This window comes from Parvimonas sp. KA00067 (assembly GCF_001553085.1).
Taxonomy (GTDB): Bacteria; Bacillota; Clostridia; order Tissierellales; family Peptoniphilaceae; genus Parvimonas; species Parvimonas parva.
Genome location: NZ_KQ960145.1, coordinates 98,294 through 155,964, shown reverse-complemented (window position 1 = coordinate 155,964; position 57,671 = coordinate 98,294). Strand labels below are relative to the sequence as shown.

56 protein-coding genes, 1 CRISPR repeat array and 1 other annotated feature (1 of these 58 cut by a window edge) are annotated in these 57,671 nt (G+C 28.0%); of the genes, 48 read left to right on the top strand and 8 right to left on the bottom strand.

Annotated elements, in window-relative coordinates; genetic code table 11:
• Positions 1–299: direct repeats of the CRISPR family, unit length 30 nt; unit sequence GAGTAGTGTAATTCACAAAGGTACTAAGAC (it extends 388 nt beyond the left edge of the window).
• 74 nt (positions 300–373) lie between these two features.
• The 10 genes from HMPREF3181_RS02710 to HMPREF3181_RS02665 all read left to right on the top strand — a co-directional run bounded on the left by HMPREF3181_RS02710 (position 374) and on the right by HMPREF3181_RS02665 (position 8,082).
• Positions 374–907, top strand: a complete 534-nt coding sequence (locus HMPREF3181_RS02710) for a hypothetical protein (protein ID WP_068472730.1) — start codon at positions 374–376, stop codon at positions 905–907.
• Positions 908–1,032: 125 nt separating this feature from the next.
• Positions 1,033–1,914 carry a ribosome biogenesis GTPase YlqF gene (ylqF, locus tag HMPREF3181_RS02705; protein WP_068472729.1) on the top strand — a complete coding sequence of 294 codons (882 nt, stop codon included), beginning with the start codon at positions 1,033–1,035 and terminating at the stop codon, positions 1,912–1,914.
• Entirely contained in the window at positions 1,904–2,536 is a 633-nt protein-coding gene (locus tag HMPREF3181_RS02700) for a ribonuclease HII (RefSeq protein ID WP_068472728.1), read from the top strand. Before ylqF ends, HMPREF3181_RS02700 begins: the two co-directional genes overlap by 11 nt.
• Entirely contained in the window at positions 2,526–2,870 is a 345-nt protein-coding gene (locus HMPREF3181_RS02695) for a YraN family protein (RefSeq protein ID WP_068472725.1), read from the top strand. Before HMPREF3181_RS02700 ends, HMPREF3181_RS02695 begins: the two co-directional genes overlap by 11 nt.
• A 9-nt stretch (positions 2,871–2,879) precedes the next feature.
• Positions 2,880–3,371 carry a MogA/MoaB family molybdenum cofactor biosynthesis protein gene (locus tag HMPREF3181_RS02690; RefSeq protein ID WP_068472723.1) on the top strand — a complete coding sequence of 164 codons (492 nt, stop codon included), beginning with the start codon at positions 2,880–2,882 and terminating at the stop codon, positions 3,369–3,371.
• A 7-nt stretch (positions 3,372–3,378) separates the two neighbouring features.
• A complete protein-coding gene (locus HMPREF3181_RS02685; RefSeq protein WP_068472722.1) occupies positions 3,379–4,905 on the top strand; it encodes a YifB family Mg chelatase-like AAA ATPase in 1,527 nt (508 codons plus the stop codon).
• A gap of 2 nt (positions 4,906–4,907) precedes the next feature.
• Positions 4,908–6,002 carry a DNA-processing protein DprA gene (gene dprA / locus HMPREF3181_RS02680; protein WP_068472721.1) on the top strand — a complete coding sequence of 365 codons (1,095 nt, stop codon included), beginning with the start codon at positions 4,908–4,910 and terminating at the stop codon, positions 6,000–6,002.
• Positions 6,003–6,046: 44 nt separating this feature from the next.
• Positions 6,047–7,198, top strand: coding sequence for an acyltransferase family protein (locus HMPREF3181_RS02675; protein WP_068472720.1), 1,152 nt, complete (start codon positions 6,047–6,049; stop codon positions 7,196–7,198).
• An 8-nt stretch (positions 7,199–7,206) separates the two neighbouring features.
• The gene (locus HMPREF3181_RS02670) at positions 7,207–7,665 is read left to right on the top strand and encodes a methylated-DNA--[protein]-cysteine S-methyltransferase (RefSeq protein ID WP_068472719.1); all 459 of its coding nucleotides are present in this window, start codon (positions 7,207–7,209) and stop codon (positions 7,663–7,665) included.
• 141 nt (positions 7,666–7,806) lie between these two features.
• Positions 7,807–8,082, top strand: a complete 276-nt coding sequence (locus HMPREF3181_RS02665; protein ID WP_068472718.1) for a hypothetical protein — start codon at positions 7,807–7,809, stop codon at positions 8,080–8,082.
• Positions 8,083–8,927: 845 nt separating this feature from the next.
• Here the strand turns inward: HMPREF3181_RS02665 and HMPREF3181_RS02660 are convergent.
• Both HMPREF3181_RS02660 and HMPREF3181_RS02655 read right to left on the bottom strand, forming a co-directional pair.
• Positions 8,928–9,758 (bottom strand): aminoglycoside 6-adenylyltransferase, encoded by an 831-nt coding sequence (locus HMPREF3181_RS02660; RefSeq protein ID WP_082713877.1) that lies wholly within the window; start codon positions 9,756–9,758, stop codon positions 8,928–8,930.
• A gap of 12 nt (positions 9,759–9,770) precedes the next feature.
• Positions 9,771–10,637 (bottom strand): YitT family protein, encoded by an 867-nt coding sequence (locus HMPREF3181_RS02655; protein ID WP_068472716.1) that lies wholly within the window; start codon positions 10,635–10,637, stop codon positions 9,771–9,773.
• A 117-nt stretch (positions 10,638–10,754) separates the two neighbouring features.
• On the opposite strand from HMPREF3181_RS02655, the gene HMPREF3181_RS02650 reads away from it, so the two are divergent.
• The 12 genes from HMPREF3181_RS02650 (at position 10,755) to HMPREF3181_RS02595 (ending at position 21,811) form a co-directional block, all read left to right on the top strand.
• Positions 10,755–11,666: a glycerophosphodiester phosphodiesterase gene (locus HMPREF3181_RS02650; RefSeq protein ID WP_068472715.1), complete on the top strand. Its 912-nt coding sequence runs from the start codon at positions 10,755–10,757 to the stop codon at positions 11,664–11,666.
• A 262-nt stretch (positions 11,667–11,928) separates the two neighbouring features.
• A complete protein-coding gene (cysS, locus tag HMPREF3181_RS02645) occupies positions 11,929–13,314 on the top strand; it encodes a cysteine--tRNA ligase (RefSeq protein WP_068472710.1) in 1,386 nt (461 codons plus the stop codon).
• Between the two features lies 1 nt (position 13,315).
• A complete protein-coding gene (gene rlmB, locus HMPREF3181_RS02640; protein ID WP_068472708.1) occupies positions 13,316–14,053 on the top strand; it encodes a 23S rRNA (guanosine(2251)-2'-O)-methyltransferase RlmB in 738 nt (245 codons plus the stop codon).
• A complete protein-coding gene (locus HMPREF3181_RS07480) occupies positions 14,043–14,567 on the top strand; it encodes an NYN domain-containing protein (RefSeq protein ID WP_082713876.1) in 525 nt (174 codons plus the stop codon). The genes rlmB and HMPREF3181_RS07480 overlap by 11 nt, the downstream gene beginning before the upstream one ends.
• Before the next feature lie 8 nt (positions 14,568–14,575).
• Positions 14,576–14,995, top strand: a complete 420-nt coding sequence (locus HMPREF3181_RS02630) for a deoxycytidylate deaminase (RefSeq protein WP_068472707.1) — start codon at positions 14,576–14,578, stop codon at positions 14,993–14,995.
• Positions 14,996–15,155: 160 nt separating this feature from the next.
• Entirely contained in the window at positions 15,156–16,763 is a 1,608-nt protein-coding gene (locus HMPREF3181_RS02625; RefSeq protein WP_068472704.1) for an ABC transporter transmembrane domain-containing protein, read from the top strand.
• A 323-nt stretch (positions 16,764–17,086) separates the two neighbouring features.
• A complete protein-coding gene (locus HMPREF3181_RS02620) occupies positions 17,087–17,326 on the top strand; it encodes a Veg family protein (RefSeq protein WP_068472702.1) in 240 nt (79 codons plus the stop codon).
• Between the two features lie 262 nt (positions 17,327–17,588).
• Complete coding sequence (locus tag HMPREF3181_RS02615) at positions 17,589–18,131, top strand: helix-turn-helix domain-containing protein (protein ID WP_068472699.1); 543 nt, start codon at positions 17,589–17,591, stop codon at positions 18,129–18,131.
• Between the two features lie 9 nt (positions 18,132–18,140).
• Positions 18,141–19,190 carry a spermidine/putrescine ABC transporter ATP-binding protein gene (gene potA / locus HMPREF3181_RS02610; protein ID WP_068472697.1) on the top strand — a complete coding sequence of 350 codons (1,050 nt, stop codon included), beginning with the start codon at positions 18,141–18,143 and terminating at the stop codon, positions 19,188–19,190.
• Positions 19,191–20,018 carry an ABC transporter permease gene (locus HMPREF3181_RS02605; protein ID WP_068472695.1) on the top strand — a complete coding sequence of 276 codons (828 nt, stop codon included), beginning with the start codon at positions 19,191–19,193 and terminating at the stop codon, positions 20,016–20,018. It abuts the gene before it with no gap.
• Positions 20,008–20,784: an ABC transporter permease gene (locus HMPREF3181_RS02600; RefSeq protein ID WP_068472693.1), complete on the top strand. Its 777-nt coding sequence runs from the start codon at positions 20,008–20,010 to the stop codon at positions 20,782–20,784. Before HMPREF3181_RS02605 ends, HMPREF3181_RS02600 begins: the two co-directional genes overlap by 11 nt.
• Positions 20,777–21,811, top strand: coding sequence for an ABC transporter substrate-binding protein (locus HMPREF3181_RS02595; RefSeq protein WP_082713875.1), 1,035 nt, complete (start codon positions 20,777–20,779; stop codon positions 21,809–21,811). The genes HMPREF3181_RS02600 and HMPREF3181_RS02595 overlap by 8 nt, the downstream gene beginning before the upstream one ends.
• Before the next feature lie 40 nt (positions 21,812–21,851).
• On the opposite strand, the gene HMPREF3181_RS02590 is transcribed toward HMPREF3181_RS02595, so the two are convergent.
• The gene (locus HMPREF3181_RS02590) at positions 21,852–22,877 is read right to left on the bottom strand and encodes a M42 family metallopeptidase (protein ID WP_068472691.1); all 1,026 of its coding nucleotides are present in this window, start codon (positions 22,875–22,877) and stop codon (positions 21,852–21,854) included.
• Positions 22,878–22,985: 108 nt separating this feature from the next.
• Between HMPREF3181_RS02590 and HMPREF3181_RS02585 the strand changes: the two genes are divergently transcribed.
• The gene (locus tag HMPREF3181_RS02585; RefSeq protein ID WP_068472690.1) at positions 22,986–23,222 is read left to right on the top strand and encodes a hypothetical protein; all 237 of its coding nucleotides are present in this window, start codon (positions 22,986–22,988) and stop codon (positions 23,220–23,222) included.
• A gap of 23 nt (positions 23,223–23,245) precedes the next feature.
• Here HMPREF3181_RS02585 and HMPREF3181_RS02580 read toward each other — a convergent pair whose 3' ends face one another.
• Together HMPREF3181_RS02580 and HMPREF3181_RS02575 are read right to left on the bottom strand one after the other, a co-directional pair.
• Positions 23,246–24,745: a C69 family dipeptidase gene (locus HMPREF3181_RS02580; protein WP_068472689.1), complete on the bottom strand. Its 1,500-nt coding sequence runs from the start codon at positions 24,743–24,745 to the stop codon at positions 23,246–23,248.
• 138 nt (positions 24,746–24,883) lie between these two features.
• Positions 24,884–25,531, bottom strand: a complete 648-nt coding sequence (locus tag HMPREF3181_RS02575; protein ID WP_068472688.1) for a thiamine diphosphokinase — start codon at positions 25,529–25,531, stop codon at positions 24,884–24,886.
• Between the two features lie 146 nt (positions 25,532–25,677).
• Between HMPREF3181_RS02575 and HMPREF3181_RS02570 the strand changes: the two genes are divergently transcribed.
• Positions 25,678–25,857, top strand: coding sequence for a hypothetical protein (locus HMPREF3181_RS02570; RefSeq protein ID WP_068472686.1), 180 nt, complete (start codon positions 25,678–25,680; stop codon positions 25,855–25,857).
• Positions 25,858–26,067: 210 nt separating this feature from the next.
• On the opposite strand, the gene HMPREF3181_RS02565 is transcribed toward HMPREF3181_RS02570, so the two are convergent.
• Complete coding sequence (locus HMPREF3181_RS02565; RefSeq protein WP_068472681.1) at positions 26,068–26,712, bottom strand: superoxide dismutase; 645 nt, start codon at positions 26,710–26,712, stop codon at positions 26,068–26,070.
• Between the two features lie 180 nt (positions 26,713–26,892).
• Between HMPREF3181_RS02565 and trkA the strand changes: the two genes are divergently transcribed.
• From trkA to HMPREF3181_RS02520, 9 genes are all read left to right on the top strand, one after another.
• Complete coding sequence (gene trkA, locus HMPREF3181_RS02560) at positions 26,893–28,248, top strand: Trk system potassium transporter TrkA (protein ID WP_068472675.1); 1,356 nt, start codon at positions 26,893–26,895, stop codon at positions 28,246–28,248.
• A 7-nt stretch (positions 28,249–28,255) separates the two neighbouring features.
• On the top strand, positions 28,256–29,701 hold the full coding sequence (locus HMPREF3181_RS02555) for a TrkH family potassium uptake protein (protein ID WP_068472669.1): 1,446 nt from the start codon (positions 28,256–28,258) through the stop codon (positions 29,699–29,701).
• Between the two features lie 12 nt (positions 29,702–29,713).
• Positions 29,714–30,334 (top strand): ribonuclease H1 domain-containing protein, encoded by a 621-nt coding sequence (locus tag HMPREF3181_RS02550; protein ID WP_068472663.1) that lies wholly within the window; start codon positions 29,714–29,716, stop codon positions 30,332–30,334.
• A gap of 3 nt (positions 30,335–30,337) precedes the next feature.
• Complete coding sequence (locus tag HMPREF3181_RS02545) at positions 30,338–31,363, top strand: L-threonylcarbamoyladenylate synthase (RefSeq protein WP_068472657.1); 1,026 nt, start codon at positions 30,338–30,340, stop codon at positions 31,361–31,363.
• A 150-nt stretch (positions 31,364–31,513) separates the two neighbouring features.
• Entirely contained in the window at positions 31,514–32,332 is an 819-nt protein-coding gene (locus tag HMPREF3181_RS02540) for a class I SAM-dependent methyltransferase (protein WP_068472655.1), read from the top strand.
• Between the two features lie 22 nt (positions 32,333–32,354).
• Positions 32,355–32,828, top strand: a complete 474-nt coding sequence (locus HMPREF3181_RS02535; RefSeq protein WP_068472653.1) for a GNAT family N-acetyltransferase — start codon at positions 32,355–32,357, stop codon at positions 32,826–32,828.
• Between the two features lie 236 nt (positions 32,829–33,064).
• Positions 33,065–35,440, top strand: a complete 2,376-nt coding sequence (locus HMPREF3181_RS02530; RefSeq protein ID WP_068472651.1) for a DNA internalization-related competence protein ComEC/Rec2 — start codon at positions 33,065–33,067, stop codon at positions 35,438–35,440.
• Positions 35,437–36,492, top strand: coding sequence for a DNA polymerase III subunit delta (gene holA / locus HMPREF3181_RS02525; protein ID WP_068472649.1), 1,056 nt, complete (start codon positions 35,437–35,439; stop codon positions 36,490–36,492). The genes HMPREF3181_RS02530 and holA overlap by 4 nt, the downstream gene beginning before the upstream one ends.
• Positions 36,476–38,800, top strand: a complete 2,325-nt coding sequence (locus tag HMPREF3181_RS02520) for a heavy metal translocating P-type ATPase (RefSeq protein WP_082713882.1) — start codon at positions 36,476–36,478, stop codon at positions 38,798–38,800. The genes holA and HMPREF3181_RS02520 overlap by 17 nt, the downstream gene beginning before the upstream one ends.
• A gap of 43 nt (positions 38,801–38,843) precedes the next feature.
• On the opposite strand, the gene HMPREF3181_RS02515 is transcribed toward HMPREF3181_RS02520, so the two are convergent.
• Positions 38,844–40,286, bottom strand: coding sequence for a leucyl aminopeptidase (locus HMPREF3181_RS02515; protein WP_068472644.1), 1,443 nt, complete (start codon positions 40,284–40,286; stop codon positions 38,844–38,846).
• 97 nt (positions 40,287–40,383) lie between these two features.
• Positions 40,384–40,839 carry a COG2426 family protein gene (locus tag HMPREF3181_RS02510; protein WP_068472642.1) on the bottom strand — a complete coding sequence of 152 codons (456 nt, stop codon included), beginning with the start codon at positions 40,837–40,839 and terminating at the stop codon, positions 40,384–40,386.
• A gap of 115 nt (positions 40,840–40,954) precedes the next feature.
• Positions 40,955–41,072: a sequence feature (ribosomal protein L10 leader region), on the top strand.
• Between the two features lie 21 nt (positions 41,073–41,093).
• On the opposite strand from HMPREF3181_RS02510, the gene rplJ reads away from it, so the two are divergent.
• The 15 genes from rplJ to HMPREF3181_RS02435 all read left to right on the top strand — a co-directional run bounded on the left by rplJ (position 41,094) and on the right by HMPREF3181_RS02435 (position 57,450).
• Entirely contained in the window at positions 41,094–41,597 is a 504-nt protein-coding gene (gene rplJ / locus HMPREF3181_RS02505) for a 50S ribosomal protein L10 (protein WP_068472640.1), read from the top strand.
• Positions 41,598–41,626: 29 nt separating this feature from the next.
• The gene (rplL, locus tag HMPREF3181_RS02500; RefSeq protein ID WP_068472638.1) at positions 41,627–41,998 is read left to right on the top strand and encodes a 50S ribosomal protein L7/L12; all 372 of its coding nucleotides are present in this window, start codon (positions 41,627–41,629) and stop codon (positions 41,996–41,998) included.
• Between the two features lie 143 nt (positions 41,999–42,141).
• Entirely contained in the window at positions 42,142–43,689 is a 1,548-nt protein-coding gene (locus HMPREF3181_RS02495) for an ATP-binding cassette domain-containing protein (protein WP_068472636.1), read from the top strand.
• Between the two features lie 299 nt (positions 43,690–43,988).
• On the top strand, positions 43,989–45,692 hold the full coding sequence (locus HMPREF3181_RS02490) for a proline--tRNA ligase (protein WP_068472634.1): 1,704 nt from the start codon (positions 43,989–43,991) through the stop codon (positions 45,690–45,692).
• A gap of 133 nt (positions 45,693–45,825) precedes the next feature.
• Positions 45,826–47,616 carry an ABC transporter ATP-binding protein/permease gene (locus tag HMPREF3181_RS02485; RefSeq protein ID WP_068472632.1) on the top strand — a complete coding sequence of 597 codons (1,791 nt, stop codon included), beginning with the start codon at positions 45,826–45,828 and terminating at the stop codon, positions 47,614–47,616.
• Positions 47,606–49,261, top strand: coding sequence for an ABC transporter ATP-binding protein (locus HMPREF3181_RS02480; RefSeq protein ID WP_068472630.1), 1,656 nt, complete (start codon positions 47,606–47,608; stop codon positions 49,259–49,261). Before HMPREF3181_RS02485 ends, HMPREF3181_RS02480 begins: the two co-directional genes overlap by 11 nt.
• Positions 49,262–49,323: 62 nt before the next feature.
• Entirely contained in the window at positions 49,324–49,701 is a 378-nt protein-coding gene (locus tag HMPREF3181_RS02475) for a YbaN family protein (protein ID WP_068472628.1), read from the top strand.
• 249 nt (positions 49,702–49,950) lie between these two features.
• Positions 49,951–52,074, top strand: coding sequence for an anaerobic ribonucleoside-triphosphate reductase (nrdD, locus tag HMPREF3181_RS02470; protein WP_068472627.1), 2,124 nt, complete (start codon positions 49,951–49,953; stop codon positions 52,072–52,074).
• Between the two features lie 12 nt (positions 52,075–52,086).
• Positions 52,087–52,581: an anaerobic ribonucleoside-triphosphate reductase activating protein gene (nrdG, locus tag HMPREF3181_RS02465; RefSeq protein ID WP_068472626.1), complete on the top strand. Its 495-nt coding sequence runs from the start codon at positions 52,087–52,089 to the stop codon at positions 52,579–52,581.
• Between the two features lie 2 nt (positions 52,582–52,583).
• On the top strand, positions 52,584–53,756 hold the full coding sequence (locus HMPREF3181_RS02460; protein WP_068472625.1) for a cation diffusion facilitator family transporter: 1,173 nt from the start codon (positions 52,584–52,586) through the stop codon (positions 53,754–53,756).
• Between the two features lie 253 nt (positions 53,757–54,009).
• Positions 54,010–54,657, top strand: a complete 648-nt coding sequence (locus tag HMPREF3181_RS02455; RefSeq protein WP_068472624.1) for a YaaA family protein — start codon at positions 54,010–54,012, stop codon at positions 54,655–54,657.
• Positions 54,658–55,065: 408 nt separating this feature from the next.
• On the top strand, positions 55,066–55,278 hold the full coding sequence (locus tag HMPREF3181_RS02450) for a helix-turn-helix domain-containing protein (protein WP_068472619.1): 213 nt from the start codon (positions 55,066–55,068) through the stop codon (positions 55,276–55,278).
• Positions 55,279–55,280: 2 nt separating this feature from the next.
• On the top strand, positions 55,281–56,561 hold the full coding sequence (locus HMPREF3181_RS02445) for a site-specific DNA-methyltransferase (RefSeq protein WP_068472618.1): 1,281 nt from the start codon (positions 55,281–55,283) through the stop codon (positions 56,559–56,561).
• A gap of 56 nt (positions 56,562–56,617) precedes the next feature.
• A complete protein-coding gene (locus HMPREF3181_RS02440; protein ID WP_068472617.1) occupies positions 56,618–56,899 on the top strand; it encodes a CD1845 family protein in 282 nt (93 codons plus the stop codon).
• A 32-nt stretch (positions 56,900–56,931) separates the two neighbouring features.
• On the top strand, positions 56,932–57,450 hold the full coding sequence (locus HMPREF3181_RS02435; RefSeq protein WP_068472616.1) for a ClbS/DfsB family four-helix bundle protein: 519 nt from the start codon (positions 56,932–56,934) through the stop codon (positions 57,448–57,450).
• Positions 57,451–57,671 lie beyond the last annotated feature (221 nt).

Here is a 57,671-nt window from a genome sequence, read left to right as displayed (position 1 = left end):
GTTTGAGAGTAGTGTAATTCACAAAGGTACTAAGACTTAAAACATCAGAATTAAAAGCTATAAATGGTTTGAGAGTAGTGTAATTCACAAAGGTACTAAGACGAAACAATATATATTAAGGGAGAAAATTTGTTTGAGAGTAGTGTAATTCACAAAGGTACTAAGACAATGACTTAAAGATGCTTGAGTAATGTTATGTTTGAGAGTAGTGTAATTCACAAAGGTACTAAGACACAGCAGATTTATTAAGTAAAAAATACAATGTTTGAGAGTAGTGTAATTCACAAAAATGTTAAATTAAAAGTGACAAAAGAATATTTTTGTATTTTATCAATCGATTTCATATTTGGTGTGTTAACTTAGGAGGTGGTTTATGAAAAATTTAAAACTTTACAATGTATTTTTTCCGGTTTGGTTGTTAATTTTAATTCCATTTACTTGGGTAATTGCAATTCCTGTAAATTTCATTGTAGATTCACTTGTAATTTTTATATCTTTGAAATTTTTAAAGATAGAGGAGGCGTTTTTAAAATATAAAAAAGTTATTTTTAAAGTATTCATATTTGGATTTTTGTCGGACTTTATCGGTTCTGTATTTTTGATTTTAGTAACTTATTTAGGAACAATAGGAGGAGAATCGAGTGCTTTTATAAAATGGTTTGAAAAAAATATTGTTATTTATATAATGTCAAATCCTATTGCAAATATTTATGCATTTACTATTGTTGCATTGGCAGTTTTATTATCCGGAATTTGTATTTACTTTTTCAACTTGAAAATAAGTTTTAAAAATCTTGATATTGATGAAAAAGATAAAAGAAAAATGGCTTTAATTATGGCAATATTTACTGCACCGTATTTATTCTTCTTGCCTTTATCTTTAATATACAGTGGTTATGCTATGTAATAAAAAATTTTTGGAGTTAGTCTAGGCTAGCTCTTTTTTGTTGTAAAAGTAGTTTTTTAATGGGAAATATGGTACAATTTAAGAGGAATATTATTTTAATTAATATAAATTTGGAGGAATAATTAATGAATATAAATTGGTATCCGGGTCATATGAAAAAGACTATGGATAATATAAGAGCGTCTTTAAAATTGGTTGATATTGTTGGAGAAATTATTGATGCAAGAATTCCGATAAGTAGTAAAAATCCGGTTATCGACGATGTTTTAAAAGATAAGCCAAGAATAATGATTTTAAACAAATCGGATATGGCAAATGAAAATGAAACTAGAAAATGGCTTAATTATTATAGAAGTAAAGGCTATGGTGCGGTTGTTATTGACGCACTTCATTCTAAGGGGTTAGATAAGATTTATCCACTTGCAAAGGAAATGTTAGCTGATAAATTTAAAAAACTTGAGGAAAAAAATCTTTCTTCAAAGACGATTAGAATGATGATTGTAGGTATTCCAAATGTTGGTAAATCAACTTTCATAAATACGGTTTCAAAAAGAAAAAGTGCAAAAATAGGAGATAGACCCGGCGTTACAAAGCAAGTTCAATGGATAAAAACGAAAAATGATTTGGAGCTTTTAGATACTCCAGGGGTATTGTGGCCGAAGTTTGAAGATGAGCAAACAGGGTTGCATTTAGCTTTTACCGGTGCTATTAAAGATGAGATTATGGATATTGAAAATTTAGCTTTTCGTTTCATTGATGAGTTAAATAAAAGAGATATAAATATTTTGAAAAATAGATATAATTTATCTGAAGATTTTTACGAGGATACTTTATTTTTAATGGACGAAATAGGTAGAAATCGTGGAGCAATCTTAAAGAAAAATGAAATTGACTATTTTAAAGTTGCAAATTTAGTTTTTGATGATTTTAGAAAGGTTAAACTTGGTAGGATTACTTTAGAAACTGTTGAGGACCTTGAAAAAGTTGAGGAAGAAAATGGAAATTAAGGAAGAATTAGAGAAAATTTATGAAAATTTTAATTTAATCATAGGTGTTGATGAAGTTGGTCGTGGTTGCCTTGCAGGGCCTGTCGTTTCTTGTGCAATTATAATGAAAAAAGATAGTGCAATAGAGGGAGTTACGGACAGTAAAAAACTTTCTAAAAAGAAAAGACTTGCACTTTATGATAAAATTTTAGCTGAATGTGTCGGATATGGGATTGGAATTGTAGATAATGTAAAGATTGATGAGATAAATATAAAACAAGCAAGTAGGCTTGCGATGAAGATTGCAATTTCAAATATAAAAGACCTAAATGGAAATGAAGTTGTGGGAGATTTTTTAATAACTGATGCTGAAAAGGTTGATGTCGATATTCCACAGATTAATTTGATTCATGGTGATGAACTTTCTTATGTGGTTTCTTGTGCCTCAATAATTGCAAAGGAATTTAGAGATGCTATGTTTGTTGAGTATGAAGAAAAGTATCCGAACTACAATTTTATAAAAAATGTGGGTTATGGTACAAAGGCACATTACAAAGGTCTTGATGAAAGTGGAATTACTCCAATTCATAGAGTAACTTTTTTGAAAAAATATTTTGAAAAGAAAAAAGAATATGAAAGCTAAAGATATTGGAAATTTGGGAGAGGATTTAGCAGTTAAATTCCTTTTAGAAAAGGGATATGAGTTGCTTGAAAGGAATTTTTTTAAGCCTTTTGGAGAGATAGATATAATTGCAAAAGATAAGGATTATGTAGTTTTTATTGAGGTTAAGGCTAGAAAAAATGTGAAATTCGGTTTTCCCAGAGAATTTGTAAATAAAAATAAGATAAAAAAGATACAAGATGTTGCACAAATGTATATGCTTGAGAAAAATTTGTTTGGAATCAGAATTCGTTTTGATGTTATAGAGATAATTTTTGATGAGCATAAAATTACACATATAGAAAATGCTTTTTAGGAGGTTTTTATGTTTACTGCTTATGTAATTACTGTTTCTGATAAAGGATCAGTTGGAGAAAGAGTTGATACTTCAGGAGAGGTAATCGTTGAAATACTAAAAGAAAATAATTATGATGTTATAGAAAAGATAATAATTCCGGACGAGAGGGAGATAATTGAAGAAAAGTTAAAATATGCTTGTGATACTTTGGGTGCGAATTTAGTTTTAACAACCGGTGGAACGGGTTTTAGTAAAAGAGATGTTACGCCTGAGGCGACTTTGAATGTGGCGACCAAAAATGCTTTTGGAATTTGTGATTCAATCAGACAATATAGCTTAACTATAACTAAGAGAGCGATGCTTTCAAGAGCAGTTTCAGTTATAAGGAATGATAGTTTGATTGTAAATTTACCTGGAAGTCCGAAAGCTGTTAGAGAATCTTTAGAGTATATTATTGATTCGGTAGAACATGGACTTCAAATACTTCTTGGAACGGCATCAGAATGTGCTAGAAAGTAGGTAAGATATGTATTCTAAGACTAAGACTTGTGTGTTAAATGGATTGAATGGTTATGATATTGATGTAGAGGCTGATTTATCAACTGGACTTCAGGCTTTTAATATCGTTGGACTTCCTGATTTGTCAATAAGGGAATCAAAGGAAAGAGTTAAGTCTGCGATTTCAAATAGTGGATATTTTCTTCCACCGGGTCGGATTACGATTAATCTGGCTCCTGCAAATTTGAAAAAAGACGGCTCACAAATGGATTTGGCAATAGCTGTGAGTTTATTGCTTGCTATTGGTGTGATTGAATATTTACCTGATGAAAAGACAATTTTTTTAGGAGAACTTTCTCTTGACGGAAGAATTATAACTTTTGATGGAGCTTTACCGATGATTATTTCATTAAAAGAGCTTGGTTTTAAAAAGTTTTTTATTCCACAAACTATAAAAGATGAGGTAAATATCGTTCAGGGAATTGAAATTTATCCTGTTTCACATTTAAAGGAATTAGTTGATTGTTTAAATGGAATTACTGAAATAAAAAAAGAAGAAATTATCAATGTAAATTTAGATGAAGAAGTAAAATATGATATAGACTTTTCGGATATAAAAGGTCAGGAAAATTTAAAAAGAGCAATGGAGATTTCTGCAGCAGGTGGACATAATTTGTTAATGGTTGGGCCACCCGGAAGTGGAAAAACTATGATTGCAAAGAGATTGCCAACGATTTTACCAAAACTTACTTTTGATGAGTGTATTGAATGTACTAAGATATATTCGGTTGCAGGAAAACTTAAAAATAATAAGTTGATTACACAAAGACCTTTCCGTTCTCCACACCATACAAGCAGTCCGATTTCACTTGTTGGTGGTGGAAAAATTCCAAAACCGGGAGAAGTTTCACTTGCACATAACGGAGTTTTGTTTTTAGATGAATTTCCTGAGTTTTCAAAACAAGCTATTGAAGTTTTAAGACAGCCGATGGAGGACGGAAAAGTTACAATTTCTCGTGTTAATTCATCAATAACATATTATTCAAACTTTGTAACGGTTTGTGCTTTAAACCCTTGTCCTTGTGGGAACTATGGCTCACAAACTGAAAAATGTACTTGTTCACAGTTACAGATACAGAGATATTTAAGTAAAATTTCAGGGCCAATACTTGATAGAATTGATATTCAAGTTGAAGTTGAGCCTGTAAAATATGATGATTTATCTTCAAAGGAAGTTTTAGAAACTTCTTTTGATATTAGAAAAAGAGTTGAAAAAGCTAGAGAAATTCAACTTAAAAGATATAAAAACGAAAAAATTTATAATAATGCAAGTCTTTCTGCAAGACAGATAAAGAAATATATTGTACTTGATGAAAAACTTGAAAAAATAATTGAATTTGCTTTTAAAAAGTTCAAATTTTCAGCAAGGTCTTTCAATAAAATTTTAAAATTGACAAGAACTATAGCAGACTTGGACGGAAGTGAAGAAATCAAGGAAGAACATTTGTTAGAAGCTATCAGATATAGAAGTTTGAGTAATAAATATTGGAGTTAGTTATGAAAAATGAAGATGCTTTGTTATTTTTGAGTTTTTTGAATTTTGATTATAAAATTAAAGATGAATTATTAAATCATTTTACTTTGGAACATATTGAGGAGATTTTTGATTTATCCGGAGAATATTTTAAAGAAAATAAGCTTTTAACTAAAAATAATATTGAAAAATTAGTTGAAGAGAGAGAAAAATTTAATTCAGATGCTTATAGAGATTTTTTAGAGAAAAAGAAAGTTAAATATGTAAGTATTTTGAGTGAAGATTATCCAATTAATTTAAGAGATATTGAATATATTCCTCAAGTTATTTATTATAAGGGAGATATTTTACCTGAAGACGAATTTGCACTTTCCGTTGTAGGCTCAAGAAAGTGTACGAATTATGGTGCTTGGGCGACAGAATATTTTTCAAAATCCATTTCAGAACTTGGGATAAGAATTGTATCAGGAATGGCTTTAGGTATTGATTCAATTTCACATAGATCAGCTTTAAAATCAGGGGGAAGAACGATAGCCGTTTTAGGTTGTGGAGTTGATATAGCCTATCCTAAAACTAATTACAGATTGTATGATGAAATTATAGAAAATGGTGCAGTGATGAGTGAGTTTCCTGTTGGAATGCCACCACTTGCACATAATTTTCCGGTTAGAAACAGAATTATTTCAGGACTTTCAAAAGCCTTGCTTGTAATAGAGGCACAAGAACGCTCAGGAACACTTATAACTGCAAGATTTGCAAATGAACAGTCAAAAGAAATTTTTGCACTTCCTGGAAATATAAACAGTCTATACAGCAAAGGAACGAATAAATTGATAAAAGACGGGGCGTTGATTGCTACGAATTATCAGGATATTATAGACGGTGTTATGGATTTTTCAGAATTTATTTTAAATAAAAATAAAAAAGAAAAAGATTTGGATATTTTAGATGCAAAAGAACTTTTGATTTATAATTTAATTAATGAAGAGCCGAAATCTCAAAATAAAATTTCAACAATAACAGGTTTTTCAATTATAGAAACAAATACAATTTTAACTGCATTGGAACTTAAGGGATTTATAAAAGAGCTAAATGGAGGAATTTTTGTAGTTGATTAATTAAGAGATGAAATTTATCTCTTTTTTATAAAAATGGAGGATTTATGATTAAAATAATTTTTTTAATTTTACCTTTTATAATTATGTTTATACCAAATAGAGATTATGACTTGATGTCTAAGGAAGATACTTTAGTGTTTAAAGGAATTTTTTCGATTATAGTAATTTTACATCATGTTTCGCAAGTGGAAAATAATTTACCAATAATTCATTACTTTGCAAATTTTGGAATGTATGCTGTTAGTGTATTTTTCTTTATTTCTGCTTATGGAATGACTAAACAGGTAAATCTTAATAGAGAAAAATATTTAAAAGGATTTTTTAAAAAGAGATTTTTTAAATTGTTATTACCAATATTTATAGTAACTATTATTTATATAGTTTTAAATATTTTGATTTTCCATAAAGCATATACTATAAGTTCAATAATTAATGTATATAAAAGTGGATCATCTATAATAAATAATGGTTGGTATCTAAATTCCATATTAGTAATATATCTAATATTTTACTTTAGTTTTAAATTTTTCAAAAATATAAAAATATCATATCTTATTTTCTCATTTTTGATATTTGTTTATATCTTTGTTTTAAAAAGAATAGGCTTTGGAATTTGGTGGTATAACAGTATGATAGGTATGATATTTGGAATGTATTTTGAAATATTTGAAGAAAAAATTAAAAGAGTGTTAAGTACTCATTTTTATAAAATACTGTTGATTATATCTATTTGGTCATTCTATATAGCCAATAATAGAGAGTATAATATTATTAATATGTTTTCAAAGATGGGAATATATTCTAATTATGCAATTATTCAAAATATTCTTTGTTTGAATTTTATAATCATGATATTATTAATTTCAAAGAAGATCAATTTTAGAGAACTTGTAATTCATAAAAGTTTTTACTATAAAAAAACAAAATCCATTGGGAAATACAATGTGAATTTCATTGCAGAAAGTAGTAAGGTCTATTCTAAATTTGTTTTGATAAGAAATAGAGTATTATCTTTTTTAGGAAAGATTTCTTTTGAAATGTATATGATTCATGGACTTGTTATGAGAATATTAGCTCTATATTTAAAAGTAGATATAGTTTATCTTCTAACTCTATTTGGATTAACAATAATAAGTTCGTATTTGTTGAATTTATTATTTAAAAAATTATATATAGCTTTAAACTTAAATAAATAGGAGAATTTATGAATTATACAGTTTTTGATTCTTTAGTTGGAAAGATAAAAATAATTGAAGAAGAAAATAAAGTAATTGAGATTAAATTTGTAAAGAATGAAAAAAATATTAATCCCAAAACTGAAATTTTAAAACTTGCTAAAAAAGAATTGGAAGAATATTTTTGTGGGAAGAGAAAAAATTTTACATTTCCTTTTGAACTAAATGGAACAGAGTTTTCTATTAAAGTTTATCAGGCTTTAATGGAAATTCCTTATGGAAAGACTTGCAGTTACAAAGATATAGCTAAAAAAATCGGAAATGAGAAATCACAAAGAGCTGTTGGTGGGGCGAATAATAGAAACAAATTGCCGATTTTAATTCCCTGTCATAGAGTGATAGGAAGTAATGGAAAAATTGTTGGCTATGCAGGTGGAATTGAAATAAAACAAAAACTTTTGGAGCTTGAAAGAAAAAATTTAAGATAATAAGGAAAATAAAGAGTTTACAAAAAGTTACAAATATTTTTTATATTGGATAATGAATTTAGTAAAAAAATAAAGTAAAAAAATATAAATGATGAATAATACAAATAATATAAATTTCTTCAAAAATGAAAGGAGCGAATTATGAATTTTAAAAAATTAAATATTATTGCTGCTATTGTAATTAATATTTTACTAGCTATTTTCTTTATATTAAGTATTTCTGGGAAAATTGGTTATGATGAAGGAAGAAGCTTATTGCATGCATTGTTATTATTAAATATTTTTACATTTGGACTTAATAGTTTTCTAAATAAAGATGATAATAATAAAATTTCTAACAAAAAAATATTATTACTTTTATTAGTAACAATAATATTATCCATTTTAGCAATTGTGGTATTATTTACTAATAAATAAAAAAACAAAGCAGTATTGGAGTTAGTCTAAAACTTTTAAACTGCTTTTTTATTGTAAAAAATTAATTAAAAAAATAAGAAAAAAACATAAAAAATGAAAATATTCTAAAAATTTTCAAAAAAATGTAAAAAAAGTGAAAAAAATTAAAAAAAATCACAATAAAGTGTTGACAAATATAATTTAATAGTGTATAATGTAGTTAATCAAACAAGATGACGCGTTAAATAGTTTGAAACTGGAGGTAAGACCAATGAAAATATTAAAAACAATTTCGCAAGAGTTGCTGAATAGTTTGTTTTTAGTAAAAACTTACGATTCCAGCAACTTAAAAAACAGTTAATAGATTTTGTGAACAGATAGATTGGTAAAGTGTAATTTTAAAGTTAGAAACAAAAAAGAAAAACTAATCTAAAAAATCACTGTGTTAAGTTGTATGATGATAGAACTAATATGTAAATAGAATATAAAAATATTTTAAAATGAAAGATTTTTAAGTATTTCAATATTTGAAGGTGATTGTTTATAAGGGTAGTATTAAACAAAAAAGATTAGTTGAATATGAATTACACAGGATACAATGTGAAGTAATATAGGCACAAAAGATATTACAAACAGTTGTGGTTGTAGATTTATCATAAATAATGTATGTATAGAATATGAAAGTAGAGGGTTGTTGATAGAATAAAATATATCGGTAATTAGCTTAAAGTATGCTAAAGGTATTGACTTGATAAATTTACAAAAACTAAAATTGAAGTTCAAGTGTAAAGAAATTTGGATTTTGCTAAAACTAAAATTAAATATTTAGATATAAAAAGTGCATCGAAAGATGCACTTTTGTTGTTCTATCTATTGTTTGCTTTTTGTTTTAACTCTCTTAAATGTGTTACTGTATCTCTATCTAATTCTTTTGCGTATTCAAATCTTAGGTTTATTGCTATTTGTAGTGAAAGTCGTCTAAATAGTCCGCAGATATTGAATAGTGCGACCCAAAGTGAATCTAACTCTAGTTTTGAGTAGCAAGTTAGATATTTTTCAAAAATTTCTGTTTCTACATAATTGAATACCAACTTATTTTCTTTTCCAAGGTCTATAATATATTTGTTTTCAGATAGTACATAATGTTTTAAATGTTCATCTAATAGAGCTAAGATTTCTCTGTATTCTTCAGCGATATTTAAAATTTCTTTTGAGCATAATTTGTTTCCGAATTTTAAAACATTCCAGAAAAATGAACAAGTATTTTCTAAAAATTCATCTTCTGTGATTTTATGAATATTTTTTTCAATGTATATGCCTGCTTTTTGATTTTCATCTTTGTTAAGTACACAAATATATTTTTCTTCAAGGTCTTTTAAAGTTTCAATATCTTTTTTTGATATAATTCTAAAAATTCCTTGTGTAAAGTTTTCGTAAATTATTTTGTATTCTATTACTTTTTCATTTTCAGTATTTTCAAACATAGTTAGTACATCGCCGAAACATTGAATAAATTCAAGTGCTGTATCGTCAAATGATAAATCTTTTACTAAATACAAGATATTAAAAAAGTTTACATCGCTGGACATGCTTTGTGTTTCAAGTTGTTCTATGTATAGTTTTTCAACTCTGTCGTCATCCATTGCTATTTTTTTTGCTATTTCTTTAAGTTCATTAAATGTTAAAATCTTTTTCAAAATAAAATCCTCCTAAATTTCTTGTGCTTTAAATCCACGACCTTTTACTTCATAGGCCTCTGATATTATTAAAAACGCAGTCGGGTCAACTTCGTCCAGTATTTTTTTAATAGTTACAACTTGTCTTGTACTAACGATACAATATATTACATTTTGTTGTTTATGTGTAAATGCACCCTCTCCATGAAGAAGTGTAACACCTCTATGTAAATCTGATAAGATTCTATCTGTAACTTCTCTTTGCTTTGAGGTTACAATCATAATTTGTTTTGTATCTCCAAAACCCATTTGAATTTTATCTAACATTTTATATGCAACATACATTGACACGATAGTCAAAAGTCCTCTTTCAAGACTGAAGATATATGATGCTATTCCAATTATAATTGCATTTATTGCCATTAGTGATGAACCGATATTTACATTTAGTTTTGTTTTAAAAATAGTTGCAAGAATATCAAGTCCACCTTGACAAGCGCCGTGTTTGAATAAAATCCCCATTCCAACACCATTTACAAAGCCACCAAAAATTGCATACAACATATTATTGTTAAGTTTAAAATCCAATGGAATATGACGCATAGCAATTAATATAAATGAATAAATGAAAGTTGATAAAAATGCGTAGGTCATAAATTTTTTATTTAAAAAGAATGCTCCAACGATCATCATCGGTAAATTTAAGATGAAAACTGAAATACCGGTAGGTAGGCCTGTCAAATATTCAATCATAAGTCCGATACCACCGAGACCTCCTGAAAGTAGTCCTGCCGGAACTAAAAATTTAACAACGGCGAAAGAGCAAATCAAGTCGCCAAGAAGAATATAAAAAATAGTTCTTAGAAAATATTTTTTATCTCCAAAAAAATCTTTTAACATAAACACCACCCTCTGTTTAATAATTTTAATTAAAACTAAATCACAATAATTATATCACATAATAGAAAAATATGATATAATTACTATATATAAAAAAATCGTTTTAAGGAGGTTTTTATGAATTTATTTTTATGGAGTGCTTTATTTTTAATTTTAGTAATTTATTTATTTTTACAAGTATTTACTTTTAAAAAGGAAAGAAAGGCTAGAAAAGTTTTTAGAAACGGAAAATTTCCTCTTGTATTTGCACATAGAGGGTCAAGCAATTTATTTCCTGAGAATACTGAACTTGCTTTTGTAAATTCTTTTGCTATGGGAGTTGATGCTTTTGAAACGGATATAAGACTTACAAAGGACGGCAAGATAATTACTCAACATAATGAAGATATTGATGAAACGACTGACGGAACGGGAAAAGTAATTGACTATACTTATGATGAAATAAAAGAATTTAATTTTGGTTACAGATTTAAAGACATTAACGGAAATGTTCCTTATGTTGAAAATAGAGTTGACGGTCTTTATCCAATGGAAGTTTCAAATTTTTTTAGAAAGTTTGGAGATAATGTTGTTTATAGTATCGACATTAAAGATGACGGAGAAAACGGAATAAAGTCAGCAGAGCTTTTATATAAATTTGTTAAGGAATATAAGTTAGAGAAAAATGTAATTTTCTCCAGCTTTAATGAAGAAAATCTTAAACATTTAAGAAAAATCAGTCATGGAGAAATAATCATTTCAGGCTCTATAGAAAAGACTAAAGAGGTTGTTTATTCTTCATATTTCGGATATGATGGTTTTAAAAAGTTTAATACTCATGCAATGATGATTCCAAGATTTGAAAAACTTCCTTTGGATACAAAATATTTAATTTACAAAATTCATAGACATAATATGGCTGTTTGTTATTGGACAATAGATACAGAAGAAGAAATGAGAATGTTGATAGATAAAAAAGTTGACGGAATCATAACAGATAGAGTTGACTTGCTATTGAAAATAAAAGAAGAAATGATTAGGAAAAATTAAACTTAAATTATTGACTTTTTTTGAATAATTTAGTATTCTATTAACAATAGAATATATACATTGAAGAGGGAGAGAAACAACGGTTTTTAGAGAGGTGTTATGTGGTGAAAGACATCGTGTTGAAGGTGCACCCTTGGAGTATATTGTTTGCGACTTTATAGCAATTTAAGTGGAGTTTTCAATATAGAGTGGAACCGCGGAATTTTTTCGTCTCTTGTTTTTCAAGGGGCGATTTTTTATAATATTTAAACAGAGGTGTGAAATGAAAATTTATAATACATTAACTAGAAAAAAAGAAGATTTTAAACCGATTAATCCGAATAAAGCGTTGATTTATGTTTGTGGTCCAACGGTTTATAACTATATTCACATTGGAAATGCAAGACCGATGATTGTTTATGATACTCTTAGAAGATATTTGTTATATCTTGGATATGACGTTAAATTTGTTAGCAACTTTACAGATATTGACGATAAGATTATAAATAAAGCTAGGGAAGAAAATATTGCATTTACAGATGTTACAAAAAAATATATTGATGCATACCTTGAAGATAGTATTGCTTTAAACTTGTTTGAAAGTCATACTATTCACCCAAGAGCTACTGAATGTATCGAAGATATGATTGAATTTATAAAAACTCTTGAAGAAAAAGACATTGCTTATAATGTTGACGGTAATGTTTATTTTGACATTACAAAAGTAAAAGATTATGGAAAATTATCAAGAAAAAATATTGACGATTTAAGAGCTGGAGCAAGAATAGATATTTCTGATGAAAAGAGAAATCCACTAGACTTTGCACTTTGGAAAAAACGTAAAGAAGAAAGTGAACCTGCTTGGGAAAGTCCATGGGGTCTTGGTAGACCGGGTTGGCATTTGGAATGTTCGGTTATGGCGAAAAAATTACTTGCCGATACTATTGATATTCATGCAGGTGGAGAAGATTTACAATTTCCTCATCACGAAAATGAAATAGCACAATCAGAATGTTGTAATGGCAAAACTTTTGCTAACTACTGGATGCATAACGGAATGATAAATGTTGATAATGTAAAGATGAGTAAGTCAAAGGGCAATTTCTTTACGATAAAGGAAATTCAAAAAGAATTTTCTCTTGAAGTTGTAAGACTTTGGATTCTTTCAACTCATTACAGAAATCCACTTAATTTTAGTAGAGAAGTTATGGAGCAAACTAAAAACGGTCTTGAAAGAATGTATAATGGAAAAGAACATATCGAAAGACTCTTGGAAATTTGTGAAGAAAAAGAAGACGGAGATATTTCTAAGTTAGTTGAGCTTAAAAATGAATTTTTAAATTGTATGGACGATGATTTGAATACATCAGATGCAATTTCTAAAATTTTTGAACTTATTCGTTATACAAATACTTTTGATGAAAATACGGATTTGAAAGTAGTTAGAGGAGCATTTAAATTACTTTCAGACTTTGCGTCAATCTTAGGACTTTTATATAAAGAGGAAGATGATAACTTAGATGAAAAAGTTGAAAAGTTAATTGAAGAAAGACAACAAGCCAGAAAAGATAAAGATTTTAAAAGAGCAGATGAAATTCGTGATATTTTAAAAGAAATGAATATTGAATTAAAAGATACTAGAAATGGTGTCGTTTGGAAAAGGGTGTAGTATGAGCGATTATATATTTGGAAGAAATGCTGTTTTAGAGGCATTGGAAAGTGATAGAAAAGTAGAAAAGATTTATATCTTAAAGGGAGATTTAAAAGGCTCTATAAATAAAATAATTGGAAAAGCAAAAGCAAATGGAATATTAATTTCAGAAATTGATAAATATAAATTGGAAAATATGTCAGAGGGAGTTGTTCATCAAGGAGTTTGCGCTTTAGTTTCAAGTTTCGACTATTCAAGTGTTGAAGAAATTTTACAAAGTGCAAGAGATAAAAACGAAGATTTGTTTTTAGTAATTCTTGATGAAATCGAAGACCCACATAATTTTGGAGCGATAATTCGTACTTGCGAGGGAGCAGGAGTTCATGGAATTATAGTTTCAAAGAGAAATCAAGCACCGGTAACCTCAGTTGTTCAAAAATCTTCAGCCGGAGCAATAAATCATATGAAAATAGCAAAAGTTTCAAATATTGCAGATACGATTATGAAATTACAAAAAGAAAATATATGGATTTACGGAGCTTGTGGAGAGGCGGAAAAAACTTATACGGATATGGACTTTAAAGGAAATATTGCAATAGTAATTGGAAATGAAGGAAAGGGAATAGGACAACTTATAAGAAAAAGATGCGACTTCTTAACTAAACTTCCAATGAAAGGTAAAGTTTCAAGCCTTAACGCATCAAATGCCTGTGCGATTTTAGTTTATGAGGCTTTAAGACAGAGAGATGAAAACTAAAAAATTAATCATAATCGATGGTTACAATATTTTAAACGCTTGGGAAAAATATATTCCATTTCTAAAACTAAGTTTTGAAAATGCAAGAAATGAATTAATTTACGATATGGGAGAATTTTCAAAACTTACAGGAATAGATTTGCTACTTGTTTTTGATGCATATAAAATTAATTTTAAAGCAAGCTCGGAAATAATAAAAGGAATTGAAGTTGTCTATACAAAACAGAATGAAACAGCAGACCAATATATTGAAAAAAAATTAGACGAGCTTGGCAGAAAGATTTTAGTTTCAGTTGGAACAGATGACACTCTTATTCAAAAACTCGTTACACAAAGAGGAGGAGTTGTTTTAACGAGCAAAGAACTTCTATTCAGATATGAAAATTTAAAAAACAAAATGAATAGATACGAAAATAAAAACAGAGTTAAAAACAAAAGTTATCTAAACACTTTAGATGATAAAACAATATTTCAATTAGAAGAAATCGAAAAAAAACTTTTTGGGAAAGGTTAGGAGAAGTTATGAGAAAACCTTGGGAAGAATATTTTATGGATTTGGCAAGAATGGTTGCTACAAGAGGTACTTGCGACAGAGCCTATGTTGGTTGCGTCTTGGTTAATCAAGATAACAGAATTGTTTCAACCGGATATAACGGCTCAATCTCAGGAAATCCACAATGCGATGAAGTTGGACATACAATGAGGGACGGACATTGTATTGCAACAATACACGCAGAACAAAATGCACTTTTATATTGTGCAAGAGAGGGAATAAAAGTAAAAGGTTGCACTTGCTATGTAACACATTTTCCATGTCTAAATTGTACAAAAGCATTAATACAAGCAGGAATTTCAAAAATCTATTACGAAAATAGTTACAGAATGGACGAATATGCAATCGAACTGTTAGAAAGAAATAAAATAGAATATATAAAACTTTAAGAATAAGGAGTATTTTTAATACTTCTTTATTGTTGTAAATTTTAGTAAAGACCAAGTATTTTAAAATTTATATTATACAAAATATAATATACAAAACTATTTACTATTTTGTGTTTTTGGAGTATAATCTAATCAATAAAAAACGTTTGTGGAGGTTTTTATGAAAAATTCTAAATTTGATTTACCGATTAAGTTGAAAAGGTCTTATGTGATTTTTCTTTGTGCTTTTTCGCTTATAGTTTATCTGATTTCTCTTGTTTTTCCATATATTTTTAGGTATGTACTTGATAATGTAGGAAAGATAAAGACTGAAAAATTGTATTTGTACATAATTGGGATAATTTTGTTTGCAGTTTTTGTTCATGGAATCAGTTATTTATGTGATTATTTAAATCAGATATTTTGTAATAAAACTGCTTTAAAATATCAAAAACAAATTGTAAAAAAGATTTCTACGATAAATACACCGGACTATGAAGATATGAATAAGGCAAAGGTGTTGAATCTTTTGAATTATGATATAGCTGTAATTTATACATATATTAATTTAAAAATAGATTTAGTAGTGGATTCTATAAAGATTTTATTAGTAGCTTTTATACTGATAAAAATTAATTACATACTTGCAATAATAACTTTTATATTAATACCGATTTATTATCTTGGAAATTATTTTAATAAAAATCGAATGGAAAAACTTGCAAGTGAAGAGATGAAATTAAATGACAAAATTTTTGAACAAGAAGAAGATGTTGTTTATAAAAAAACAAGTATTGAGTTGTTTAAGGCTTGGGGCTTGTTTTTTAAGAAATTTAATTATATAGCAGAAAAACGTTGGAATATTACAGGTACAAAGCATAAATTTTTAATTTTAAATATGGAATTTCCAAAATTTATTTCAACTCTTAGTCCTTTTATAGTTTTGATTTTGGGTGCAAGTTTTGTACATAGAGGAATTTTTACGATAGGAACTTTGATTATGTTTTTGCAATACGCACAGATGATTTACACTCCTATAACTTCTATTGCAAATCTAAAGGCAAATGCAAATTCTTCTGTAGCAAGTTTTGAAAGAATTAGAAATTTTTTGAATTATGAAAATGAAGAAAATAATTATTCAAAACTTTTTGTAAAACAAGAAAATCCGATAGAAGTTAAAAATGTTGAAATTACAAATGCAAATGATGAGTTATTATTTAAAATAGATGATTTTACAATTTCTAAAAATGGGCTTTACATACTAAAGGGAGATAACGGAACAGGGAAAACTACACTTTTAAATTTACTGGCAGGAGTTTATTCTGTAAATCAAATTAAAGAAAAGTGTGGATATTTTAGAATAGCAGAAAATCAAAAAGAAGAAATTTCATATCTTTATAACCCGGCAATGTTATTTAACGGAAGTGTTAGAGAAAATATAATTTTGTCTGAAACAGAGAGTGAAGAAGAGCTTTCAAAAATGAGAAATCTTTTAAAAAGATTTAATGCAAAGGACGAAAATTATGAAGTAAAAACAAACCCTGCAAATCTTTCGCTTGGAGAAGGGCAAAAACTATTTTTGATTAGAACATTTATGCAAGGCAAGAATATTGTTCTACTTGATGAACCGTCAGCTAATTTAGATGTTGATTCAAAGGTAATATTAAGAGATTTTCTTAAAGAAGAAAAAGAAAATAGCATAATAATTCTAATTGCTCACGATTTGCTTTATGAAGAAATTTCAGACGAGATTTATGTTGTTATGGATAAAAAGTTAGTTAAGAAGTAAAAAAATACTACCTTTAGAATTAAAAAATTTTTAACATCATAGCACTTTGATGATTAAAGCTCCTGATGTGTCATGTTGAGCCGTTTGCATAGCAAATGTGTCAATCTAGTCCTAACTTTAGCAACAAACAAAATATATACTATTCCTACACACAATAAAGTTTAAAATATACTTTGTTACTTTTGGAAAATGAAAAATTGGATAAATTTTTACATTATGTTTAGAAAAAAATGTTGCTAAAATTTTTCAAATATTTTATCTATTTAAATTAATTTGACTTAAATTATTTTTTATGGTATAATATATAAAAGGACGGTGCTGTTATGAATACAAAAGAAAAGTTAGCAATGATTAAAAAAGTTTTGGGAAACAACATTGGGAGAAAGGTATCGCTTACTATAAGAAGAAGTAAAGAAGAATATGTTGAGATTAAGGGAGTAATTGAAGATGTGTTTACATCGTTTTTTACTGTTGAGGTTGAAACAGAGGAACAAAAAAAAAGAACTGTTTCATATTCTTATTTTGATGTTTTAACATCACAAGTGAGTTTAAAGGCAAGTTAATATGTATATAATTAGAGCTTTGAGTTTTCAAAGCTCTTTTTTTGTGTAAAAACATTGTGGAGTGTTAGGGGGATAATGATTTTTAATTATGGCATTAGAAAAAAATTAAAAAAATTTGTTTAATATTTTAAAAAAATTGTAAAAAATTTTAAATTTTTAATAAAAATCTATTGAATAAAGATTTATTTGTGATATAATATTTATTGTTTAATATAGAGATATTATTTGTTTAATATAGTGTTATAAAAGAGAGGGAATAAAAATGGATATTGGTGAAAAGATAAAAAATTTAAGAACCATTTTAGGACTTACTCAAGAAGAACTTGCAGAGAGAGCAGAGCTTACAAAAGGCTTTATTTCTCAGCTTGAAAGAGGACTTACTTCTCCTTCAATCAGTTCTTTGGAAGATGTTTTGGAGGCTCTTGGTACAAATATTTCTGACTTTTTTAAAGAAGAAAAGGAAGAAAAAATTGTTTTTCAAAAAATTGATGCTTTTGAAACAATTTTTGAAAATGGAAATAGTAAATTAGAGTGGATTGTTCCAAATGCACAAAAAAACGCAATGGAACCAATAATTATAACTTTGAATGAAAATAAAAGTTTTTCAAGAACTTACGAGCCTTTTGAGGGTGAGGAGTTTGGATATGTTTTGAAGGGAAAAGTTGAACTTCATCTTGGAACTAAGGTTTATGTTTTAACAGAGGGTGAATGTTTTTATACAAGTGGACAATTTGAAAGAAGTATAGTGAATTTGTCTAAAAAAGAATCTAAGGTGTTATGGATTACAAATCCACCAAGTTTTTAGGAGGTATTTATGGGAAATCATGCAGTTGAGTTAGTTAATATAAATAAAAGTTTTGGAGATAATATTGTTCTTGACGATATAAATTTATATATCAGAGATAAGGAGTTTTTAACTCTTTTAGGACCTTCAGGTTGTGGAAAGACTACAACTTTAAGACTTATCGGAGGATTTGAAATTCCAACAAGTGGAAAAATTTTATTTGAGGGGAAAGATATTTCAAATGTTCCTCCTTATGAAAGGAATATAAATACAGTTTTCCAAAAATATGCTCTTTTTCCAAATATGAATGTTTATGAAAATATTGCTTTTGGTCTTAGGATAAAGAAAATGTCTGAAAGTATTATTAATGAAAAAGTAAAGGAAATGTTAAGACTTGTAAACTTAAAAGGTTATGAAAAAAGGTCTATTTTATCTTTAAGTGGTGGACAACAACAAAGAATTGCAATAGCAAGAGCTTTAGTAAATGAGCCTAAAGTTTTACTTTTAGACGAACCTCTTGGTGCTTTGGATTTACAACTTAGAAAAGATATGCAAGTTGAACTTAAGAATATTCAAAAAAGAGTTGGAATTACATTCGTTTATGTAACTCATGACCAAGAAGAGGCTCTTACGATGAGTGATACAATTGTAGTTATGAATGACGGTAAAATTCAACAAGTTGGAACTCCGATAGATATTTACAATGAGCCTAAAAATGCATTTATAGCATCATTCATTGGTGAAAGTAATATTTTAGACGGAGTTATGAATGAAGATTTTGTTGTTAGTTTTTCAAATAGAAAATTCAAATGTGTTGATAAAGGATTTTTACCAAATGAAGAAATTGATGTAGTAATTCGTCCTGAAGATTTAGAACTTGTTGATGAAGAAAACGGAATGTTGGTTGGTGTTGTAAAATCTGAAATTTTTAAAGGCGTTCACTACGAGATTTTAGTAGAAGTTGATGGCTTTGAATATATGGTGCATTCAACAATTAACAAACCTATTGGTTCAAAGGTTGGACTTAGAGTTACACCTGATAATATTCATATTATGAAAAAAGGAGCGAAAGAAGTATAGATGAAATTTAAGAGGTTTGCATATCCATACGTTGTATGGTTAGTAATTTTTATTGTTGTTCCTCTAGTTTTCATAGCAAAGTATTCCCTTGACTATGGTGGAGAAAATTTTATTTTTTCAATGGAACATTATCAAAGATTTTTTAATCCTACTTATCTAAAAGTTTTGTTAAGGTCTTTAAGAATGGCTGTATTATCCACTATCTTATGTCTTTTAATCGGCTATCCTTTTTCATATTTTATAACAAAGTTTAAATTAAAAACTAGAAATATGATGATTTTGTTGGTGGTAATTCCAATGTGGATGAACTTTTTACTTAGAACTTATTCTTGGATTAGCATTTTAAGTAAAAACGGTCTTTTAAACTCTATTTTAAAATTCTTTGGGTTGCCAACATTAAATCTTATGTATTCAAATACGTCAATTTTAATAGGTATGGTTTATAACTTTTTACCTTTTATGATTTTACCTATTTATACAACTTTAATTAAGATTGATAAGGACTATATTGAGGCATCTCACGATTTAGGTGCAAATAGGGTGAAGACTTTTACAAAATTGATTTTTCCAATGAGTTTGCCGGGAGTTATTACAGGGATAACTATGGTTTTTATTCCTGCGATTTCAACTTTTGAAATATCTGCTCTTTTGGGTGGAAACAAGGAAAATTTAGTAGGAAATATAATAGAACAACAATTTAGAGTAACAGGAAATTGGAATTTTGGGTCAGCTATGAGTATGGTACTTTTGGTTATGATTTTAGTTTCACTTTTCGTTATGAATAAGTTTGACCCAGAGTATTCAAAAGAGGTGGAAAATGGGAAATAAATTTAGGAAATTTTATATTTCATTAGTATTTTTATTTATATATGCGCCAATTTTTGTGCTTATATTATATTCATTTAATGATTCTAAACTTCGTGGTTCTTTTACCGGGGTAACATTTAAATGGTATGTTGAATTGTTTAATGATAGAGAAGTTTTATCCGCTCTTTATTACACAGTTTTGATTGCTGTTTTGACTACAATAATAGCAACATTCATAGGAACAGTTGCATCTATCGGGATATACTATATGAAAAAAAGTGAAAAGTTTGTAGTTTTAAATCTTAACTATATTCCGGTTTTAAATCCGGATATAGTAATAGCTATTTCTCTTATGGTACTGTATAAGGTATTTAATATTGACTATGGTTTTTCAACATTGCTTTTATCACATATCGTTCTTGCAACGCCTTATGTAATATTATCCGTTTATCCTAAGATGAAACAGATGAATAAGTTTTTGCCTGAGGCTGCAATGGATTTGGGTGCTACACCTTTTTATGCTTTAAGAAAGGTGATTTTACCAGAGATAAAGCCGGGAGTTTTTGCCGGTGCTTTACTTGCGTTTACACTTTCATTAGATGATTTCGTTATTGCGTATTTTAATAGTGGAAATGGTGTTGTAAACTTGAGTACACAAATCTACTCTATGGCAAGAAAAGGAATCAATCCTTCAATAAATGCATTATCAACATTAATGTTTATTGCAATGCTTGTTCTTTTACTTATCATAAATAAGAAAAGCGAGGACGGTGTACTATATGATTAGAAAAAATTTATTTTTAAAAATACTTTTCTCATTTTGTATGATTTTTTTACTTTCCTCTTGCAGTAAAAGAGAAGGTAATGTTGTAAATATGTATAACTGGGGAGAATATATCGACAAAGAAGTTTTAGATGAATTTACAGAAGAAACAGGTATAAAAGTTAATTACGAAACTTTTGTTACCAATGAAGATATGTACTTAAAGATAAAGCAAGGAGGAAGTAATTACGATATAGTTGTTCCTTCTGATTATATGATTGAAAAAATGATTAAGGAAGATATGCTTGAACCGATTGATAAGAGCAAAATTTCAAATTATGGAAATATTGATGAAAAGTTTTTGAATAAAAATTATGACCCTGAATCAAAATATTCAGTTCCTATGTATTGGGGAACTTTGGGAATTTTGTATAATAAAAATTTAGTTGACGGAGAGATTACTTCTTGGAGTGATTTGTGGAGTGAAAAACATAAAGATAAAATTGTTATGTTAGATAGCTCAAGAGATAGCTTAGCAGTTGCTCTTTTGAAAAACAACTTTTCAATGAACTCAAGAAATAAAGAAGAATTAGAAATTGCAAAAAAAGATTTAATAGAACAAAAAAAATCCATACTTGCATATCTTGTTGACGAAACAAGAGATAATATGTTAGCTGAAAATGCAGGAATTGCAGTTATGTACTCAGGAGATGCGACAGAACTTTTAGATTCAGATGAAAAGTTTTGTTATGTAACACCAAAAGAGGGAACTAACCTTTGGTTTGACTCAATGGTAATTTTAAAAGATTCTAAAAATAAAGAAAACGCACATAAGCTAATTGATTTCTTAATCAGAAAAGAAATTTTGAAAAAAAATATGGAATACACATATTATGCCGTTCCAAATCAAGAAGTAATAGGTGAAAATGAATTGGTAAAATCAATATCTGAAATAGATGATGAATATTTCAAAAAAATGGAAGTATTCAAAGACCCATCAGACTTTGTAAAAGAGTACGACAACATTTGGACAGACGTAAAAGCAGACTAATAAACAACAAAGGCTATTGAGTTTTCAATAGCCTTTTGAATTATCTGTTTAATAAATATTCTAACATTAATCTGTATGTGTTTTCTATTCCTAGTATATGAGTTCTTTCATAGCTATGGCTTGCGTCAACTCCTGGTCCGATTAAAGCACAACGAATATCATGTCCTGCTCTTAGTGCAGCCGTTGCATCTGAGCCGTAATGTGGGTAAATGTCGATTCTATAATCGATATTATTTTTTTCAGCAATAGCTCTTAATTTGTTTCTCATTCCTAAGTCATAAGGTGTTGAGGAATCCATTGCACAGATTGTTACAGCTTTTTCGTCTGATGCTTGTCCGACTCCCGGAGCTGCCATATCTACAGCGAAGAATTCAACAGTATTTTCTGGAATGAAACTTGATCCATGTCCGATTTCTTCGTAATTGCTTACGAAGAAGTTAATTGTATTTTTTAATTTGATTTTATTTTCTACAATATGTTTTGCAAGTCCCATCATACTCGCTATACAAGCCTTGTCGTCTAAATGTCTTGATTTAATAAATCCTGATTCATAAATTCTGCATCTTGGGTCAAGACAGATGAAATCTCCAACAGAAATTCCAAGTTTTTTTACATCTTCTGCTGTCTTAACGTCTTCATCAATTCTGATTTCCATATTTTTGATTGAACGAGTTGCTGTTGTTGTAGTATCATAAACGTGAACTGACGCCTCGTTGTAAAGTGCAGTTCCTGGAATTAATTTTCCGTCATAAGTTTTTATAAATACATTTTCAGTTTCAACACTTGTTGGAGAAAAACCACCAACTAAACTAAAAGCTAAACGTCCGTTTGATTTTATTTCTTTAACCATTAAGCCCAATGTATCAACATGTCCTGAAAAAGTTATAGCCTCTTTTTCTTCTCCTTCGATTGTAGCGATTAAAGCATTTTTGTTTGTTCTTCTTGTAGGAATATTTAATTCTTTAAATTTTTCTTCCATAAAACGAATTGCATCTTCAGTATCTCCTGTCGGACTGTAAATATTTAGCAATTCTTCTAATAAATTTGTAACATAATTTCTATCCATAAAAACCTCCGAATTTGTTTGATATAGATATTATACATTAATATAATTAAATTGACAATAAAGCCTCTAAGTGATATACTTTAGCTGATTTTAAAAAAAGGAGATATTATGAATATACTAGCAAGTAAAAAGTTTAATTTAATCATAAATGTACTGATAGTTTCGATTTGTATTGCAATGTTAATATTTTTTAAGTTTGGAATTTTTGAAAAAATTTTAATTTCCATGATTTTAATTTTGAAATTATTCAGTATTTTAGATTATTTTAAAAAACAAAGGGAAGAATTGAAAAAAGAGATTAATAAAAATAGCAAAAAAGGTAAAAAGAAAAAGGGAGTAAAATAATACTCCCTTTAAATTTCAAATTTTTAAGCATCTGACCTTGAGAAACCATTTTTCATTTCACAACTTGCTGTGTAAAGCACTTTGCTTAGTAGGTCGATTGTTTGTTTTCTAAGTTCAGTTGCGATTTCTTCGTTAGCTTTTTCGCAGAATGCAACCACATTTTCTTTTGAAACTTTTCCACTTAAAAACTCATTATCATATTTATTTAAAATTTCAGTACATTTTGATTGAATTGCTAATTGGTAACGTTCAATATGTGAACTGCAAGATGCATAATGTGCATCTGCCAAAGCTCCAACTAAACGATTTGTCCAGTAGAAATCTTCTGTTGTAACTGTTCCAGTTGTATTTGCAAGATATTTTGGAGTTTTATCTATATTTACATAGAAAGGAATCATTGCGTTAAATACATTTGAACCAAGTGAAAGCCATTCGATACTTCTAATTTCTTCAGGCATATCAGGTCTTATTTGAACAAGTCCTAAGAAGTTATTTCTATTAATTCCAATCGGTCTAAATTTACCTTTTTCATCTGAGAACTTTCCGTATGGGTCATAAGGAGTTCCTTGGAAATGATGAGAAAGTGCATATTTAATATCCTCAGCAGTTATTTTCTTATCAGGTGTTCTGCACCAAGGAATATCATCAGATTCAGGAACATAGTCTGCGTCCATTTCATCCCAATAATTTGTGCTTGGGTTGAAATAACGTTGTAATATCCAAGCTCTTGGAGTATTGTAAGTATGGTCGGCGTCTGAATGACTACCAAAAGCATCTCTTGGATTTAAAACTCCATCAATAGAAAGGTTTAAGTGGTATCTATTTATGAATTCTTTTAAATCGGCTGAACACATATATTCTTTTTGATCGCCAAAAGCATCTTCTAAATCAAAATGATCAAGTCCAAGTTGGTTTGGCATAATTACATAACAATCATCAGGAACACGTCTTGCAATCCAATGATGACCTCCGATAGTTTCTAACCACCAAATTTCATTAACATCTTGGAATGCGATACCATTCATTTCATAAGTTCCATATTTTTCTAAAATTTCTCCAAGTCTAATTACACCTTCACGAGCAGATTTGATATATGGTAAAACCAAGGTAACCATATCTTCTTCACCAATTCCACCAACTTTTTCAGGAATGTAATTTTCATCTCCTTCTTTTCCAACTGCCGGAACGAATTCTACAAGTGGGTCAGCGCCAAGAACTCTTTCATTTGAAGTAAGAGTTTCAGTTGCAGACATAGAAATATTTAATTCATTAACTCCACAAGCTCCCCAAATTCCGTTGTTATCGACTGCATTAGGCATACAAGTGTAACGCATAGGATTAGTAGGTAAATCAATTTCAACATGAGAAAGAACTGATTTGTATTTTACAGGTTGTTCATTTGGGTGAACGACGATGAATTTTTTTTCACAAAATTGACCTGACGGAGAGTCCTCGTTACGAGCAACCATAGTTGAACCGTCAAAGCTAACATTTTTTCCGACAAGAATTGTAGTAAAAGCCATAATTTAATCCCCTTTTAAAATATAATTTTTTTGCATAACATTTTATCTTATGCTACAACTACATTATACTCCAAAAAATTTAAAAAGTAAATATATTTAATAATAAATATCAAATTATTTTTTTAAATTCACCAGATGCTAATCATTATGGAAAGGTAAATTTTTTATCACACATAAAATTTTTCCTTCTTCAAAAATTATTTTTGCAAAATCTGATTTTATAATATTGCTAATGCAAAGGGAATCTCCCTTTTTAAGAGTAATATTTTCAACATTATATTTAAAACCGTTTAAAGATAAATTTTCAATTTTTTCTGAAAATGGAATAAATGAAATTTTTGTATCTTTTAAATTTTTAAATTCAAATTCTTTTTCAATTTTAAAAAGTATTTCATTTTCTTTTAGAAAATACAGGTTATCGTATTTAAACATTAAATTTATATTTGTAAGCTCGTGGTCTATATCTCCACCTAAAGCTCCAATACAATATATTTTATCATAACTTTTTTCTTTTATACTGTTTAAGATTAATTCTGAATCTGTAAAGTCTTTATCTTTTGGAAATTTTTTTATGATTACATTTTTTTCTTCATAAAATTTTAAAATATTTTTATCAATAGAATCTAAATCGCCCCAAATTTCATTAGGAATTAATTTTAATACATAACAAAGATTTGCACCACCATCTGCACAGAAAATATCTCCATTATTTTCTTTGAAAAAATTTTTGAAAAATTTTTCTTTTCCTAAAAGTACACCATTAAAAAATATATAAGCTATTTTCATTTTATTCTCCTAGATTTTTATATAGATATATTTTATCATATTTTAAAAGTTTTTTTAAACTTTTGAATTATTCATAAATACATAGTGTATTATTAAGTAATGAATTATTAAATTACAGTGAAATTATTACATAAATGAGTGATACTATGTATTTAGAGAATATAAACTCACCAAGCGATGTTAAAAAATTATCTATTTTTGTCGTTCTTTTCGCATCAATTATATGTTCATTGATTTTGTATGTTGCAGAAATTATTGATTTTGCAAATAGAGTTTCAAATAAACTTCCGGGTCGTTCTATGTTTTTTTGTTTTAAAAAATTTTGATAAAATATGGAATAAGAGTTTTACATTATGTCTTTATCCAACTCTTGGGGCTGTTTTGATTTTTATAGCAGGATATTTTTACATATTCAACTTATAAAAAGAAACTTAATAGTCCAGAATTGAAAGAAGAAATTATTGATTAAGAGGAATAATTTACATTAAAAAAAGAGATTTCATTTTTTGAAATCTCTTTTAATATACAATATTTAATTAGCAACCACAGCCACAACCACAAGAACAAGTTTCTTTCATTCCATTTTGGTATCTTTGTTCAACTATATCCCAGTTTACAACTTTCCACCATTCTTTTAAGTATTCAGCTCTTCTGTTTTGGTATTTTAAATAATAAGCATGTTCCCAAACGTCATTTCCTAAAAGAACAATTTTTCCACAAGTAATAGGGCAATCTTGATTTGGAGTTGAAACTATTTCAATATTTCCATCTTTATCAGCTACAAGCCATACCCAACCTGAACCGAATTGTCCGGCACCTTTTTTGTTAAATTCTTCTTTGAAAGATTCAAAACTTTCAAACTTTTCTGCTATTTTTTTAGCAACTTCTCCAACAGGTTCTTTTGATCCACCCGGAGTCATGCTTTCCCAGAATAAGTTGTGGTTGAAAACTCCACCAACATTATTTCTAATTCCGTTTTTCTTATCTTCCGGAGCATGTTCTAAGTGAGTTAAGATTTCTACTAGAGTAGCTTCTTCAAAAACTGTATCTTTGATTAAGTTGTTTAAATTGTTTACATAAGTTTGATGATGCTTACTATGATGAATTTCCATAGTTTCCTTATCAATTACTGGTTCTAATGCGTCATAAGCATAATTTAATTTTACTAATTCAAATGCCATTTTATTCCTCCTAAAATTTAAATAATATTAAAAAACATATTTGTTTTACAACTCTATTTTACCCCCAGAAAAGCCTTTAAAACTTTAATAATTAATATCAACAAATGAATATTTTTTATAATGATTTCGTTTCTATTGAAGTTTTTAAAAAATATGATATACTATGAATTGGAGGTATTTATGAAAATTATAATTGTTGGAGCAGGTAAGGTTGGAGAGTACTTATTTACTGATTTGAATATAGAAGATAATGATATTATTTTAATAGAAAAAAAACAAGAAATATTGAATGAGATGTTATCTAAATATGATATTATGGGAATTTTTGGAAGCGGAACAAACTATGAGGTTTTAGATGAAGCAGGAGTTGAAGATAGTGATATTTTTATTTCCGTTACTGATAGTGATGAAGTAAATATTATATCTTGTATATTCGCAAAAAATTTGGGTGCAAAATATACTATAGCTCGTGTTAGAAATCCTGAATATTATGCTAAATATGATTTTGTTAAAGATGTATTGGGGATTGATTTAGTAATAAATCCGGAATTTGTTGCTGCCAGAGAAATTTCTAGAGGATTAAAGTATCCTTTTGCTCATTCAGTTGAAACTTTTGTTGATGGCAGAGTAAAGCTTATAGGAATTTCAGTTGGAGAAAATAGTCCTTTAAAAGATGTTAAAATTAAGGATTTACAACAAAAATTTAATATAAAAATTTTAATTGGAATTGTTGAGAGACATGATGAAATTTTTATACCTTCAGGAGAATTTGTTATAAGAGAAGGAGACAAAGTCCATTTTACAGGAATTGATGAATTTGTTTATAAATTCTATAATATGTTAAAAATTGGAGATAAAAAAATAGAATCTGTTTTTATAATAGGTGGTAGCAGAATTTCCTATTATTTAATATCTAATTTAATTAAGGAAAATATAAAGGTAAAATTAGTTGAAGTTAATAGAGAAGTAGCAACTTCATTTAGTGAGAAATTTCCTTCAAAAGTGAAAGTTATTTGTGCAGACGGTTCAGATTCCGATGTTATAGATGAAGAAGGATTGAAGAATTATGACGCTTGTGTAGCATTAACAGGAATTGATGAAGAAAATATTATGTTAGGAATGTTTGCTAAAAAACTTAATGTTAAAAAATCAATAGCAAAAGTCAGTAGAATTTCTCTTTTAAATATAATTTCGCCAACAGATACTTTTTCTTTTGTTACACCTAAAAAATTAGTTTCAGATATAATAATAAGTGTAGTCAGATCAATTATTAACAGTGAAGGTTCAAATATAGAAACATTACATAGACTATCTAATAATGTTGAGGCTGTTGAAATAAAAATAAATAAAAAAACTAAAGCTATAGACATTCCTTTAAAAGATTTGGATATAAAGGACAATGTACTTATAGCATATATAATCAGAGAGAATAAATTGATTTTTCCAACCGGAGAAGATTCTATAATGGTTGGAGATACTGTAATAATAATTTCAAAGGCAAATTTGATACAAAATATAGATTGTATTTTAGTTTAGGTGTATTATGAATAATAAGATTATAAGATATGTTTTAAGTAAGATTTTATATATTGAGGCAGGATTTTTACTTTTACCTATTATAGTTTCTTTTATATATAGAGAAAATTATAGCAATGTTTTAAGCTTTTTAGTAACAATATTTTTATTATTGTTAAGTGGTTATTTGTTAGGATATAAATCTGATGCAAGTGGTGCTTTTTATGAAAAAGAGGGCTTTATAATAGTTTCATTATCTTGGATACTTTTATCAGCTTTCGGAGCTTTGCCGTTTGTTTTTTCAGGTTCAATACCAAATTTTATAGACGCATTTTTTGAAACTTCAAGTGGATTTACAACTACCGGAGCCAGCATCTTGACAAATGTTGAAGAAGTTAGTCATTCAATATTATTTTGGAGAAGTTTTACACATTTGATTGGAGGAATGGGAATTTTAGTTTTTGCACTTGCAATTTTACCTCGTTCAAATAGAAATTCTCATATTATGAAAGCAGAAGTTCCGGGACCTGTTTTTGGGAAATTTGTTGCAAAAGTGAGTTATACTGCCAGACTTTTATATAAAATTTATTTTGCTATGACAGGCATTTTAATAATTGTGTTAATTTTAGCTGGTCATCCTGTTTTTGACTCTTTTGTTCATGCTTTCGGAGCGGCAGGAACAGGCGGTTTTGGAATAAAAGCTAATTCAATTGCATATTATAATAGTCCGGCAGTTGAAATGATTTTAGCAACTGCAATGATAATATTCGGGATTAATTTTAATTTATATTATGTTATTCTAATAGGAAAAGTGAGAGATGGATTTAAGAGTGAAGAATTAAGATGGTATTTGCTTATAGTTTTTGGAAGTGTTGTTTTAATATTTTTCAATATAAGACATAATTATACTTCATATCTTACTGCTATAAAGGACATATTTTTTACAGTTTCTTCAATAATATCAACTACCGGATATGCTACTGCTGACTTTGGAAAATGGCCGATTTTTTCTCATGCCATATTATTGTTCTTGATGTTTACAGGTGCTTGTGCAGGATCAACTGCAGGTGGGCTTAAAATATCCAGATTTATTATTTTGGTAAAGTCATCTATTTTACAATTTAGAAAAGCTATAAATCCTAAAAGAGTTTTAAGTGTAAAAGTAGATAACAAACATGTTGGAAATGAAGTTTTGGAAGAGGTAAAGAGTTATTTTGTAATTTATATATTTTTAATAATAATTTTTACAATTTTGATTTCTTTAACAGTTCCAAATTTTATAACCGCTTTTTCAGCTGTAATGGCGACATTTAATAATATAGGACCGGGACTTGGAATTGTAGGACCTACAGAAAATTATGCAAGTCTTACTTATTTCAATAAGATAGTTTTATCCTTAGCAATGCTTGCAGGAAGGCTTGAAATATTCCCTATATTAGTATTATTTTCATCAACAACTTGGAAAAAGAAATAGGAGGAGTTATTTTTGGCTAAAAAATATTATGCAGTTAAGGTTGGAAAATCAACAGGAATATTTAATAATTGGGAAGACTGTAAAAAACAAGTTGCAGGTTTTTCTGGAGCGATTTATAAATCTTTTCAATCTTTGGATAAAGCTAAAGAATATTTAGATGATAAAAATATAGCATTAAAATCGGAAGAGTTTCAATTTGAAATTACAAGTGATGATGAAATTATAGCTTATGTTGACGGCTCATATAAAAAAGATACTTTAGAATACGGATATGGTGTTGTACTTATTTTAAAAGATGATATTGTTGAACTCTATGGTAAAGGACAAAATCCTGAAGTTGCAAAAAGTAGAAATGTAACCGGAGAACTTTTTGGTTCGGTTAGGGCGATTAGCGAGGCAATAAAGCTTGGAAAGAAAAAAATTATAATTTTTTATGATTATCAGGGAATTTCATCTTGGGCTAATGGAGAGTGGAAATGCAACTTGCCACTCACAATGGGATATAGAGATAAGATTAGAGAGTTTAGAAAGGAAATAGAGATTTTATTTGTAAAAGTTAAGGCTCATTCTAATGATAAATACAATGACCTTGCAGACCATTTAGCAAAAAAATCTTTAGGGATTGAGAAATAATTTATGACTAAGATACTAAAACCTACAGAAGAAAATATAAAAGAATCTGCAAAATTAATATTAAATGATGAAGTTGTTGCGATACCAACAGAAACAGTTTATGGTCTTGGAGCAAATGGCTTATCAGAAATAGCAGTTTCAAAAATATTTAAAGCAAAGAACAGACCACAGGACAATCCATTGATTTTACATATTTCAAGTTATGAAATGATGGAAAGTTTAGTTTATGGTTTAAATGATGAAATAAAAGAATTTTTAAACAACTTTTGGGCAGGACCTCTAACAGTAATTATGAAGAAAAAAGAAATAATACCAAACGGAGTTAGCTGTGGACTTGATACAGTAGCAATTAGAATGCCTAGCAATGAAATTGCAAGAAGTCTAATCGAAGAATGTGGCGTTCCGATAGCTGCACCGTCAGCAAATATTTCAGGCAAGCCCTCCCCAACAACAGCTGAAGATGTTTTTGTTGATATGGACGGGAAAATTTCTGCAATAATTGACGGAGGACTTTGTAATATTGGAATAGAATCAACAGTTTTAGATTTGACTAAAAAACCATATACAATATTAAGGCCGGGATTCTATACAAGAGAGGATTTTTTAAAATACGAAGATGAAATTTTAATTGACGATGCACTTGTAACTGGAAATACAATTCCTAAATCTCCGGGACAAAAATATAAACATTATGCTCCAAAGGCAAAAGTTTTAGTCATCGTGGCAAAAGATAGAAAAAAATCATCAGAAGAAATTAAAAATATCTTAAAAGATAATGAAAATTTAAAAGTTGGAATATTTAAATTTGATGAAACTATTTTAAATATACAAAATGAAAATATATTGTCTTTAGGCTCAATTAACAACTTAGAAGAAATGTCCCAAAATTTATTTAAAGGTCTTAGAGAATTGGACAAAAAAGAAGTTGATTTAATTATTGTTGAAGGTTGTGAAGAACAAGGACTAGGTTTTTCAATAATGAATAGATTAAAAAAATCAGCAAGTGGAAATATAAAATATATAGATTAAAGAGCTTATGCTCTTTTTTTATTGTGAAATAACAAGTTTTTCAAAAAATCACCGGATATGAAGTATCATAAAAGGATGGGATTCTTATCATAAATTTGTTTTTAAAATTATAATATGTTATACTATTAAAAATTTATCAGGAGGTTTTTTATGAGTAAGAATTTAAGTTTTGATGAAGTAATGAATATAGATGATGATTTACAGAGAAATCAGATGTTGTATAAATTTTTTGATGAAGATTCAAGATTGAAAAGTAAGTTCGGAATGGTGGAAAAATTTACTACAATAAGAGAGATAGATAAAGTTATAAATTCTAATACTAAAATGCTTGATATAGGAGCGGGAACGGGAGTTTATACTATAAATTATGCTGATAAAGTTTCTGAAATATATGCTTTTGAACCTTCTGAAAATAATTTTTTGAAATTAAATGAAAATTTAAAAAATTATAATTTTAAAAATATTATAACAAAGCAATTAAGTTCTTTGGAGCTTGAAATATTACCTGATAACTATTTTGATGTTGTACTTTTATTTGGTCCACTATATCATTTATCCAATAAAGAGGATCAACTGAAAACTTTAAATGATGTAATTAGAGTTTGTAAAAATGGAGCACATATTTTTATAGCATTTATAAATCATGATATGGTACCTATTACGGAAACAAACTATAATTTTAATTATTTTGAAAATGGTGCATATGATAAGAATACTCAAAGAGTATGGAACAGACCTTTTATATTCTTTACAGTTGATGAGAGTAAGAGATTGTTAGAAGAATCAGGACTAAAGATAGAAAGTATAATTGCATCTGATGGCTTTTCTGAATTATTATTTGAAAAAATTGAAAAAATGAGTGATGTGGCTTATGAAAACTATCTACAATGGCATTTTAATCATTGTAAAAATAAAGAACTTTTAGGAGCATCAAATCATTTGTTATTTGTTACAAAAATTATAAAATAGTAAATTTAAAGGAGTTATTAATTTGAAAGAATTAATTATCAAAGAAATTGTAGATGTCAAAGAAAAGGAAAAAATATCTAGAGATATACTAAATGATCTTACTGAATGGTTTGGTATGCCTGAGAGTATGGAAGAATATATTACAGATTCTAAAGATAAACCGTTTATCGCATGTTTTATGGATAATGAGGCAGTAGGTTTTGTAGTATTGAACTCTACAAGTGCCGATTGTGCAGATATTTTTGTTATGGGAATTAAGAAAAACTATCATAGAATGGGTATTGGTACAAAGTTAAATGATGCTTATGAAGAATTGGCAAGAAAACTTGGTTATACTTATACTCAAGTTAAAACTGTTCAAAGTGGTCATTATAAAGAATATGATATAACAAATAATTTCTATAAATCTGTAGGATATAAGGAATTGGAAGTTTTTCCAACTTTATGGGATGAATGGAATCCTTGCCAAATATATATTAAATATATTGGAGATTAGTATTGTTGCTATAAAAATTAAATAATTGAGTATGAGATGAAAGGCAGTAAATAAAAGTACTGCTTTTTTATTGTATAAAATATGATATAATAATTATGGATTTATGCCTTATGATAAAGCTATAATTATTTCATCATAATAACCTAAATCTAATTATAAAAAAGGAATTATGATATAATAATTATGGATTTATGAAAAATATTTTATTGTTTTATGATTTTGTTTTTGGAGGAAGTATGAAAAGAAATATTGTTTTTTATTTAATTTCTTTGATATGTGGAATTTTATTTTGTTATTTTTTGAAGATTGAGCATTTTATAAAATTTTATTGTGCTCTAATTTTTGTTTTTGCGTTTTTTGTTTCACATATTTTAAAATTCAATAGATTGAAATTATTTCTTTTGATGTTTTCTTTAGGATTTTTTGTTAGCTTTTTTGCTGAAAAAGAGAGCGATTTAAAAGATTTTTTTGATAGAAAGATTACTTTGACCGGAGAAGTTTTAAATTCAACTCTTGTTTCTAACGGAAATGGATACAAACACGAAATTAAATTAAAAAGTATTGAAAATGTAGAAAGCTGTGAAAAAATTTTACTTTTTACAAATGAGAAACAATTTGAAATTGGAGATATTATAAAAGTAAGTGGAAAACTTACAGAAATACGTTCAAATGGGAATCCTAGACTTTTTGATTATAAAAAATTTAATCTAAAAAACAAGATTTTTTCTAATGTTTATTCAAAAGATGTTAAGAAAATTGGAGAAAAACAAAGTTTAAAGAGAAGTTTTTATTTTTATGTTAAAAATGTTTTTGACAATTCTCTTTCAGTAGAAAATTCAAATATTATGAAAAAAATATTTCTTTCAAACAGTTTTGATACAGACTTTGAAAATGATGTTAGAGAGATAGGACTTTCTCATATTTTAGCAGTTAGTGGTTTACATATTGGAATTATTTACATTGTTTTAAGTAAGATTTTGATTTTTTTACCGTTTAAAAGAATTTTTAGAGAGCTTATAATTTTATTTTTTATATTTTTGTATTCTGGTTTGATAGGAAATCCTGCAAGTGTTGTAAGAGCAGAAATATTTTTGTTTATCACGATTTTTTCCTCTCTTTTTGGAAAGATTAAAGACAGAGAAAATGACTTATTTTTAACTGTTTTTATCATTTTACTCATAAATCCATATATGATTTTTGATGTTGGATTGTATTTAAGTACATTTTCAGTCTTTGGAATTATAAAAATTTTACCATATTTTTCAAAAAGTAGAGATAGTTTTATAAGAAAATCTTTTAAGTTGACTTTTTCTATTTTTCTTATGATTTTACCGATTATTTTATATGTTTTTGGCAAATTTTCATTGACAACATTTTTTAGCAATTTATTTTTAACGCCAATTTTTGTGATTTGTATAGTTATTTCGTTTTTTATGTTATTATTTGGACTGTTAAGTTTAAAAATATCTTTAATTTTAGGCTTTTTTGTAAATAATTTGCTAAGTCTTATAAGAATAAATGTTGAATTTTTGAAAAATATTAATCTAAATATAAATTTTTATGAATACAATTTAGTTTTTTTGATTTTTACATATATTTTAATTTTAATTTACTTTGAAAGAATAAATTTAAGATATTTCAAAGTTAAAAATTTGAAATTCTTAATTACTTCTATTTTTCTTATGTTTGTTTTTACAAATATTTCATGTTTTTATGAAAATAAAGTTAGAATAAATTTTATAGATATAGGGCAAGGAGATGCTTGCTTAATAAGAGGAAAATATAACAATATTTTAATCGATACAGGTGGTATCACTTTTGGTAATGGAGATAACGGAAAATCCGTTTTAATTCCATATTTAAAGAAAAGTGGAGTTAAAAGACTGGATTTTGTATTTATTTCACATTTAGATGCTGACCATTGCAAAAATTTGACTTATTTATCCAAAGAAGTGGAGATTAAAAATTTATTTTTCAGAAAAAACGGATATAGAGATTTTGTAAAAAAATATGGAGAAGTTAAGGCAAAAAATATTTATGATATTGAAAATAGTACGAAAATAGATTTAAAAGATATGGATTTGGAAATTTTTAAGGCTAGAGATACTTTAGAAGAAAATGAGAGATCTATTTTAGTTAAAGCGATAGTGAATGGGAAAAAGATACTTTTTACAGGAGATATTGGAGCTTTTACGGAAAATCAACTTGTTAAAAAAGATATAGACTGTGATTATTTAAAGACTCCTCATCATGGAAGTAAAAATTCAAGTTCGAGTGAATTTTTACTTGCAACAAGTCCTAAAAGCGCAATAATTTCTTGCGGATATAAAAACAGATATAATCACCCACATAAAGATGCTTTAAGTAGGATGAAATCGGTAGGAATTGATGTTTTTAGAACGGATTTACAAGGGAATATTATGCTTGAGTTGGATAGATTTGAAGAAAAAATTATCGGTTTTCGAGATTTAAAGGATAATATATTTGTTTTTGTAAAATTTTATTTTATGGATATTTTAAATATTACAATGTATTTATTTGCGTTTTTCGTTTTAATTAAAATAAAAAATGATTTAATTATAGATTTAGATTTTATTAAGGAGGAATTATGAATTATATACAGGCGATGAAACTCTTGGAAAATGGAGAGCTTAATGGAATATATGTTTTAAGTGGAGAAGAAATTTTTTTAATAGATAGATTTGTAGAATTGTTTGAAGAAAAAATTGTTCAAAAAGATTTTTTCGATATGAATTATGCTGAGTATGATTTTGCAAAAATTGATTTGCAAAAACTAAAGATTGATTGTGAAACGGCGCCTTTTTTTAGCAATAAAAGGCTTATTATAGTTAATAATGTAAATCTTTCAAAAAGTGGTGTTTCTACTTACAAAACTTTTTTTGAAGATATGTACGACTATATAAATAAAATCCCAAAGACGACAGTTCTTCTTTTGGTGATGAAGGGAAGCGTTGCTTTTCGTGGAAAATTTTATAAAGAAATTTCAATTTTAGGTCATAATATTGAGCTTACTCGATTTAATGAAATTGAACTTTTTAAATTTATTAAAAAAAGATTTGTTTCAAAAAATATCGAAGTTAAAGATATTGTATTAAAATATATTATCGATAGAATTGGGTATTTAGATAGTAGTAGAGAAAAAAATCTATATGATGTAGAAAATGAAGTAAAAAAACTAACGGATTCTTTTTCAAAAGGAATATTGGATTTTAAAGATGTTGATGAAATTTTAATAGATAAATTTGAAAATAGTATTTTTAAATTGCTTGATATGATTTCTAAAAAAGACTATAAAAATTCAATAAAAATTTTAATTGAACTTAAAAAGTCAGGAGAAGATTCTTTTTCTACATTTTATATGATTGTTAGATATATAAGAAATCTTTTGGGAGTAAAAGTTTTGAAGTCAAAACAAAAACATATAGACTATATTTCTAAAGAACTTAAAATTTCAAATTATGAATGTAAAAAATTGTATTCCGTTTGCGATAATTTTTCAGTAGAAACTCTTTGTAATTATATTCATCTAGCTTATTCAGTAGAGGCTGATATAAAGACAAAGAGTAGAGATATGGACTTGTTGTTAGAGATTTTAATTTCAAAAATGTCATTAGGAGGTGCTTTTGTTGAGCAAAAAAGTTAATATTTTTGTAGACGGAATGACTTGTCAATCCTGTGTAATGAAAGTTGAAAAGGGACTTTCTAAACTTAAGATTGTAGAAGATGTTTCTGTAAATCTTATGAGCAAAACTGTTACAGTATCTGTTGTAGACGGAGCAAAGGTTGAAGGGCTCATCGGAGTTATAAAAAGACTTGGTTTTAAGCCGAAACGTGATGAGTTAAAGATTGAAAAGAGTAGTCTTAAACTATCTGATATTGAAAATATAATTTCAGAGCTTAAAGAAAAAGATACAGTTTTGGTAAAAGATGAGGAAGATATTTTAAAAATAAAATATCTAAAAGACGTTGTTTCATTAGATGAAATTAATTCTGTTTTAGAAAAGTTTAAAATTTCCGTAAAAAAGGAAAAAGAGGTAAGAAAAAATATATATGAAGATGAAATTAAAGGCTTAAAGAAAGATTTGATAATATCTTTGATTTTTAGTATTCCTCTTATGGTTTCGATGTTTTTCCATATGTTTAATATGCACAAGTTTATGTTGAATGGATATGTTCAATGGGCTTTAGCTAGTGTTGTTCAATTTTATGTAGGTAAAAGATATTATATAAATGCCTATAAAAATTTGAAAAATAAAAGTACAAATATGGATGTTTTAATAGCTTTTGGAACTTCAATGGCGTATTTTTATTCAGTTTATAAAGTTTTAATAGGAAGCGTTGATGTTTATTTTGACAGTTCTGCAATGATTATAACTTTAATTTTACTTGGTAAATTTTTTGAATCAAATGCAAAATCAAATACTTTCGGGGCAATTATGAAATTGATGGACTTAAAAGCGGACTATGCAATTGTAATTGATGGTGATAAAGAGGTTAAAAAGAATATTGAAGATGTTAAAATCGGAGATATTGTATTAGTTAAGCCTTATGAAAAAATTCCTGTTGACGGAGTTATTATTTCAGGAAATAGTTCTGTAAATCAAGCTATGATTACCGGAGAATCCGTTCCTGTCGAAAAGAATATAGGAGATACTGTTATTGGAGCAACCAATAATATCGAGGGAATTTTAAAAATTGAAGTAAAGAGTACAGTAGAAAATTCTGTATTATCTAAAATACTTGATTTGGTTCAAAATGCTCAGACAAAAAAAGCCCCTGTTCAAAGACTTGCAGATAAAATTTCTGCGTTTTTTGTTCCTGGAGTAATTTTGTCATCACTTGTAACTCTTTTGATAACATATTTAATTACAAAAGATTTTACAACAAGTTTATTAAATAGCTGTGCAGTAATGGTTATAGCTTGTCCTTGTTCACTTGGATTGGCAACACCAACAGCTATTATGTCAGGAACAGGAGTCGCTGCACAAAATGGAATTTTAATAAAGAGTGGAGAAGTCCTAGAAAAAATTCATAAGATGGATAGTATAATTTTTGATAAAACCGGAACTCTAACAACCGGAGAGTTAAAAGTTGTCGAAATTAAAAACAATGGAAATTTATCTGATGATGACTTTTTAAGTATAATTTATTCCTTAGAAAAAAATACTGACCACCCGATAGCTAAGTCAATAGTTAATTTCTGTAAAGAAAAAAATGTAAAAGAAATTGAAATTTCAGCTTTAAAAGTTATTGCAGGAATGGGAATTAAAGCAATTTATAATAATGAAGAAGTTTTGATTGGTAAAAAGAAATTTATTGAAGAAAAAATCGGAAAATTAGAATTAAATATAGAAAATGAATTACTTACAATTTTTATTTCAATAGGAAACAATCTTTCCGGTTTTGTAGTTTTAGAAGATGAAGTTGAAAGCAATGCTTTTGAAATTGTAAAAAAATTAAAAGAAAAAAATATTGACGTATTTATGATAACAGGGGATAGTGAAGTAGTTGCAAAGAAAGTTGCAAACAAACTTGGAATAGAAAATGTACTTTATGAAGTTATGCCGGATGAAAAATCTCAAAAAGTTTTAGAATTGCAAAAAAAAGGAAAAATTGTTGCAATGGTAGGGGACGGAATAAATGATGCTCCGGCACTTGCAAGTGCAGACATTAGCTTTGCTATGGGAACAGGTACGGATATTGCAATGGAAACTGCCGATATTACTTTGATGAATGGAAATTTGAATACACTTTTAAATTCAATAAATATTAGCGAACAGACACTTAAGATAATAAAACAAAATTTATTCTGGGCATTTTTCTATAATATAATTGCAATTCCATTTGCAGCCTTTGGATATTTGAATCCAATGCTTGCAGGATTTACAATGAGCCTTAGTTCAGTAAGTGTTGTTTTAAACAGTTTAAGATTAAGAAAATTTAAGTTTTAAAAAATGGTATGCTACAAAAAGCATACCATTTTTAAATTTTTAATTATTTTTTATTGTATTTTTTTACAAAGTTATAAAGAGTTTTTACAGGTGTTCCACTTGCACCTTCAGGATTTGTTCCCCAAGCTGAACTTGAGAATGAAGGACCTGCAATATCTAAATGAACCCAAGGAGTATTTTCAACAAAATGTTCTAAGAAAACTCCGGCAGTAATTGCACCACCACTTCCTGCTCCTGTTGAGTTTAACAAATCTCCAACTTTTCCTTTTACACTTTGTATATGTTCTTCATAAACAGGGAATCTCCATAAATATTCACCCATAAAGTCTGCAGATTCTTTAATTTTTGCAAAAACTTCATCATTATTACTTACAGTACCGATAACTCTTGAACCTAGAGCTTGAATACAAGCACCTGTTAGAGTTGCAACGTCAACTATACATTCAGGATTTAATTTTGAAGCACCATAGTAAATAGCATCAGCTAAAGTCAATCTTCCTTCAGCATCAGTATTAACTACTTCAATAGTTGAACCCTTCATTGAAGAAATTATATCACCATTTCTGTAAGCGTGTCCGTTAATCATATTTTCACAAGTTGCAACAAGGGCTATTACATTTCTTTGAACATTTATTTTTCCTACTGCATACATTGTTGAAATAACAGAGGCACTTCCACCCATATCAGTTTTCATAGTAACCATTCCTGTAGCAGGTTTGATTGCATATCCACCTGAATCATAAGTTAAACCTTTACCAACTAATACGATAGGTTTTTCATCTTTATTTGGTAAATGTTTCATAATTATAAATTTAGGTGGTAGGTCGCTACCTTGAGCAACTGCTAAGAATGCGTCCATTTTTAAAGATTCTATTTGTTTCTTTTCTAAAATTTCAACTTCAATACCAACTTTTTCAAGTTCTTCTTTAGCAAAATTTGCCAAAGTTTCAGGATAAATATCATTTGCAGGTCTATTTACAAGATCTCTGCACATAAATACAGCTTCCATGATTGCTTTGATTTCTTCGATTCCACTTTCAATATGTTCTCTCTTGTCTTCAACAATACTTAAAAATATTTCGCAATCAAAACAAGGTTTCTTTTCTTTTAAGAAATTATCAAAAGAATAAGTAACATTTACAATACCTTCAATCATAGCTTGAGCTACTAATTTATAGCAAAGTCCATCAAATTTTTTTACTTCTATGTTACAAGATTTTACATTATTTGCTTTTAAACTTTTTCCAAGTGATAAGTAAGCTCTTCTAATATTTTCAAGAGAATTTTCTTCTTCTTTACCTAATCCCAATAAAATTATATTTTCAGAATTTGGTCCAAGATTTGAAAAAATTTCTCCTCTTTTTCCATTAAAAAGTTTACTTTCTTTTACATAGTTTTTTAATTCTTCACTAATTCCACAAATTTCATTTCCTTCAAATAAAGAAATTACTTTAACTAATCCGGAATTTCCAATTTTAAAATCCATAATATACCTCCAAAATTAAATTAGATAAAAATATCTACCTATATAATAACCAAAATTTTAAATTTATGCAATACAAAAGGAGAACAAAATTGTCCTCCTAAAAAATTCCAAAACTAATTGTTGACATAATGATTCCTGACAAAATTACTCCTATTATCGCTGATAAAAAACTTGTTTTAAAATCAATATCTAAAATACTTGCGGCAAGTATTCCTGTGTATGCTCCAGTTCCTGGAAATGGAATACCGATGAAAAGAGCAAGTGCAATTAAAGTTCCGCTTTTTCCTGATTTTTTTAAGATTTTTTCTCCGGCTTTATGACCTTTTAATAAAAGTTTTTCACAAAATTTTCCAATATATTTTTTATTTTCTCCCCAAATTAAAATTTTTTTTGAAAAAAAATAAATAAAAGGAACAGGAATTAAATTTCCAATTATTGCAATTATATATGAACTTAAAATTGGAAGACCCATTGCTTGTGAATAAGGAATCGCTCCTCTTAACTCAACAACAGGTAACATTGAAATAAATAAAATTAAAAAATATTTTAACATAAAATCCACCTAATTAATTATATATATAATTCTACCACAAAAATAAAATAAAATAAATATGAAAAAAATTTTAAAAAAAGTATTGCATTTATTTTGAAATATGATATAATATATATGTTAATTTTATAGGCTACCCAAGACCGTAGGGACATTCGTTTAAAAATCCTACATAGGTGGAAATACTTTATTTTGTATTTTATCTCTACTCTTGGTAGAGATTTTTTTATATGTAGCCTTTTGTGGAGGTGAAAGAGATGAAAGATTTTGTTTTAGAACAAAAACAAGCTGTTGTATCAGAAATCAGAGAAAAAATCGAAAGTTCAGGTTCTTTAGTTTTAGTTGATTACAGAGGGTTAACTGTTGAACAAGTTACTGAATTAAGAAACAAATACAGAGAAGCTGGTGTTCAATATAAGGTTTACAAAAACACTATGATGAAATTAGCTTTTAATGAATTAGGTTTTGAAGATTTCGGTCAATACTTAGAAGGACCAAGCGCAGTTGCTTTTTCAGGAGAAGATTTAACAGCTGCAGCAAGAATCACTAACGAATTTGCTAAGTCAAATGAAAAATTAGTTATTAAAGCTGGTATCTTAGAAGGAAAAATTTTAGATTCTAACGAAGTTAAAGCCGTTGCAGATATTCCATCAAGAGAAGTACTTATCGCAAAGTTACTTGGAAGTTTCAAGGCACCAGTATCAAATTTTGTGTATATGTTAGATGCACTAAGAAAGAAAAAAGAAGAAGAAGCAGCTTAATGGTTGCGTAAAATTTTAGGAGGTATATTATGGATTTCGAACAAATATTAGAAGCAATTGAAAAATTATCAGTTCTTGAATTAAATGAATTAGTTAAAGCAGCAGAAGAAAAATTTGGAGTTTCTGCATCAGCACCAGTAGTAGTAGGAGCAGTAGCAGGTGGAGAATCAGCTGCAGCAGCAGAAGAAAAATCAGAATTTGATGTAATCTTAGCATCAGTTGGAGCAGAAAAAATGAAAGTTGTTAAGGCTGTTAAAGACTTAAGCGGATTAGGATTAAAAGAAGCTAAAGAAATAGTTGACAACGCTCCAAAAGCTATCAAAGAAGGAGTTTCTAAAGAAGAAGCTGAACAAATGAAAGCTAAATTAGAAGAAGTAGGAGCTACTGTAGAATTAAAGTAGTCTTATCGACTGTTTAATTTTAAAAATTTAATATTTTGATTAAATTTAAAAGTGGTAAAAGTGGCTAATGTTAGCCACTTTTTTTATAATAATTAGAGTTAGCTTGATTTACATATTTTATTTTTGTACGGGAGGAGAGTTAATTGAAAATTTTAAAAAAATTTAAAAAGAGCATATTTTTTAGAATTTTTTTCCATTTTGTATATATACTTGCAATAGCAGGACTTCCTACTGTTGTTAAATATATGGTTGATGATAATTACAGTAATGGTATTTATGATGTTATTAAACTTACAGGAATATTTACTCTTCTTGTAATTATCGGTATGGGAGCACAATATATCAGTCAAAGAAGTAGTTGGAGGCTTGAAAAAGAATTTAATTTGTATATGAGAAAAGAATTGTTTTCTGTAATAATATGCAAAGAACCCAATGAATTTGACAAAAACAGTATTGGGGATTACAATTCAAGATTAAATAATGATATTGCTGCTTGTGAGGAGCATTTAGAGTATGTTATGCTAATATTTGAATCTTCAATTTCATTTATTATCTATGCTATTTATATCTTTTTGTTAAACTACAAAATGGCAATTATAATATATTTAGTCGCTTTAATTGTTTTGTTTTTACCTAATTTAACTGCTAAGAAATTTTCAGAAAAAAATAAAAAGTTGCTTGATGATACGGCATCTTACAATTCAAAGATTATAGATTTATTAAGTGGTTATTCTTTTATAAACTGTTTTACATATAGAAACATAGAGAAAAATCACAAAAAATCTCTTGACGAAATGGAAGACAGTAGATTTAGTTTTGGAAAGTTTAAAACTTTTGTAAATGTTTTAAATGGAACTGTTATGTATTTGATTAATATATCTTCATTTGCAATTATGGCGTTTTTCTTATATAAGGGAGAGATTACAGCAGGGATAGCAACTGCTACCATTGCATATATTCAAAATTTTATGTTTCCACTTCGTACTGTAATTGATGCGATAAGCTGGAAAAAATCAGTAGAAACAGTTATGAATGACATGCTTTTAGAAATTTCTAAAAATAAAAATTTAAGCATTGAAGATGTAAAGTTTGACAATAATATAAAATGTAATAATGTTAGTTTTAAATATGATGACTATATAATCAAAAATTTTTCTCATACATTTGAAAAAAATAAGAAATATGCTATTATTGGAGAAAGTGGAAAGGGAAAATCTACACTTTTAAATCTAATAAATGGTAATTTGTCTTGTACTGAAGGTAATATTACTATTGATGGTAAAGAAGTTTCTTATAGATTTTGCAATCAATTAATAATGTATTTAACTCAAAAATCTCATATATTTTCTGAAAATTTTTGGGATAATGTAAGTATTTTTGACAGTTTCAATAAAGATGTTTTAGAAAATGACAATAAATACATTCCAAGTAATAAAGTTGATACTTTATTAAAATCAGAAAATAATAATGAGTTAAGTGGTGGAGAAAAACAAGTTGTAAATTATTTAAGAGCAGTTATATCCGAAAGAGATATATTACTTTTAGATGAGCCTTTTTCTGCGATGGATAAGGTAATGGAAGATTATGTTTGTAATAAATTGTTGGAAATGAAAGATAAAACTATAATTATGATTACACATAATGTAGAAAAAGACTTTTTAGATAAATTTGATGAAGTTATTTATATGTAGAAAAAGTTAAATGCAGTTGACTTTTTTTGCTAAATTTAATATAATAAATTAATCTTAGTTAGATTTTAGTGATGAAAAGAAATAGTAAATTTTTTATCTGTATGTAGAGAGAAGTTGTTTGGTGAAAAACTTTTACAGAGGAAATTGAACCTATCTTTGAGCTTGTATTAAAAGTACAGGGTTGTGCCTTATAGCTTTTGAGTATAAATTAGAGTGGTACCACGGCTTTCGTCTCTTGGAGATGTTAGCCGTTTTTTTTATTGCTGAAAACTTAAAATATATTACGGAGGAATTTTGTTATGAAAATGAAAAGATACTATATGCCTACACTTAGGGAAGACCCACAAGAGGCAGAAATTATTAGCCATAAATTGCTTTTAAGGTCAGGAATGATTAGAAAGTCTGCTGCAGGAATTTATTCTTATCTTCCACTTGGATATAGAGCGATTAAAAAAGTAGAAAATATCGTAAGAGAAGAAATGGATAGAATGGGTGGATATGAAATTTTGATGTCTGCACTTCAACCAAAAGAAATTTGGGAAGAGTCAGGAAGATGGCAAACTTTTGGGCCTGAAATGTTTAAAGTTAGTGATAGAAACGAAAGAGAGTTTTGCCTTGGACCAACGGCTGAAGAATATTTTACAACTTTAATTAGTGGGGAAATAAAAAGTTATAAACAATTACCTTTAAATATCTACCAAATACAAACTAAATATCGTGATGAAAAAAGACCACGTTTTGGAATCAATAGGGCAAGAGAATTTTCAATGAAAGATGCCTATACTTTTGATGTAAGCCCTGAAATGATGATGGAATCATATAAAGAAATGTGGAAGGCTTATGAAAAAGTATTTAACAGATTAGGACTTAATTACAAAATTGTTGCCGGAGATTCCGGAGCAATGGGAGGAAACAGTTCACATGAATTTATCGCTCTTTCTGATGTAGGAGAGGGAGTTATCTGCTATTGTGATGAAAGTGGATATTCAGCAACTGACGAAAAGGCAAAAGTTGTTTATAAAGTTGATGAAAGTGGGGAAGAAAAAGAACTTGAATTAGTTTACACTCCTGACTGTAAAACGATAGAAGAAGTTGCCGACTTTTTAAAACAGGAAACTAAAAAATGTGTTAAAGCTATTGATTTAGTTGTTGCAGGAGAACCTGTTATAGTATTTATCCCGGGAGATAGAGAGCTTAATTTGACAAAACTTTGTGGTCATCTTGGAGTACCTGAACATGAAGTTGAAATGATGGACGATGAAATGATTTCAAAAATTGGAACATTTGCAGGATATACAGGACCTGTAAATTTGAAAGTTAGAAAAATTTTAGATAAAAGAGTTACTCTTATGAAAAATGTTGTAGTTGGTGGAAATAAAGAAAGTCATCACTATATAAATTGTAATTTCGGTAGAGATTTTGACGGAGAAATCGTTGAAGATTTACTTATGGTTAAAGAGGGCGATGTTTGCCCTGAAAGTGGCTATCCGTTAAAATTTGCAAGAGGAATAGAAGTTGGAAATATCTTCCAATTAGGAACAAAATATTCTAAAGCATTAAATGCAACTTTCTTAGATGAAAATGGAGTTAGCCAATATTTTTGGATGGGAAGTCATGGTATTGGAATTACAAGAAGTATTACTGCAATCATTGAACAAAACAATGATGAAAAGGGAATTATCTGGCCAATTCAAGTTGCTCCGTTCCATGCGATAGTTACAGTTGTAAATATTAATGATGAAGAACAAATGAAACTTGGAGAAAAAATTCATGACGAATTAGAATCACAAGGTGTTGAAGTAATGCTTGATGATAGAAAAGAAAGAATTGGCGTTAAGTTTAACGACAGAGATTTAATTGGAATTCCTCTAAGAATTACAGTTGGTAAAAAAGCGGGTGAAAACATAATCGAATTTTCAACAAGAAAAGAAATGGAAAATTTTGAAATGTCATCAGAAAAGGCAATTAGTAGAGTTGTTGAAGAAGTTAGAAAAATAAAATAAAAAACTAAAATAGAAAAAATTCGTTTAACAACTAAGGTTAGGGAGTAAAAACTCTCTGACCTTTTTTCTTGATTTTTTTAAATTAATAGGGTATCATATAAATAATTTATATTAATTTTTATAGGAGTTTTTTATGGATAGTGATTTTAGTACAAAAATTCAAAAGCAAAAGATAAGTCGAGAAAGGCGAAAAGAATTGAAGAACAGATTGAAAAAAGAGCTTGGAGATAAGATGAAGGTCGTTTATTTAAGTTCTTTTTTGGCTTGGATTCAATTTTTGATGAGGATAATTTCTTTTGGTGTTATTGCTAAGGGATTTTCTAATTTATGTAACGGGATTGAATTTAATCTTTTTAGTTACGCATTAATTGTCATTGGACTAAATATTTTTGGATTTGTAATTTCAATTTTTTCTAAAAATTATCAAGGTGTGGCATCACAATTTGCAAGAGATAGTTTGAAAAATAAATTTTTCAATGTTTTTTCAAAGAATAATGAGGAATTTTCAAAAAAATATTCTTATGCTGACGTGCTTACTGTTGCATCTCAGGGAATTGACAGCTTGGATACTTTTTATAGCAATTATTTGTCAACGACTTTAAGGACATATCTTAATTGTGCGACAATTTTAGCTATTGTATTTTTTATTTATACACTTGGAAGTCTAGTTTTTTTGATTAGTATTCCTTTTATTCCGGTTTCAATTATTTTGATACAAAAGCGTTCTGCAAAGATTATGCAACATTATTGGTCAACTTATATGGACGTTAGCAATTTGTTTATGGACGATTTAAAGGGACTTAATACACTTTATTCTTATAGTGCCGATGAAATTTATGAGAAAAAATTTAATGAAAGTGCAGAAGGGTTTAGACTTTCTACAATGGAGCTTTTAAAGTTTCAACTTCAATCTGTCGGATATATGGACGGCGTTATGTATCTTGGAATTGCAATTTCAGGATTTTTAGCTGTTATGTCAATTTCAAAGGGAAATATGTCAATTTTTAATTTCATATTTTTTATTTTGATTGCAACCGAGTTTTTTACTCCGATTAGAGAATTGGGATATTGTATGCATTTACTTATGATGAATACTAAAATGGCAGACAGAATTTTTACGTTTTTAGACAATGCAAATTTAGAAGAAAAGATTGAAGATTCAAATATTAAACTTGAAAATGTTGAAAGAATTGAATTTAAAAATTTATCTTTTTCTTATGGAGAAAGAAAAATTTTAGATGATATAAATTTTGAAATTTCAAAAGGAAATTTATTTGCAATTGCCGGAGAAAGTGGACTTGGAAAAAGTACATTTGCAAAAATTTTATTTAAAAATCTTGAAAATTATTCTGGAGAAATTTTGCTTGACGGAAAATCTTTGAAAGATTTTTCAAAGGGCGATATAAATTCTTTAGGTTTTTACATTTCTCCTGATAGTTATGTTTTTAATGAAAGTATTATGGACAATCTAAAGAAAGCGACAAAATTATCTGAAAATGAAATTTTGAAATGGATTGAAGAAAAAAATATTTTAAATTTTGTAAAAACTTTACCTAACGGTTTTGATACTATTGTTGGAGAAAACGGAAAGTTGATTTCTCCGGGACAAAGACAACAGATTATTTGTGCAAGGGGCTTACTTGCAAATAGAAAGATTTATATTTTTGATGAGATGACTTCAAGTGTCGATACGGAAAATGAAAATGCAATTTTAGATTTGATTAGACTTATTTCGAAAGATTCAATAGTTATGTTTATTTCCCATAAGATGAAACAGGTTCATAAGGCAGACTTTGTGTTGTTTATGGGACAAGAAAAATCTTGGGATTTTGGAAAACCTTGTGATTTGTATATTTCAAATTCTGAATATAAGTTGTTATTGGATAAACAAAATGAAATGGAGGAAATTTTAAATGAAAGATAATATAAAATTAGTTGTAAGACTTATAAATTTTATGAAAAGATTACTTCCTATTATTTTGTTAGCAGTATTTTTTGCTGTTTTCGGCTTTTTAATTACAGTTTATATTCCGGCAAAAATTATTTCCTTAGGATTTGATGCTTTATATGGAAAAAAATTAAAAATATATTCTCTTGTAGCTTTGGTTGTACTTGCAATTTCAAGAGGGCTTTTTAGATATGGGGAGCATTATTTCGGACATTTTGTTGCATTTAAAGTTTTGGCAGATTTTAGAAGAGAAATTTTTTCTAAACTTAGACGACTTGCTCCTTCAAAACTTGATTCACAAGATAGTGGAGAATTGTTAAAACTTATAGGGGAAGATGTTGAGGCTTTAGAAGTGTTTTTTGCACATACTCTAGCTCCGATTACAACAGGAACTATCGTTTCAATATTGCTTTTTATATATTTTCTATATCATAATTTTGTTTTAAGTTTAATAGCAATAGCTGTTTATTTTACACTTGCAGTTATTATACCTAATGTATTTTCAAGTAAATTAAAACCTCATCTTGAAATTCAACAGAAATTTAGAAAATCATATACTTCATATTTTTTAGATAGTTTAAAAGGTATGAAAGATTTACTACAACTTGGAGTTGAAAAAGAGAGATTTGAAAATCTTGAAAGAGAAAGTAAAATTGTGAATGAAAAAGAAAGAAAGGTTTCAAAATTAAACTTTTTACAATTCACTTTTAGTTTTTTAGTTATAGGCTTTGGAGTTTTAGCTTTTGCTTATGCAGACTTTGTACTCATAAATAGAAAATTAATTACTGTAAAAAATGCTGTAACAACTTTGGCTGTATTTAGCTCATCTTTTGCTCCGTTTTTAGAACTTAGCAGGCTTCCTCTAGGACTTGGGCGTGCATTACAGGCAGGAAGAAATACTTTTAGATTATTAGATGAAGAAGAACCGGGTGTAAATGACGGAAGAAAAGAAATTGTAAATTTAGATGAAATAAAGTTTGAAAATGTTGATTTCTCTTATCCTAATAGAGATAAGAATATTTTTGAAAATTTGAATTTACATTTTGAAGATAAAAAAATTGTCGGACTTGTTGGAGAAAGTGGCTCTGGTAAGAGTACATTGATGAAAATTGTAATGAAATGGTATATGGCTAAAAATGGAAAAGTATTTTTAAATGAAGATGATATTTTAGAGATTGATAGCAAAAAATTACAAGAAAAAATTGCATACATTCCACAATTTCCACAAATTTTTTCACAAAGCATTAGAGAAAATTTGATTTTGGGAAATGAAAATATTACTGATGAGGAAATTTTGAAGATAGCTGAAAAATGTAGATTAAAAGATAAAATTTTATCAACAGAAAATGGTCTTGATACTAAAATAAATTCAGAAAAAATTATTTTTTCAAGCGGAGAGATGCAAAGACTCGAACTTATGAGAGCATTGCTTAAAAAAGCTGAAGTATATATCTTTGATGAGCCAACAAGCAACTTGGATACTTTGAATGAATCGATTATATTAAATTTGATTCGAGAAAATTGTAAAGGAATGGTATTTTTAATTTCACACAGAATGAGTACAGTTTCATTTGCAGATGTAATTTATAAAGTCGAAAAAGGAAATTGCTTTGAAATATAATATTGCCAATCAATATGAAATATGTTATCATTGATATATTAGATTATGAGAGGTAATATAGAATGAATTTAGTAAAATATATTTGGATTGCGATAGGGTTGATATTTTTTGCAATAGGAACAGTTGGAGTGTTTTTACCAATATTGCCGACATTTCCTTTCTATGTTGTAACAGTATTTTGCTTTGCAAGAAGTTCTAAAAAGTTGCACAAATGGTTTGTCGAAACGAATTTGTATAAAAACAATATAGAGAAAATTGTAAATAGAAAAGGACTTCCATTAAAGACAAAGTTAAAAATTATTATAATTTTTACAATAACAATGGGGACGGGATTCTATTTTATGAAAAATACAAATATCGGAAGAATTATTTTAGGGCTAGTTTGGTTTTGCCATATAGTATATTTTGCTTTTGGAATAAAGACAATTAAAGATAAGTGATTTAACAAAGTCGGTATAAAATTTATATCGACTTTATTTTTTGTGTAAGAGAAAAAATTTTAAAAAATTTTTTATTTTATTTTTAATTTTCTCATTCTACAAATTGTTATAAAATTTTTCAAGAGGGATTTAATGAGTAAAAACAAATAAATATACTATATATAGTTTAATAACTATTGATTGACAATATATATTGTTGATGATATAATCTTACTATCGAGCATTTATGAAGTATTTTAGGAGGTAGTTATGATTAAAGTTATAAAAAGAAATGGTCAAGAAGTAGATTTTGACGCAAATAAAATTGCAATTGCAATAAAAAAAGCTATGCATAGCAGTACAGGAGTATACGAAGAAGGATTGGCTGAAAAGATTGCATCAGAGATAGAAACTTTTGCAACAACAATCGGAAAGAAGATGAGTATATATGATATAGAAGATCATGTTTACTACAGCTTAATTAAGTATGGAAATCCTGCAACTGCCAGAGCTTATGAAAACTATAAGGCTGTGCAAACTTTTAAAAGACTTAAAAATACTACTGACGAAAGTATTTTGGGTCTTCTTGATAAGACAAATTTAGATGTTATAAATGAAAATTCAAATAAAAATGCTATTCTTGCATCAACTCAAAGAGATTTGATTGCCGGAGAAGTTTCAAAGGATATAGCAAGAAGAATGCTAATTCCTGTGGATATTGTTCAGGCTCATGACGAAGGAGCTATACATCTTCATGATATGGACTATTTAATTCAACCTATGTTCAATTGCTGTCTAGTTAATATTGGAGATATGCTTGATAATGGAACAGTAATTAATGGTAAAATGGTTGAAACTCCAAAGTCTTTCCAAGTAGCTTGTACAGTTATGACTCAAATAATTGCACAGGTTGCGTCAGGTCAATTTGGTGGACAAAGCTTAAATGTTGCTCATCTAGGAAAATATCTTAGAAAGAGCTATGAAAAACATTTAAAACTTGCAAAAGAAATTTTAACTGATGAAGAAGATATCGAAAATATTGCAAGAGCAATGACTAAAAAAGAGCTTGAGGCAGGTATTCAAACTATTCAATATCAAATAAATACTTTGATGACTACAAATGGACAAAGTCCTTTTGTTACATTATTTATGTATGTTGAGGACGGTTTTGAATATGAAGACGAAGTTGCTCAAATCGTTGAAGAGATAATAAAACAAAGACTAGAAGGAATTAAGAATGAAAAGGGTGTTTATATCACACCAGCTTTTCCAAAGTTAATTTATGTTTTGGATGAAAATAATGTAAGAGAAGACAGTAAATATTATTATTTAACAAAACTCGCTGCAAAATGTACTGCAAAGAGAATGTATCCTGATTATATCTCTGCTAAAAAACTTAGAGAACATTATGAAGGAAATGTATTTGGACCTATGGGCTGTAGATCATTCTTAGCACCATATAAAGATGAAAATGGAAATTATAAATTTGAAGGTAGATTTAACCAAGGTGTTGTAAGTTTGAACTTACCACAAATTGGAATTTTAAATACGGGAAATGAAGAAGGCTTTTTTGAAATGCTAGAAAAAAGACTTGATATTGTAAAAAAAGCACTTTTATTCAGAAATTCACTTCTTCAAAATGTAAAGAGTGATAATTCCCCAATTCATTGGCAATACGGAGCCATTGCAAGACTTAAAAAAGGCGAAAGTATTAAGAAATATCTTACAAATGGATATTCAACTCTTTCTGTTGGATATATTGGATTGTATGAAGCTACAATGTGTGTAAAAGGCGTTAGCCATACAACTGAAGAAGGAAAAGAATTTGCTCTTAAAGTTATGAAGAGAATTAAAGAAGCGGCTGACAGTTGGAGTGAAGAAACAGGAATGGCATTTTCTCTATATGGAACTCCTGCTGAAAGTTTAACTCACAGATTCTGTTCTATAGATAGAAAGAAATATGGAGAAATAAAGGATATAACAGATAAGGGATATTATACAAATAGTTATCATGTTGATGTTAGGGAAAATATTTCAGTTTTTGATAAATTTAGATTTGAAGAAGATTTCCAAAAATTGTCAACAGGGGGTTGTATTTCTTATGCAGAAATTCCTAATATGAACCATAATGTTGAAGCTGTTGAACAAATGATTAGATTTATCTATGATAATATTCAATATGCTGAATTTAATACAAAATCAGATTATTGCCATGTTTGCGGATTTGATGGAGAAATAATCATAAACGAATATAATGAATGGGAATGTCCACAATGTCATAATAAAGACAAGCAAAAAATGAATGTAACGAGAAGAACTTGTGGTTATCTTGGAGAAAATTTCTGGAATGAAGGTAGAACTAAGGAAATAAAGGCTAGAGTTCTTCATATATAGCGAGGGATTAAAATGAGATATGGTCAGATAAGAGCTTATGATGTTGCAAATGGTGTTGGTATCAGAACTAGTATTTTCGTAACTGGCTGTACACATAATTGTAAAGATTGTTTTAATAGAAAATATATGGATTTCAATTTTGGGGAGCTTTGGACTAAAGAAACTACTAATTTAGTAATAGACTATTTACGTGATAAAAATGTTTCCGGTCTTACTTTAATTGGTGGCGAACCAATGCAAAATGCCAAAGAGCTCCTTGAAATTGTAAGAGATATTAAAAAAAGTGTAAATAAAAATATTTGGATTTATTCAGGATATACTTTTGAAGAAATTCTTGAAGATGATGACAGATTTGAACTTTTAAAGGAATGTGATGTTCTAGTTGATGGACGATTTGATTATAGATTAAAAGATTTAACCCTAAAGTTTCGCGGTTCATCAAACCAAAGAATTATCGACATAAAAAAGACGCTGGAAAGTGGAAATATTATATTATTTATGGAGTAAATATGATAGATAAAAAAATATTGAGTATTTCAAGAATTGAAAATACAGATAAGTACGATAGAAAAAAAGTTGGATATTTTTCAGGGTTAATAGGAACATCTTTAAATGTTACTTTGGGAGTATCAAAGTTTTTAATAGGAATTTTTGCAAATTCAGTTTCAATAACAGCTGACGCCGTAAATAATTTTTCTGATGCGATTTATTCTTTTGCAACGGTTTTGGGATTTAAATTTTCTTCTGCTCCACCAGATAAGGACCACCCTTATGGGCATGGTAGAGTTGAGTACATAACGACATTAATCATTTCTATGATGATTATGCTTGTTGGTTTACAATTTACAAAAACGTCGATTGAAAGAATTATAAGCCCTGAAAAAATTGTTATGAATAAAATAGGAATTGCTTTTCTCGTTGTTTCTATTTTTGTAAAACTTTGGATGAGTTTATTTAACAGAAAACTAGGTAAAGCTATCGACTCAAGTATTTTAAGAGCAACGTCTGTCGATTGTTTAAGTGATGTTTTTACAACTTCTGTGGTTTTAATTGCAATGATTTTTGCAGATTATACAACTTTTCCCGTTGACGGAGTAGTTGGACTTGTAGTTTCTGCATTTATTTTATTTTCCGGTTTTTCACTTGCAAAGGAAACAGTTAGCCAACTTATTGGAGAGGCACCAAGTGTAGAATTGATAAAGTCAGTTTTGACAGACATCGAAAAGCACAAAGAAATTTTGGGAATACACAATTACACTTTTCATACATATGGAAATAATAAAAAAATTGCAACTGTTGATGTTGAAGTTGATTCTGAAATGAGTTTAATCAAAGCACATAATCTTATGAGTTTGATTGAAAAAGAAATTTATGAAAAGTATGAAATTGTTCTAGTAATCCATGTTGAACCGGTCGGGGGAAATTTTACGGAAAGAGAAATTGAGTTAAAAGAAATTACTGAAAATTGGAAAAATAAGTTTAGCTATATAAAATCAATGCATGATTTTGCAATTTACAAACAAGGATATAAATACTTTGTAGGTTTGCAATTAATCTTAGATGGAAATAAACTAGATAAAAATTTTGACGAGAACAGTTTAAAATCAGAGTTTGAAGAACTGATAAAAAATTATGATGAAGAATTAAAAACTTCAATAACAATATTATATGAATACTTTTAAAATAGCGCTTCGGTGCTATTTTTTGTACATTATTTTATGGTGTAATATTGTTCATAAAAGAGAGTTCATTTCTAGCTAAATTGTTTATTATTTTAATTATACAGGATATTCTCTTTTATTATCCTTAGTCTCACATCAATTGTATCATAACAATTGAAAAGTCCAAATTATAAATAATAAATTGACTTTTACAGCTAGTAGATGTTATAATTGCTACTATTAGTATATGCTATTAAAGAAATAGGAGAGAAATATGAAAATAATTTTATCACCTGCAAAGACAATTTCTAAAACTTGTGAGAGATTTTCTTTTGGCTTAAATTTTTTAGAAAAGACGAATGAAATTTTAAAGAATGTTCCGGAAGTGTTAATTTCAAAAGATTATTGTAAAGCTTTTTATATGTATGACGGAATGTGTTATAAGAATATTAATAGGGAGGAGTTTGACAATTGCGATTTAGAGTATATAAAGGAGCATTTAATTATTATTTCTGCGCTTTATGGTGCAGTTAAACCTTTTGATTTGATAAATCCGTATAGACTTGATTTTCTTATGAAAACGAAAATGGGAAATTTATATAATTTTTGGAAAGATGAGATAGCAAAAGAAGTTTTAAAAGATGAAAATTTAATCATTAATCTTGCAAGTGATGAATTTTCAAAAGTAATAAAAAAATATATTACAGATGAAAAGTTTTTAGATTTTGAATTTTTTGAAAATGCTGATGGAAAATTAAAAAAACATTCCACAATTTCAAAAAAAGCAAGGGGAATGATGTTAAACTTTATAACTAAAAACAAAATTGAAAATATAGAAGGAATAAAACAATTTAATAAAGAGGGATATAAATTCAGTGAAGAAATGTCTTTTGAAAATAAATTTGTATTTATAAAAGAATAGAGAGAACAGACGTTCTCTCTATTTGTTTAAAATTATTTACTATTTTAAATAGTCGCTAACTGCTTGTACGAAGAATTTAACTCCATTTATAAAATATTTTTCATTAAGCCCAAATTTTACATTGTGGTGAGGATAAGCTACTCCGTCAACATAAAGAGGATTTTTTAAAAATACATAAGCTCCTTTTGTTAATTTTAAAAAATCTTTTTTAAATTATTTTGATTATGAAATAACAAGGTTCCCGGGCACCCAACCGATTTGGAGCAGTTCCAAGTGGGACAAGGAAAAAAACAAAGACTATCTTAATAAATACTAACGCAAGCACAAGCATAAAATAGGCTAAAGTGACTTATAAGCCTATTTATGATATAATATATCTTAACAATAAAACGGATAAGGGGTAATAATATGGCAATTTCTTATAAACCATTATGGCACTTATTGGTAGAAAGAGAAATGAACAAAGAAGACTTAAAAAGAGCTGCAAACATAACAAGCAACATAGTTTCAAGAATGAGCAAAAACTCTTATGTGAACTTAGAGTCATTAGAAAAGATTTGCTTGGCATTGGATTGCAAGATAGAGGAAGTTGTAGAAATTCATAGAAATGAGGTGGAATAAAATTGAGCAACCTATCACAGACCAGAAGAGCTGAAATGCTTGAATACCTAAATCATCTAAAAGAAATTCATACAGATGATGAAAGTAGGATTGCACTAGAAAAGATTGAAACAGCACTAACTGAGAAAAAATATGGGTTAGTTTGGGAAGAACACGTAGAAGAAGTAGACAAACAACTCGTTCATAACATACCAGTTTTTAAAGAGATAGAAGATAAAAAGATAGTTAGAGATAATACAACCGATTTCAATTTTCTCTTAGAGGGGGATAATCTACATTCTCTTAAATTACTAGATAAGACTCACAAGGGTAATATTGATGTTATCTATATTGATCCACCTTACAACACTGGGAATAAAGATTTTATTTATGATGATAATTATATTGGATCTGACGATGGATATAGACATTCAAAATGGCTATCATTTATGAATGAAAGGTTAACGATAGCAAGAGAGTTATTATCTGATGAGGGAGTAATTTTTATTTCTATAGATAATAATGAACAAGCTCAATTGAAACTTTTATGTGATAGTATATTTGGAGAAAAGAATTTAATATCTATTATCCCTAGAATAACATCACCTCAACGATTTGCTCAAGAAAAAAATATAAATATTTCTAATGATTTCATTATAGCTTATTCTAATACTAATAGATTAAATTTAAAGAAAATTATTCAAGATACAGATTCTGAAAACTTAAAGCAAGACAAAATTGGACATTACTATGAAGGTGACACTAAAGCTTTAATCGCTCCAATTTCTCAAGGATATTCAAGAAACTGTGACTATGATGTTGAATTTAATGGTAAGATATATAGTCCAGTTAATTCCAAGGGAGTGAGAAATAGATGGTTCTGGACAGAAGAAAGGATGAAAACAGCAATTAAACTAGGAATTATAAGAGAAACAAAGAATTCTATAAGGATGCAAATATACCAAGATAAAGCATATGATGTAAAGACTAACTCTATGGTTGATAAAGAAATTGGAGTTAGATTTACAACATTAGATTTAATTAATAATATATATTCAAACCCAAATGGAGTCTCTGATTATGAAAAGTTTAATATATCAAAAAAGTTCTCAAATCCTAAACCGGTTAGTTTAATAAAAACTATCATAAACCTACATCCAAATAATAATGCAATAATCTTAGATTTTTTTGCTGGGTTTCGTGTCATAATAATGACACAGGCAAATAGTCAAGTAAATACAAGGCTTTTAGAACTTCTACCAAAGTTAAAAACTAAAAAATTAAGTGGTTGGTGTGCTGTTTAGAGCATTTATTACAAAAATAAGTGTTGTAAACAGTACACCAGCTAGGAGGAGGGACGATGAGAATAATATTAAAAATTATACTTTTTCCTGTTTCACTGGTACTGTCAATTTTAACAGCTTTTCTAACATTCTTGTTAGGTATTGGAACAACGATATTATATTTTCTAATGTCATTTTGTGTAATAGGATCAATAGCAAGTTTTATCTATCATGATACTGTAACAGGAATACAAGCATTAGTAATAGCTTTTTTAGTAAGTCCATATGGCTTACCGATGATAGGAGCATTTTGCATTGCTTTAATTGAAACGGTAAATTGTAAGATTAGGGCTATATGAAGAGCAAATTAGAAACTTGTGGAGGAGATATTTTGAGAACATACAAGGATAAAGAGGAATTGAAAAATGAGATAAATAAAAGCTTTGAGAAATATATTTCAGAATTTGATGATATTCCAGAAAATTTAAAAGATAAGAGAATAATCGAAGTTGATAGAACACCGGCTGAAAATCTTGCTTATCAATTAGGGTGGACTACCTTAGTTCTTCAATGGGAAGAAAATGAAAGAATTGGACTAAAAGTAAAGACACCATCAGAGAACTTTAAATGGAATCAATTGGGTGAATTATATCAATGGTTTACAGACACCTATGCTCCTTTATCTCTAAATGAGTTGAAATTAAAATTAAATGAAAACATTGACTCTATTTATGAAATGATTGATACATTAAGTGAGGAAGAATTATTTAAACCTCACATGAGAAAATGGGCTGATGAAGCAACTAAAACAGCAGTATGGGAAGTATATAAGTTTATTCATGTGAATACTGTTGCTCCATTTGGAACATTTAGAACAAAAATTAGGAAATGGAAAAAGATAGTACTATAAATTTTGGATGATGTAATTAAAAGTAAAATTTGAAAAGGAGTTGGTTTTATGGATTTCATGGGAGCAATTCTTGATGGAATTGCTATAGCAGCTATTTTTAATGGAATAGTGGCTAGTTTGGTACTTATAAATCCAAGATTATTTTTTGATTCCTATCCAAAGTCTATTCAGAAATCAGCTCCTAAGCAGATGACAAAACAAGAGAAAAAGATAAATACGAT

Coding starts and splice junctions, on each gene's coding strand:
- HMPREF3181_RS02475 (WP_068472628.1), top strand. CDS start 49,324: ATGAATTTAGTAAAATATATTTGGATTGCGATAGGGTTGATATTTTTT.
- trkA (WP_068472675.1), top strand. CDS start 26,893: ATGAAAATTATAATTGTTGGAGCAGGTAAGGTTGGAGAGTACTTATTT.
- HMPREF3181_RS02455 (WP_068472624.1), top strand. CDS start 54,010: ATGAAAATAATTTTATCACCTGCAAAGACAATTTCTAAAACTTGTGAG.
- HMPREF3181_RS02490 (WP_068472634.1), top strand. CDS start 43,989: ATGAAAATGAAAAGATACTATATGCCTACACTTAGGGAAGACCCACAA.
- HMPREF3181_RS02700 (WP_068472728.1), top strand. CDS start 1,904: ATGGAAATTAAGGAAGAATTAGAGAAAATTTATGAAAATTTTAATTTA.
- potA (WP_068472697.1), top strand. CDS start 18,141: ATGGGAAATCATGCAGTTGAGTTAGTTAATATAAATAAAAGTTTTGGA.
- HMPREF3181_RS02555 (WP_068472669.1), top strand. CDS start 28,256: ATGAATAATAAGATTATAAGATATGTTTTAAGTAAGATTTTATATATT.
- HMPREF3181_RS02570 (WP_068472686.1), top strand. CDS start 25,678: ATGTATTTAGAGAATATAAACTCACCAAGCGATGTTAAAAAATTATCT.
- nrdD (WP_068472627.1), top strand. CDS start 49,951: ATGATTAAAGTTATAAAAAGAAATGGTCAAGAAGTAGATTTTGACGCA.
- rplJ (WP_068472640.1), top strand. CDS start 41,094: ATGAAAGATTTTGTTTTAGAACAAAAACAAGCTGTTGTATCAGAAATC.
- cysS (WP_068472710.1), top strand. CDS start 11,929: ATGAAAATTTATAATACATTAACTAGAAAAAAAGAAGATTTTAAACCG.
- dprA (WP_068472721.1), top strand. CDS start 4,908: ATGAAAAATGAAGATGCTTTGTTATTTTTGAGTTTTTTGAATTTTGAT.
- rplL (WP_068472638.1), top strand. CDS start 41,627: ATGGATTTCGAACAAATATTAGAAGCAATTGAAAAATTATCAGTTCTT.
- HMPREF3181_RS02440 (WP_068472617.1), top strand. CDS start 56,618: ATGAGAATAATATTAAAAATTATACTTTTTCCTGTTTCACTGGTACTG.
- HMPREF3181_RS02675 (WP_068472720.1), top strand. CDS start 6,047: ATGATTAAAATAATTTTTTTAATTTTACCTTTTATAATTATGTTTATA.
- HMPREF3181_RS02460 (WP_068472625.1), top strand. CDS start 52,584: ATGATAGATAAAAAAATATTGAGTATTTCAAGAATTGAAAATACAGAT.
- HMPREF3181_RS02530 (WP_068472651.1), top strand. CDS start 33,065: ATGAAAAGAAATATTGTTTTTTATTTAATTTCTTTGATATGTGGAATT.
- HMPREF3181_RS02685 (WP_068472722.1), top strand. CDS start 3,379: ATGTATTCTAAGACTAAGACTTGTGTGTTAAATGGATTGAATGGTTAT.
- HMPREF3181_RS02565 (WP_068472681.1), bottom strand. CDS start 26,712: ATGGCATTTGAATTAGTAAAATTAAATTATGCTTATGACGCATTAGAA.
- HMPREF3181_RS02630 (WP_068472707.1), top strand. CDS start 14,576: ATGAGAAAACCTTGGGAAGAATATTTTATGGATTTGGCAAGAATGGTT.
- rlmB (WP_068472708.1), top strand. CDS start 13,316: ATGAGCGATTATATATTTGGAAGAAATGCTGTTTTAGAGGCATTGGAA.
- HMPREF3181_RS02600 (WP_068472693.1), top strand. CDS start 20,008: ATGGGAAATAAATTTAGGAAATTTTATATTTCATTAGTATTTTTATTT.
- HMPREF3181_RS02575 (WP_068472688.1), bottom strand. CDS start 25,531: ATGAAAATAGCTTATATATTTTTTAATGGTGTACTTTTAGGAAAAGAA.
- HMPREF3181_RS02690 (WP_068472723.1), top strand. CDS start 2,880: ATGTTTACTGCTTATGTAATTACTGTTTCTGATAAAGGATCAGTTGGA.
- HMPREF3181_RS02605 (WP_068472695.1), top strand. CDS start 19,191: ATGAAATTTAAGAGGTTTGCATATCCATACGTTGTATGGTTAGTAATT.
- HMPREF3181_RS07480 (WP_082713876.1), top strand. CDS start 14,043: ATGAAAACTAAAAAATTAATCATAATCGATGGTTACAATATTTTAAAC.
- HMPREF3181_RS02615 (WP_068472699.1), top strand. CDS start 17,589: ATGGATATTGGTGAAAAGATAAAAAATTTAAGAACCATTTTAGGACTT.
- ylqF (WP_068472729.1), top strand. CDS start 1,033: ATGAATATAAATTGGTATCCGGGTCATATGAAAAAGACTATGGATAAT.
- HMPREF3181_RS02650 (WP_068472715.1), top strand. CDS start 10,755: ATGAATTTATTTTTATGGAGTGCTTTATTTTTAATTTTAGTAATTTAT.
- HMPREF3181_RS02620 (WP_068472702.1), top strand. CDS start 17,087: ATGAATACAAAAGAAAAGTTAGCAATGATTAAAAAAGTTTTGGGAAAC.
- HMPREF3181_RS02450 (WP_068472619.1), top strand. CDS start 55,066: ATGGCAATTTCTTATAAACCATTATGGCACTTATTGGTAGAAAGAGAA.
- HMPREF3181_RS02695 (WP_068472725.1), top strand. CDS start 2,526: ATGAAAGCTAAAGATATTGGAAATTTGGGAGAGGATTTAGCAGTTAAA.
- HMPREF3181_RS02670 (WP_068472719.1), top strand. CDS start 7,207: ATGAATTATACAGTTTTTGATTCTTTAGTTGGAAAGATAAAAATAATT.
- HMPREF3181_RS02710 (WP_068472730.1), top strand. CDS start 374: ATGAAAAATTTAAAACTTTACAATGTATTTTTTCCGGTTTGGTTGTTA.
- HMPREF3181_RS02480 (WP_068472630.1), top strand. CDS start 47,606: ATGAAAGATAATATAAAATTAGTTGTAAGACTTATAAATTTTATGAAA.
- HMPREF3181_RS02540 (WP_068472655.1), top strand. CDS start 31,514: ATGAGTAAGAATTTAAGTTTTGATGAAGTAATGAATATAGATGATGAT.
- HMPREF3181_RS02590 (WP_068472691.1), bottom strand. CDS start 22,877: ATGGATAGAAATTATGTTACAAATTTATTAGAAGAATTGCTAAATATT.
- HMPREF3181_RS02665 (WP_068472718.1), top strand. CDS start 7,807: ATGAATTTTAAAAAATTAAATATTATTGCTGCTATTGTAATTAATATT.
- holA (WP_068472649.1), top strand. CDS start 35,437: ATGAATTATATACAGGCGATGAAACTCTTGGAAAATGGAGAGCTTAAT.
- HMPREF3181_RS02585 (WP_068472690.1), top strand. CDS start 22,986: ATGAATATACTAGCAAGTAAAAAGTTTAATTTAATCATAAATGTACTG.
- HMPREF3181_RS02655 (WP_068472716.1), bottom strand. CDS start 10,637: ATGTTAAAAGATTTTTTTGGAGATAAAAAATATTTTCTAAGAACTATT.
- nrdG (WP_068472626.1), top strand. CDS start 52,087: ATGAGATATGGTCAGATAAGAGCTTATGATGTTGCAAATGGTGTTGGT.
- HMPREF3181_RS02595 (WP_082713875.1), top strand. CDS start 20,777: ATGATTAGAAAAAATTTATTTTTAAAAATACTTTTCTCATTTTGTATG.
- HMPREF3181_RS02515 (WP_068472644.1), bottom strand. CDS start 40,286: ATGGATTTTAAAATTGGAAATTCCGGATTAGTTAAAGTAATTTCTTTA.
- HMPREF3181_RS02485 (WP_068472632.1), top strand. CDS start 45,826: ATGGATAGTGATTTTAGTACAAAAATTCAAAAGCAAAAGATAAGTCGA.
- HMPREF3181_RS02545 (WP_068472657.1), top strand. CDS start 30,338: ATGACTAAGATACTAAAACCTACAGAAGAAAATATAAAAGAATCTGCA.
- HMPREF3181_RS02510 (WP_068472642.1), bottom strand. CDS start 40,839: ATGTTAAAATATTTTTTAATTTTATTTATTTCAATGTTACCTGTTGTT.
- HMPREF3181_RS02580 (WP_068472689.1), bottom strand. CDS start 24,745: ATGGCTTTTACTACAATTCTTGTCGGAAAAAATGTTAGCTTTGACGGT.
- HMPREF3181_RS02625 (WP_068472704.1), top strand. CDS start 15,156: ATGAAAAATTCTAAATTTGATTTACCGATTAAGTTGAAAAGGTCTTAT.